Below are 57,671 nucleotides of genomic sequence, written 5' to 3'. Positions count from 1 at the left end.
AGGCCTGAAAGAATCAACGGGTGTATTGCATGGTGAAGAACCACCAAAATCAGTAGTAATTGAAGAGAACGGCATTAAGATCAGTGTGGATATCGTTGGCGGACACAAAACGGGTTTTTACTTAGACCAACGTGATAGCCGCCAACAATCGATGAAATACGTCAAAGATAAAGAAGTGTTGAACTGCTTCTCTTACACGGGTGGTTTTGGGTTGTATGCGCTTAATGGTGGTGCCAGTCGCGTTATCAATGCCGACGTATCTCAACCAGCCCTTGATACTGCCAAATTCAACGCTGAGCTAAACGAGTTCGACATTTCTAAAAAGCGCGCTGTGTTCTTAAACGCAGACGTATTCAAACTGCTACGTGAATATCGCGATCAAGGCACTAAGTTTGATGTTGTTATCATGGATCCACCAAAGTTTGCAGAGAGCAAAGCTCAGCTTAATGGTGCATGTCGCGGCTACAAAGATATCAACATGTTAGCTATGCAAATTCTAAAACCTGGCGGCACGTTGTTAACTTACTCTTGCTCAGGTCTTATGGATCAAGTTCTGTTCCAAAAAATCATTGCTGATGCAGCGGTAGATGCCAAGCGCCAAGTAAAGTTTGTAGAACGCTTTGAGCAAGCGGCAGATCACCCTACAGATACGGCCTACCCTGAAGGTTTCTACCTCAAGGGCTTCGCGTGTAAAGTTCTATAAAATACTTAGAAAGTTAAAGGGCCCGATGGGCCCTTTATTATAGGTAAGCGTAATTTACCAATGGCTATCTAATAGTGATTAGGTAAATTAATAAACAAATCATCCACCAGCGGTGCGATTACATCGCCTGATTGTGGACCTTCTGCTAAGCCATCTAATTGAGATGCGACACCCTCTAAAGTAATGCTCAACTGGCTATCTTCACCCGTTTCTATCGTTAGAGAAAGGTCGCTCTCTGATGTTTTCTCAAGGGTAATATTCGACAGTAGGTCTTGAAGCGAATCATCATTTGCTAAGAGATCTGACAAATCTAATTTGTCTTCTCCGAGGGTAAAGTCAGTCACGATATCATTGTCTGAGCGAGCGGAATCTCCTTGATCAACCCATTTGAAGATATCAGCATCTTCACCGCCAGTTAGAATATCGTTACCTAAGCCACCTATCAGAATGTCTTCACCCGACCCGCCGTGTAATGTGTCATTGCCCGAACCACCACGCAGGCCATCAACGCCGTCTCCACCATAGAGAGTATCATGACCAGAGCCACCGAATATCGCGTCTGCACCACCTTTGCCTAACACCACATCATCGCCAGCGCCTGCATGCGCGACATCAATATAAGCATTACTCACCGTCGACGTATTCAATGCACCATCTTCGCCGCCCCACGCAGGGTGAAGTAGATGGCTCTCGTCTGAACCATTCATGAAGTCAGCGATTTTATTGGCAGATTGAACTAAATTCGCTTCTGAATGAGCATTCTCATCTAATAGCGCATGGCTTTCACCAAGGTCGATATAGTCGTTCCCTGCACCAGTAAACACATCATCACCTGCATCGCCAACGTCAACTGCAATTCCGGTCTGATCATAATCACCTAGTTGATAAATCTGACTTTGACCAATCTCAGCGGCAGAAGCAGACCAAAGGTATTTCTCATGTCCAGCCATGTAGTGCACAGTATCAACGCGGTCACCATTGGATACCACATCAAAATCAACGCTGTCGCCTACATCCAGAATGTCTCCAACAGCATCCACTTCTCCGATCGCAATACGTACACTTTCTGTACGTTCAAACTCTTTGTCATCAACGGTTGGCAGCAATACAGAGAAACTGGTTACGCCAGCAGGAATAACCAGTTGGCCCGAACTATTCAGTACAACGCCATGAGTAAAATTCAGACCTTTTAAATTGATATCATCACTGGTTGTACCGTTTTCTAGTGACAATTGGAAATCAAATACTGTTTCTTGGGGAGCACGCTTATCAAGTTCAACTTGATAAACTAAAGTCTCGCCTTCATTCACTTCAGTCTCTTTCAGATCAATGTTGGCAACAACTGCCGCTTCAGGTAACGGGCTTACAATCACGCTGACTTGAGCTTCATCCACACCTCCTTGGCCATCGGAGATTTGATAAGTAAATTGAGTTTTGCCAACAAAGCTATCGTCTAAATCAAACTCAACGACATCCCCAACAATTCGCGCAACGCCATGTTGCTCCCCATTCACATAAGTAATGGTCAGTTGATCGCCATCGAAATCTTCATCATTTGCGAGAAGCTCGGCCAGCGGTATAGTAAGCACGTCACCTTGATTCACAGCGTAAGAACCATCGGATGACACTTCGATACCATTTAGGAAATAGTCTGACGAATCCCCTGACTGATCACCTTGCGCACCATTACTGTATTCCACCGCAGAAAAAACAATTTCATCAAATGCTTTACCATCTGTATCTATCTCAAAAGGTGTCTGAGCGGTGCGGTAAATACCATTAAACTGACCACTTGCGACTTCAACACCGTTTAAGTACGCAATCCATAAACCCGCTTCGTGGTTATCATCACCGTTACCCTCATTAGCGAACAGTCGACTTACCGTAAACTTCCCACTGGTTGCGCTTTGAGGAAGTTTGATACTCAATTGCTCAGATACATTCGCATCACGGTCATATTGAATTTGAGCTTCAGGACCATTGTGCTCAGCCCCCTTAGAAACCCCAACGACTCCGCGGCTATCAATATCTACCTCTGCATCTTCACCTTGATACCTTGCCGTGAGAATGACATCGTCCCAACCCGAGTTAGTGTGAACACCATCTGCGGTTGCATCCCCTTGAGTTAAGGTAAAAGCATTAGGGTCATTACGAGCAATCGGCGGGTTATTTTGCGTATGTATAGATGCTTGGTTGATAGATTGACTTGTTTGACTGGTTAAAGTGGTTGATTCCTTCGCTTGGCTATTCACTTAGCTATCCTTATTACTTTCTCTGAATATTCGCCTGCTAAGGGACGAGCTAAAGCAAACACGCTTCTAACTAAAGCTCATACCGCAAAGCAAACGTCGGTACTCAAGGCGCAAGAAATCAATCTACTCAGAATTTCTGAAGCAAAACCGCGACTATTCCTACTACTTTTTTATTATCGTCCTTAAGTATTGGTCGCTATTATCGGGCAGATAAGCTTCTCATATATAAGACTATTTCTTTAAATTTATAATATCTCCACTAGCAAGCTCATAATTTCTAATGCTTACTTAGGCCTTCGTTCAAGCTAGCCGCCATCTAGTAAGTGCCTATGGTGCTCTTCATCTATGAACATCGGTTGGAATGAACACATTTTTAGCTGCCAAGAAACGACAAAAGGGCCTTTCGGCCCTCTAATCACAGTCAATAGTCAAAACAACATCTAATCTGGCAAGTTAACAAACAAATCTTCAACTAAACCTTTTAATGCATCACCGGTTACCTGACCTGTGGCAATTCCATCGAACTGATTATTATGATTATCCAATACAATTTCTAAATCTTGCTGAGCGCCATTATTAAGAGTAATCACCAAATCACTGTCAGCCTCTTTCTCGATCTCAATAGTCGCTAGCAATTCTTCCATTGAAGCATCCACCGCAATTAAGTCGCTAACATCCAACTTGTCACTACCTAACTCGAAATCAGTGATTTGATCTTGTTCATCTATGGGCTGATCGGTATCAAGCCATTTAAAGATATCAGGCTCACCCCCGCCGCTTAAAATATCATTGCCTAGATTAGCCACAATAATATCAGCGCCATCACCACCTTGAATCACATTGTCGTTGCTATCACCGACAATTAAATCAGCGTGATCAGTGCCAATTAGACCAACGAGTGAATCGTTAATTTCATCCGCTAAGTAGGCCGTCGCCGCAACACCGCCTACTTCAAGCGTATAACCTTGGTGTGCCTCGTCGACTTTATCTTCGATCGTTGGCACATAAACATCAAACTCAGTCACCCCAGCTGGCACAATCACGTTACCTGCGCCATCCAGCTTAACTCCATTGGTGAAACGAAGTTCATCACTCACTTGATTTAGCACCAAAGGATCGTTAGCGCTAAATTCAAAATCCAATACTGTGTCATTTAACGTGGTTTTATCTAAATGAACTCGGAAAACAAAATCATCACCCTCTACCACCGCAACTGAAAGCGCTTCAACGTGCATCGCTTTTGCTTCTTGTGGCGCTGATTGAACAGTGACTGGAATCGTTGCAGGCGTTGATGCGCCATGTTCATCAATCACATCAAATTCAAACTGCAAAGAACCTTGATACCCCTGTTTAGGCGTAAACACTAAGTGATCATCAATTAATTCCAAACTACCGCTATTAGGGTCGATATTGAGATTACCGATATGCAAGGCATCGCCATCTACATCATCAGCATCCGCTAATAGAGTACTGACAGGTATGCGTAAGCTCGATGAATCAGCCACGATATAGCTACCAGAGCTCGACGCTTCAAAGCCAGCGATGTAGTAATCCGATGAATCGAGTTCTTGATCGCCCTGTATTCCATTACTGTACTCAGTCGCAGAAAAGACGATTTCATCAAACGCGTAGCCACCTGTATCAATATCGACTTCCATTCGACTGCCTCGACCGGCATCTTCGCCATCAAACGACCCGCTCGCCACTGCGACACCATCAAGATAAGCGACCCATGCGCCCGCTTCATGGTTGTTATCCCCTTCACCTTCGCTAGCAAAAAGGTGCGAAACGATAAAGCTACCCGAAGTTACGGGTGACTTAAGTTTAACGCTGAGCTTTTCAGAGACACCAGATTCTCGATCATACTGGATTTGTGATGTTGGCCCTGCCCAACCAGCACCATCTCGAACGCCTACTTCACCATTAGAATCTGCAACGCCACTATGAACCGCATCTCCATTTGCTTGTGATTTATCGCCAAATGATGCGCTCAGTTCTACCTCGTTCCACTCTTGGTTTTTACTGCCATCAGGCGTCATGTCCCCTTGTGAAACTTGGTATTCACTAATCTGGTTATCAACGGTAGGTGGATTATTATTGACGATAACACCGATAGCACTCTCACCATTGGCAATATCACCAACCTCGCCCACCACGAGCTCAATTTGGTCGTCAATTTCAGTGCCAGAATCATCCACTGTCGTTGGTAGGTGAACATCAAACTTTTCAACGCCAGCCGGAACAACTAAATGTCCATCAGCATTGACAGTAACACCATTGGTAAAGGTTAAGCCGTCAAGTGATACATCGTCAAAAGAAGCGTCTCCTAGAGGATTAAAAGAGAACTCGTATATAGAATCCGTCAAGGCTACTTTATCTAAAGCAACGGTATAAATAAGAACTTCACCTTCGTCTACGATATTATCTTTAAGTGATACAGCTGCAATCTTCGCCGCGTCTGGTATTGGGTTAACAATGACAGCAATGTTTGCTTCATCGTAGCCACCATGGCCATCGGTAATTTGATATTCCAGCTCCGTCCTACCAACAAAATCAGCATCCGGCTGAAAAACAACCTCATCACCTTCGATTTTTGCTTGTCCTACTGAACCATCTGCTTGAACGTAAGTAACCGTTAGAGTATCTAAGTCAATATCACTATCATTGTCCAAAATTTCTGAAATCGGGATTCTTAACTCTTGCCCTTGGTTAGTTGCATACGCACCGTCAGACGAAACATCCATGCCTTCAATGAAATAGTCCGATGAATCATATTCATCATCACCTTGTAGACCATTGCTATATTCAGTTGCGGAAAATACAATCTCATCGAACGCGATATCAGTGACTCCGTCACCATCTAGGTCACCAATCACGATATGCTGTTTACTACTATCAGTACCTTCAAAAGAGCCACTAGCAACGGGGACGCCATCAAGGTAAGCAATCCAACTCCCCGACTCATTGTTGTTGCTTCCCTTACCTTCATCTGAATATAGATTACTAATAGCAAACGTTGCACTGGTCACTGGCTCATCAAAGGAAATCGTCAGCTTTTCAGATTGCCCCGTGGCTCGATCATATTGAATCTGGTCCGATGGTCCTTGATATGGCGCGCCATCTTGGACGCCTAGCTTATCCGTTTTGTTATGATGTACCGTCGAGTCTTCACCGGCAAAAGAAGCGCTGAGCGTAAAACCAACTTCATTAGGGTTACTTGGATCTGAAATCCACTCGATCGCGGTACCTTTACCATCGTCCGACATATCGCCACGAATCACGCGAAAACCTTGCGGATCATCAACAGCGACTGGTGGATTGTTGTCGATGATTTCTACGGTCTGATTCGCATCCGTTGTATCTAATTGTTCAAAAACACTTTGCCCAGTTGATGGGTCAATAACATCATCAACAATGACGGTAAATGTTTCACCAGGGTCTGCTATGTTGTCAGGTAAAGCATCAACGGTGAAAGTGGCGGTTTGGCCATCGGCACCAATAATCGCTTCTACTGTTTCAGTAATATCATTGTTGTTTGCATCACTGTACGTATACGTCAGTTTAACAATACTGCCTACTGGTGCGGGTTCACTCAGTGATACCGTGAACTCAGAACTCGTTTCGCCTTCGCGAACGGTTTGAGGCCCAGTTAACGAAACCTCAACCGTATCACCCAATACCTCATCCTGAATAACGCCTTGGTCTGAGTCACGTTGATTAACCACCAAGTCACTGTCTGTTTCCGCAATCAAAGTGACTGTCTCATCACCTTCTTTAAACGCGTCATCATTTACTTTGACAAAGACCTCTAAAGAATTATCTCCTGCTGCAATGACCAAATCGGCCGAAGTTGCTATGCGGTAACCACCAGCGCCATCAGAGACATAAATGCTGTCTTCATAGTCTTCGCCTTTAGTTGCACTGTCACTACTATCACCTAAGGTTAAGGTCAATGCGGTATCTTCAGTCAAATCAGAATCTAGAGAAATGGTAAAGCTAATATAAGCATCGTCTGCTTCAGTGACAGCATCTCCGGCTTCTACATCTAGGTTGGCTAACGCTGGAGGAACAACAGGCGACGGGTCTGGTAAAATCGATTGCAGCTGTTGAAATAGACCTAAACTTTGAGTCTCAGACAATTGAAGTTGACTGGTGGCTGCAGTAATGAACTCCGTTGAAGCAATCTTCTCTGTTCCGTCTCTATCAATTGTCCCCGTCAAACCAATACTCGAACCCGCAGCTCCACCCGCGGCAGGAGCGAGCTCTTCATCAAACTGGGTTGGGTCTTGGCCTTGCTCAATTGCCTCAATAATATTGGCAATATCTTGAGTAAGATCGATATTTTCTCCCAACTGGGTGACTTGCTCGACAGACAGTTCAGCTAAATTTGGGGCTTGGACAGACTCCGTTAATTCAACGACGACTTCTCCCGGTAACGGCTGTTCGCCATTTTCTAATAATCGGATTTCTCCATTTAAATCGATCACCATTACCTGTCCTGCAGCAAGATTTCCTGCCGCAACAAAAGTACCAAATCCCATAGCCAAAGCCTCAATCAATATAATTATTAGCTAGCCAGAAAAATATTCCGACACCAACTTATAACAAATATAAAATTCACAGATTTCGTAAATTAACATTTGACCGATATATCAAAAAGGCATTTTTATTATTTTATTAACAAATTACCATGTTTGAGAATCCAATAGAAAAAGCACATAAAAACGCAGAGCAAGCAACAAGTTATGAGACAAACAACATCTCAAATTCGCGACACTATTTAATATCTTGTTAATTTTTAATCGCAATTTTCTCAGTTTTAATAAAACACACTCCTGTGATGCAATTGTTAGTATTTCAATTGGCCATTTATTAAATCTAATGTTAATTTAAGCCCAAATAGAAGGATAGATCTCATTAATGAGAACCAATTTTACGTAGTATCCCTCGCGCAAAGCACTTTGAGGAGAATAAAGTGAATTTACGAAAGTTCAGCACACTCAGCTTATTAATGATGACTAGCTTTGGTGCATATAGCCAAACTTTAGAGCAAGCCGTGGCATTAACTATTTCCAATAACCCTGAAATCAAAGCCGCTTATAATGAATTTATGAGCAAAGTTTATGATGCTGAGGCATCAGGCGGCGCTTACCTACCCAAAATTGATCTTGATGCAGGGATTGGCTACGAAAATGTCGATCTTGCCTCTGGGATCGAAAATGACCTAACTCGTAAAGAAGCAACATTAAGCCTGACTCAATTAATTTGGGATGGTTTTGCTACGGTCAACGACATGGACAGAACTGCAGCAGATGCTGAATCCGTTCGTTATCAACTGGTCTCCGACGCGTCAGATATGGCATTAGAAGTGTCTCGAATTTATTTGGATGCCACTAAAGCGCACGAAGTGTTATCGCTATCAGAAGCTAACCTTGCGGTTCACAAAAAGATTCATCACGATATTAAACGTCGGGTTGAATCCGGTATTGGCTCTACTGCGGATTTATCGCAAGTAGAAGCTCGCCTTGCTAAGGCTCACGGCAACCTTATTGCTGCGCAAAATAACCTCATTGACGTGCATACTCAATTTACACGTATCGTTGGCCAAGCGCCTCAAGGATTAATATTTCCCCGCGCGGACCAAAATGCCATCCCGCTCACATTGGATGACGCTATAGTGGAAGCGAATGACAATCACCCGGTCATTAAAATTGCTCAAGTCGATGTCGATTCAGCAAGATTTCAGTACGATCAGAGCAAAGGGGCAAATTACCCAACGATTTCAGTCGAAGCCGCACAAACATGGCGTGATGACGCTGGTGGCATTGAAGGGAGCAGCGATGAGTTTACCGCCATGGTACGCTTACGCTACAACCTATTTAATGGCGGTGCAGATGCCGATCGAACAGAGAGTGCTGCCTACCAACTCAATAAAGCGAAGGACTTTAGAGATCGCACATTCCAAGCCGTAGAAGAAGGTCTGCGCCTTTCTTGGAGCGCACTCGATCTTACCGTGCAACAAAAAGACTTCCTTGCCGATCACGTTGACTCAGCCTCAGAAACCGTTATTGCATACGAAAAGCAATTTAAAATCGGCAAACGCACCTTATTGGATTTGCTCAACACCGAAAACGAGCTATTTGAAGCGCGCAAAGGCTACCTAGATGCAAAATATGATGAGCAATACGCCAAATATCGCGTACTGAATGCCACTGGTGGCCTGATGAATGCACTGCGTGTCGATACACCGAAAGAATGGAACCAAGCGGTCGAGTATTAATATGATTAAACAGCTAATTTCTCTATCCATCATTGCACTTAGCGCCCACGCTCATGCAGACGAATATCAATATAAAGTTACGCCAAATGCTCAACAAGTCGCTGACTTACAAGACGAAGACAATGACGGCGTAATCAATGCCCGTGATTTATGTTTCGACACACCAAGCTTTGCCGAAGTCGACAATGATGGATGCGGGACAATTGTCAGTTCTTGGGAAGAATCTGGCCTGCATATTCTTTTCAACAACGACTCGAGTGAAGTTCAATCTTTCTTTGTTGGTCAGATTAAACAGATGGCAGATTTCTTAGACCGTTATCCTGAAACAGCGATAGAGATTCAAGGCTATGCCAGTGCCGTTGGTTCAGATCAGTACAATCTAGAACTCTCTAAGCGCCGCGCTGAAACCGTTGAACAACTTCTCGAATCATATGGCATCGCGAGCTCTCGCGTTACCATCGTTGGGTATGGTGAAACCAATTTAACTGAACTTGGCGACGACGAAATCAGTCATGCTAAAAACCGTAAAGTGGTGGCAAAAGTAGTGGGTCACAAGGGTAACGTAAAAGAAGAGTGGACAATATTCACTAAACACCCAAAGTAACCCCAAAATCAGTATCATCTAGGGAGCGCAAGCTCCCTTTTTTGTTGGTAACCCATCCATGTGAGTGTTACTCTTAAGCTGTCCTGTTTAAGAGAGAAAAGAGATGAGCAAACTAACGGCTGATATCGAAGCAAACCTAGCACTTTTTGTTGCTGAAACTAAAGAAAACCAACTTGTTTGGGGCCTAAGAAATAACGAAGAGGGCTGGCTTTCTTGTGATTCGACGGAGTTTGAAAACAGCGAAGTAATGCCATTCTGGTCTTCAAAAGAAGATGCACAAACACACAACGTTGAAGAGTGGGCTGATTTCGAAGTTCTAGAAATCCCACTGGACATTTTTGTTGAAGATTGGCTACTGACTCTTGCTGAAGATGGTGTCCTAGTTGGTACTAACTGGAATGCTTCGCTAGAAGGTAAAGAAGTTGAGCCAGCAGATTTGGCTAAGATGTACCTTTAATCGTACTGACTCTTTTGTAAAAACGCCGCATCGCGGCGTTTTTTTGTGCCGTAAAAGAAATACTCAATTTCATTCTCTTACGAGTGGGAGCTTACTCACAATTGCATCTATTGATTAATCCAATCATAAATCAACACGTTGTTCCGCGAACTAACCTCCCGTAAACTTGGCGTTTCATAAAGAAAACAACGAATAACGATGAAACGTCAACTGGCCAAACTTTTGAGTTTATCTTCCCTACTGCTCGCATTTAATACCGCAGCTCAGACTGAACGAGCGTTGTGGGAAGAAACCTATGCTAATGCTCTCAAGGATGATGAAGTTCGGGCTTTATCATTACTACAAGATCGCTATAACGCCCTACAACCCGGAATAGAAAAACTGTACATCAGCGGAAAACTGCATGGCTTTATGACCTTACACGGTCAGCCGTTTTATGGTACTGCAATTAATTTCGACCAGAACTACTCCGCACTTGAAGAACGATTTGTTAGTGCCTTAAACAGTGAAGAGAAGCTAGATTTTCTTCCCGCAAGAAAAAACTATCTGGCACTACTTCAATACGCCGATAATATGGATTCACTGGATGGAAAAATTCTATTTGAGTACCATTTATGTCGACTTTTAAACCGCCAAGCGCAGTACTTGCAGGCAAATACCTATTGCTCATCGCTCAACACTCATATCAGAGATGCGAAAAATCCCGTACTGCCAAAACACATGGCCTTACGAGTCATCGCTAACAACCAAGAATTCATCGGTAACTACCCTGCCTCACTGGCTACCTATCAAGAACTGTTATCTATTATTCCTCACTACGAGGATTCATCTGGTATTTACAACGACGCCGGTTTGTTACTCTCAACCTTGGGTAACTATGACCAAGCGAAAGAGTACATCTCCCATGCATTGAAAATTCGCAGTGATAACATGTCACCACTAAAACTCGCACAATCCCATCACAGTATGGGTAAGATTTTATTGGCGGAAAAAGAATACGAACTTGCGATTACTCACTTTATGCAATCGAAGTTAATCGTCAAAAAGTATAATCATCTGTACGGACAAACCTATGCAGAGTTAGGTTTAGGTAATGCCCATATAGCGTTAAAACAATACGAGCAAGGCAACAAATACCTACTGAGCGCATTGGAAAGTGCGACCAAACAAGAAAACGCCCAGTTAATGGGTGAAATATATCTAACACTGTCGGACGCTTATCAAATCCAAAACAACTACGACACCGCAGAAAAGTATGCGCTAGAGGTGCAAAACCTCGCCCAGTCAATTGGCAGTGAGCGATTAAAAAGCCAAGGTTTGAAAGAGTTAGCAGAGATCGCCGAAGCAAAAGGCGAATTCAATAAAGCGCTCGACTATTACCGCGAATATTCTCATGCAGAACTGATTAAACGTAACAAAGAAAACAATAATGCTTTTGTTGCGCTTGATACCGCACGTCGCAGTTACCTCACCCAGTTAGAAATCTCTAATCTGACTGCTGAAAAAGACTCACTCACTCAACAACTGCTAAAAGCTGAAAAGTACAATGAGCATTATTTACTAGCGATTGCTCTACTCATCCTGTTACAAGGTTTCTTTTTCCACTATCGCCGCGTAGAAAAAGCCAAAGTGGAACAGTGTGAACTCACTGGTGCTCTCAATAGAGCGGCCTCTATTCGCGAGATCAAACGTCAGTCTGCTTTGAATAACCCAGACTATAAACACGTTATTTTGCTGCTTGATTTAGATGACTTTAAGAGTATCAACGACGCCTATGGTCACCCAACTGGCGATAGAGCTTTGAGACACGTCACCAAAATCATTAAAAGTCAGTTATCGAACGGGGATATTCTTGGAAGGCTGGGTGGTGAAGAGTTTGTCGTATTGCTAAAAGAAGTGGATGAACTCGATATTCGTGAGCGTGTTGAACGTATGCACCAAGCAATCGCAAACACCATGTTTAAAGCAGAGAATAGAAAGTCACTAACCGTTACCGCCAGTTTTTCATTTTTAGCGACCTCGCGAGCGCTTAGTGACTTCGATGAGCTCTACTCCATTCTAGATCAAGCTCTCTATCAAGCGAAACAGAATGGTAAGAACTGTATTATTGATGCGTACAACGAACCTATCTATCTGTCGACGTCTGCTTACGTTCCAGTTCAGCCATCACCTGCGAACGATTAGCCAAGTAATCTGATAAGCCTATCTTGCGAAGATCGCAAGATGGGCAATCGCCACAACCATCACCAATGATACCGTTATAGCAAGTCAGTGTTTTCTCTCGGACAAGGTCGAGCGATTGGTACTGATCGGCCATAGCCCATGTTTCCGCTTTGTTCAGCCACATTAACGGCGTTTTAATTTCTAGCGCTTTATCCATGCCTTGCACCAAAGCATTATTCATTGCTTTAACAAAGTCATGGCGGCAATCAGGGTAACCAGAGAAGTCTGTCTCACACACCCCTGTAATCACAGTATTTGCGCCTATTTGATAAGCGTAGATACCCGCTAAGGTAAGAAACAAAATATTGCGTCCAGGCACAAATGAGTTTGGTAGGCCATTCTCTTGCAATTCATGTGAGACTTCGATGTCATCACGAGTCAGCGAACTAATCGCCAGTTCGTTAAGCAAGCCAACATCCATGACTTTATGAGCAACAACACCCAGTTCTTTCGCTAAACTTTGCGCAACTTCAATCTCAAGCTTGTGGCGCTGACCGTAGTCAAAAGTAATGGCATGAACTTCATCATACTCTTTAAGAGCTTGAACAAGACATGTGGTGGAATCTTGACCACCACTAAAAACCACGACTGCTTTATTCATTACTTTATTCCTTTTAGGCAATATCTAGGTATTTGTGAGTTTGAATAGACAAACGCCAGTTTCGAGCGATGCACGTTTCAATACACAACTGAGTAGCTCGAGGCTTTTGGCTAATGGGTTGCAGCGCTATCTGCGTTTTTTCACCAACGCCCGCTCGTGCAATTAGCTCATCTAGTTGTTCGATATCTTTACTCGAACCTACTGGGTGCTTAATTTCATCGGCGCGTAGCAATGCACTATCTAGTACAGGTAGCTTACCCTTCATAGCCACTTTAGGTGACACCGTCACCCAAGTATCGTCGCTTGCAACCACCGGTGATGTTCCACTTGTCTCGATTTGGCAACGGCAACCAATGGCTTCAAATGCTTGAGTTAGTGGAACAAGGTCATAAATACAAGGCTCACCGCCGGTGATCACAATGTGTTTTGCACTGTAGCCTTTTTGACGATATTGCTCGACGATATCTTGTGCGCTTACACTGCACCAAGTAGGAGAATCAGACGTTTTAGCCAATACTTCTTCCAAAGGGCGTTCGTCTTGAGGCGTCGCATCCCAAGTTTGCTTAGTGTCGCACCAAGCACAACCCACAGGGCACTCTTGCAGGCGAACAAACACTGATGGAACACCAGTAAACACGCCCTCTCCCTGAATCGTCTCAAACATTTCGTTAATTTTATACAAGGTACTTCTCTACTTACTTGTCTTGTAAATCCACTTAGGGGCGAGACCTTAAAGGAGTGTGCTTGCAAGATCAACCTCATCAATCGCAGCAACCACTTTGTCTCAAACTATATAGAACCGTTCCCACCACACTACTGCACCACATAACAATCGTTATACAGAAAAATTGCGAGCAACTTCAAAGACTAACGACTATTAATTATTTTTATCATCTCGAGTTGGACTTTTTGTTCATAAATGATTGTTTTTATGAAGATTATTGAAACTTAAATAGTTAAGATGCGTATGCAAACATATAAAATTAGGTACATAAAAATGCTTCGCAACTTATCAGTCAAACAAAAGATAACTTTGCCACTATTTGGCATCATAGCTCTATTTGCTACGAGCTCAGTGATTAACATTGTTACATCGCATAAACAAACAAAGCTGGATAACACGCTCCAACAAGTTGTCCTACCAACTTTGTTTACTATTGAAGATGCGTATCGGGATCTTTACCAAGCCACATCAGCTATCCAAGGTCTTATCTTGGCAGAGGACAACGCCGAGGCCATCGAATACAATCGCTTTGAATATGAAGATAACGCATACAAGGCGATTCCCCGCCTAGAAAAAACCATTGCTGTTGTTGACGCAGGAGTTATCCCTGAAAGCCAACGTAAAGAAGTGAGCAAGCTTGTCGAACTGGCAAATCAATGGCTAACCAGCTACGAGCAACTAGTAAACTCGCCACAATCGCAATGGCAAAGCCAATACCAAAATAACAAACAGCTATATGCCGATCAGTTTGTCGCTGTTCGAAAACAGCTCAACGTCATTAAAGATCAAATTGAAGAACAGCGAACCGTGATTCATAAAGAGATCGAACAAGCATCTAGCACTGCCGAACTCGCTCTGCAAGCGGGTACGATAATCGTCATCTTACTTGCGCTGGCCACTTGCTTTATCCTTATCCGTGCCATTGTTCGTCCTATTGAACACATCAAATCAGCAATGCACGACATTGCAGCAGGCGATGGTGACCTTAATCAAACTATCCAATCAGAATCGAATGACGAGATTGGCCAACTAGCACAAGGCTTTAACCAATTTGTCGCCAAAATTCGGTCGACTATTCAGCAAGTGGTTTCAACAAACGCAGCCGTGCGCAACGAACTTAATGCCATCACGACTATCTCTCAAACTATTGCGAGCCAGACAGCGCAACAACAACAAGAAAGTGAAATGGTGTCGGCAGCGGTCAATGAAATGCAGGCAACAAGCCAAGTGGTTAGTGATAACGCAAGTGAAGCGGCAAACGCAAGCCAGAGTGCGAACCTTGAAGTTCAATCCGCGAATGACACGTTGGATGCCACTGTTAACTCTATTCGTGCCCTTGCTAGCGATATCGAAAATGCAAGTACCGTCGTTCACAACCTTGATTCAGATGTTGGTAACATTGCCTCTGTACTTGACGTGATTAAAGGTATTGCAGAGCAAACTAACCTACTTGCGTTGAATGCAGCCATCGAAGCCGCTCGCGCGGGAGAGCAAGGTCGTGGCTTTGCTGTGGTAGCAGATGAAGTTCGCTCGCTAGCCAGCCGCACGCAGCAAAGTACTGGTGAAATCCACACTATGATTGAGAAGCTTCAGCAAGGCGCTCAGCAAGCCGTTAGTGTGATGGAATCAAGCCAAATAAGTAGCGCGAACACGATTGAATCTGCGGGCCAAGCAAGTCAATCGTTACAGGCCATTTTGACCGCTATTTCGCAAATGAATGATATGAATACCCACATCGCTACCGCTGCAAATCAACAAAACAGCGTCAGTGAAGAAGTCACTGAAAACATCGTTCGTATCGCGGGTAACAGTTCAAACGTTGTGAACATCGCTCAGCAGGCAGAAGATAAAATCGCCGAGCTAAACACTCAGTGCAGTCACTTGGATCACTTAGTGTCTCAATTTAAATGCTGATCATAAAAGCAATAACAGAAGGCCTAGCGAATGCTAGGCCTTTTTATTTGAATACGTAACTTACTTTCTTAATTCGATGCTTTAGACTGCAAACCTTGCCCGTTTTTAACCATAATCAATGCGCAGAACAACAATACAATTACTGGCCATCTTAACGCCTCAAGAATCAATGAATGCATATTGCTGTCACTGGTGTACCCGTGAAGTAAAGAGAACATTAGATTGACTAAAAGTAGCACCGCCAAAGTCACTATCAAGCGCCCTTTTTGCAGCTTGTGCTCGTTAGGAATAAGACGAGAAGCGAAAAACAAACTTGTTAATGTCGCAGCCAAATAAAGGAAGGTTGGCGTTGGCCAAAGCATAAGCACAATACCCCCAACTAACACCAATAACGCCCATGCGCCTTTGCTCTCTGTTAAACTGAAGTTGACCTTAGGATCTTGTTCGACTCGGACAATATGCCAAGCACATAACCATCCCAATACGCCACCCGCCATTAAATCCACCAAAAATGCACTTCCGCTGTAAAATTCAGCCACGCTCAGCCAAAGTATTAATAATAACGATAGGCCCGTATTGCGCCCCCAGCCCCAATTCAGTTTTTGCTTCAACACCGTAAAAACAACCACCCAAACGGCGAGGGTCACGTTAGGTAAACTGAACCCAGCTTGAGCACTTTGGTTTAAACTCGATAAATAAACATGAGGCGCAGGTAATTGCACACCTTGTTGTGCAACCAGAGCCATTATCATCGCAACCGAGAGCGTGAACATCAGCTTTAGGCTAAACGCTCGGCCAAATTGAGCATAGACAATCGGCATGACAACAATCAACAGCCATGGCGATGTCAATTCGAGCCCAGCGAAAATGACCGTCTCAACGAACGCTGCCAAATTGGAAGGCAGTTGGTTTACGCTCATTTGCAAAGTCATTAACCAAGAGAGTTCCAGTCGATTAAAGCTTGGGGCTGCCTCGACTAAATTATCCGCGTACTTAACAGATTGGTTCGTTGCCTGCTGAAACGCATCGACAACGGTATCCCACTGCTGAGGATAGCGATAAGCGCCAACATCAACTGACTCAGGTGCGATAAGTCTTGCTGCGGATGTTTCTACACCATAATGAGGAGCAAACCAGATCGGCAGAGGGTGCGAACCTTGGTTATCTTGACGACTGAACGCGATGATATCGGAATCCGAAATACAATCGTAAAATACCGCCTTTTCGTTGCGCGCCAATTCGTCACCCACCGTGACCACCAGCCCAGTTTCTTCCCACGCTTCACGCTGCGCCGTCTCTTGCGGAGTTTCTACGCCATCGATAGTGCCTGCGGGTAATGAGCTTCTTTGGGTAAGAATTTCATCCACCATCACCAAACGATTATCGGCCTTTATTATACAAACCGCGCCCTTTATCCCTGTTTCAGCCTGTAATGGCAGCGCCATCAACAAGCAAACCCAAAAGCTAAATATAATTCGACCTAGCAAAATACTCTTCTCACTGACTGATTGTTTTGATTAAGCAATCGGCTTTCTTAACCAATGAATATGATGGCTAAAGCCACTATCAAAATAAAACTCACACGCACCCTGATTAAAGTGCCAAACTTCCACGAACACCTCTTTAACTCCATATTCGCAAAAGCGCTGTTCTAACGTTTGGTATAACGCGCTTGCGATACCTTGGCCACGAAACTTGGGGCTAATATACAGCTCATCAACACTGCCCATTTGCACTGGTTGACTGACCGTCGATATCAACTCACAAAAATGGCCAGTAATAAAACCGACAATCTCATCACTAACTTTAGCGACGAACACCAAACAATCGGGATTATCCAAATATCGCGCGATGCTTTTTTCCTGCTCAATCTCCTCTGCCGTTTTGAAGCTGTCGGGCGCTTGAAGATGATGCTCATGATGCAACTCGTACATCAGATCATTGAGCATTTCCAAATCATTACAATGGGCGGGATGAATTAATGGTACTGGCATGGTAACTAGCGTGTGAAATAAAGCATTAGTTTGAGTGGTCACGCTCGCACAATCAATAGATTGAGACGTTTTTTTCGCGCTACATTCAAAGTCGGCAGCAATATCTCATCAAAGATGCGAAACAGCGAACCGCGATCATTTATCTCAATGCTACAACTGCACGCAATTTAATCAAAGAATAGGCAAAAGTGTGCGCTTGAGACGCAGGAATTACACGCACTAGCTGACAATCCTTGCTGGTCGGTCTAGCATGAAGCCAACTTCATTTTCGAACTTCGTAAAAAACATGGAACGCTGCAATACTTTTACTCGTCGAGCTTTAATCGCCATCACCACAGGCGCACTACTTTTAGCAACAGGATGTTCATCGAATCCAGAAACCGACGCATCTCATCTCACTTATCCACCCATCAAATACGCAACATACACATCAGACGGAGACGTTCTGATCGAAAGTTATAATGTTGTTCGCAGTGCGATTACTGATAATCGTTGGTTACCACTGAATGAAACTAACGAAATTAATCAGCAGCTGGATTCACTGTTTCCTGAACTCGAGCAAGCGTCCGTCCTAAGCTTTGACGATCTCGCGACACCGCAGTTTCATCAATCAGTAGAAAAACTGGTGAAAAGCTTTAGCTGCGAACTATATGCAAGCCAGCAGAGTAAAGACTCTGTCCAAATATGTCCGCCAAGCAACGAGATGGCCGCTAACGGCCTCAACTATCTGCCTTTTCATAAAGGCGCAAGATTTGAACAACGTTTGACGATACAGTCACTGAATTCAAACCAAGATATGGAAATGGATCTGTTCCTAAAAAGTGGCGCAGAGAAATCACTAGAAAGCCTTTGGGGCGCGGTTCATACATTGGGGCAGTTTAATAGCAGTACCTTGAGCCCAAACAATCTCGTGCTCACAGTCAATTTGAACGTACACAAAAAGTCCAATGCGGCATCTACTTGGCAGCCAATGCACCGCTCTCCACTGATTTTCTTCGTAGCACTACCTACAGTTGAAGAACTCTTAGCGCAAAGCAATGAGATAACAGCAATGCAATACGCCTACGAGCACGCCAAGTTACTGATGGTAGACAGCCGTTAGTCGCCAGCCACCCGTTGTTAACTTGCTTAAAAAAACAAAGGAGCTCATCGAGCTCCTTTTGCATATTCTAAATACCAGTTTAAGCAGAAACTGGCGTATTGACGTACTTACTCACGTCAACCTCATCAATCTGCTCTGGCGGTAGGTACTTATCCGCGTACTTCTTAAAGCCTCCACTGGTTAAGAACAGCTGGAACAAATCTTTGTCTATGTGGTTGTCATTCGCCATGTGGTGCAAAATATCAATCGCAACACTGAGTGGCTTGGCCTTTTTATATGGTCTATCTGCCGCGGTGAGCGCTTCAAACACATCCGCAATAACCAATATCCTCTCGGGAATGGACAATTGCTCCGCGGTCAATTTACGCGGATAACCTTTACCATCGAGGGTTTCATGGTGAGTAGAAGCATAACGCGGAACTCGAGACAGTTCAGGCGGGAAAGGCAACGCTTCAAGCATCTTGATGCCACTGATCATGTGCTCATTGATTTTGAACCTGTCTTCAGCGGTTAATGTGCCTCGAGAAATCGACAAGTTGTAGATTTCTCCATAATTGTATTGATGCTCTGGCACATCCATTTTAATGCCATGGTTCGGGTCAAACTCCATTGGTCTCACGCGATGAATGATGTGTTCAGGCCTATCAGATAGCAGAGACTCTTCAATCGGTAATGGACCTTGATTTGGCACTCGGGTCAGTTCCTCACACGGTGATAACCCAAGTCGATTATCAAAGTGACGCATCCATGTTTGACTCGCAATGTGTTTAATTCGCTCAACTTTGTCGTCGCTCATAAACTCGCCACCGATATTGGCGTTGGCTATAAACTCAAAGTCTTGCTGCAATTGAGCCTGTTTTTGGTGCCATGTTTCAAACGCTTGCGCCTTATCAACGTCACCATGCATCACACTACGCAAATATTCGATTTCGGCATCACGCCACAACACTTCAAAGCGCGTGCGAATCTCATGAATCCGATTGTAGTTCGCCTCTAACTTAGTGCCTTTATCTACCACATGCTCTGGCGTGGTAATCTTACCGCAATCATGTAGCCACGCTGCAATTCTAAACTCCCTTCGTTCATCATCATTGGCGAAGCGGAAATCTTTGAACTTGCTATCGTTTGAATCTTCAGCGATTTGCGCCAACATCATCCCTAGCTCTGGAACACGATTACAGTGACCCGCGGTATAAGGCGACTTATCATCGATCGCTTGCGCAATTAGACGGATAAACGCTTCGACGAATGCTTCACGCTCTTGCTGATGACGCTCAATTTCTTGCACCATCTCGCGCATTGAAACAGACAGTTCGTGCACTTCTTTGATCCGAGATTCAACCCCCGTCACCGCTTTAAAACGGCGCTGTTTAATTTTCAGTGTTTCCCCTCGCAAACGGGTAATTGGCCTAACAATTGGCGAGCCAAATAACCACGCTACCGGCAGAAACACCATCATAACCAACACAGTAAAACCGACGGACTTCATCAACCTAGCGATCACTTGATGAGTGATCACCTCGCTTGGGATGACAACCGCGAAGTATTCACGCGAACCACTGCTTGAAACAGGCGTAACATAAAAGAACTGCTCATTATTTCCCAATTGAATGACACGGTTGTGCTGAGCATTGTTTTGCGCCATTTGATAAAGGTCTGAATAAGGAACAAAACCGCCACGGGAGACATTTTGGTCTAACCATTTACTCTGCAATGCCTTATGTTGCAACGGCGTCACTTTTTGCAAAGCCTCGCGGATAATAGGAACCACTTGGGCATATTGAGGTTGAACAAACAGGTAAAATGGGACGGTTTCTAAATCAATCAATTTGCCGACTGAAAACGCATCACTGTTACTTACCCCGCGCATTTCTGCCAAGCTTAAATAGCCGTCGACAACATAACGAACCTTACCACTGAGCAATGCTTCACTGGCTTGCTCAAATGAATCGACACCAACAATGTTCGTCGATGGATACAGCTGATGCAGCAGCGTCTCAACGCCCCGCCCTCTGACCACCGCTACTTTGTATTTTCGCAGTTCGAGCCCACTGACTGGCAGTTCATGTTTAGCTAAAGCACTCACACCCAAAGGTGCAGAATAAAGCCTTACCCGATCAGCGGAGTGACCATTGGTTAAACTGGTTGCCGAATGAATAACGTCAAGTTCGCCATTTTCAAAACGCTTCACCAACTGCTGCGAACTAAAGCCGTTCACAAACTCAAACGTTATTCCGGTCATCTTACTCACGACTTCTAACAGCTCGATCGAATAACCCTGAGGCTCTCCTGCGTTGGCAAAATCGTAAGGCCCCCATGCATTTTGGTTCGATACTTTTAACGGCGGAAGCGCGTCGATTAAGGCTCGTTGATCAGCAGACAATTCGAGAGGCTCTGAGCGCGGGATCTTAATTTGCGCCTGCTGAGGTTGATTGGATGCAATCACTTCACCACTTTGTGTAAACAAGAATGCTTCGATGCCTGTATTTTCATCGATGCCCAACGCTTCAGAACTGATTTTTGAGCTGACAGAAGAGAGAACGATATCAACCCCAATCACTATATTATTACTGCGGGTTGAATAGGTTTGTCCGGTGATCTTAAGGTGTTTGAATAGGTAAGGTTCGGTTTTAAAGACTTCAGATTCGTCGGCGGAAGAAAACCAAGGCCGCTGAGTAGGATAATAATTGCTACTTTCGGAAGTCACGCGGGTACGCTCAAACGAGTCGGTAAAGTATTCCGTGGTGCGAATTCGTTCTCCTCGCTCGCTCTTTATTTTTATGATCACCCAACGATCTTGCTCGGATGCCATAATCCGCTCGCGCACAATGGGCGACGATTCCAAATTGATTATCTGATAAAAGTCTTCAAATTCATTGCCGTAATATAGGCTATAAAAAAGTGGATTATCGGAGAGCACTTGAACAAAAATATCACGTATATCTTCCTCACTAAACTGATGCCCTGCGGCAACAGAAACGCTACGCAATATACGGGCGCTGCTTGTCGCATTCACTTCAATTTGCTGAATGTACTCACTGATCTCAGCACTGGCCATCGTTAACTTCGATAGCACATGCTCTTCAGACATTTGGCGACCAAAATAGTATTGCAAACTGATCGCGAAGGTGGCGGTTAATACAGTAGCGAATATAAACATGCTACCGACAGTAAAGCGAATAGAAAACTTTCGAGCCGAACTTGACGTTTGGGTCATCAACTATGCCCTCCTTTGGCATCTTTTCGGGAGGTTCTTTATTGCACTAAACTCGCTGTTATTTTTTATATTTTCCGAGCTAGTGATACATCTTTGGCCTACACATCCATATCAGACCATATTCATAACTATAGAACTAATTCAGTATTGAACCGTATGCACAAAAGTTCAACACAACATCTCCTAAAACTTAATACCAATTGTAACAAAAGTGTCATATAACACTTTTTGCTGAAATCTCAGTGTCATTGTCAGCAATATTTTTAGAGTTTATACTCTAACTTTGCAATCAATAAGAATCGCGCTATGAAACTGCGTAAACTCTCACTATTAGTCAGTTGTTTAGGTCTATGGATACCAACAACGCATGCTGCGCAAATCAGCTTTGATGAAGCATGGCAACTGTTGCAACAAGACAACAACTCGCTCGCCGCGCAGCGAGCTAACGTCGAACGTTACCAGCATTTAGAAAATGCAACTGACAACCTTGATTTACCTCAGCTATCCATTGGCGCGAACTACACCAGACTAGACCAAGACGTGACAGTATCGGGCGAGCAGCTATTCGACAGTACAGGGGCTCATCTGCCCGCGCTTCCTCCGCAGCTTTCACCTATTCTTGCGGCACTAGGTTCTACCACCTCCACCATTACCGAGCGCGACCTTTTTACCTCATCCATTCGTGCGATTTGGCCCATCTTCACGGGTGGTCGAATCAACGCGGCTCAATCTGCCGCCCAAGGCAAAACAGAGCAAGCGCACAGTGAGTTAGCAATGGAGACTCAAGCTCGCTATGAGGATTTAAGCCAATACTATTTCAGTGTTTTGCTTGCAAAAGAAGTGGTACATACCCGCACGCTTGTGGAGAGCGGTTTAACCAAACACAGAGACAACGCCCTCAAGTTAGAGCAGCAAGGACAAATTGCTCGCGTAGAACGTTTGCAAGCAGAAGCTGCGCTAGACAAAGCCAAAGTTGAAACTAAAAAAGCGCAAAAGAACTTAGAGATTGCACAAGCGGCTCTAACCCAAGTTCTTAACCAATCTCAGCCAGTAGAGCCAAGAGACACGCTATTTATCAACCAGCACCTTCCTGCACTAAGCACCTTCGTTGATCAGACTCTAACAACCTACCCGGGGCTTTCACTGTTAGATGCCAAAGAGAAACAAGCGCATAGCTTAATTAAGGCGGAAAAAGGCAAGTTCTACCCTGAGGTCTATTTGTACGGTGATTACAGCTTGCATGAAGATGACTCGCTTGCTGCGCAAATGAAACCCGATTGGATGGTGGGCGTTGGCGTGAATATTCCATTGATTGAATCAACGGGCAGAAGTGAGCAACTTAAAGCAGCGCACAGTGCTGTTAGCCAAGTAAAATACCTTAAAGCCCAAGCTAAGCAAGACCTTGCGGTACTGGTACAAAAAACGTATTTAGAAGCACAGCAAGCACAAGAAGAAACCATCGGTTTGGAATCTAGCTTACGCTTAGCAAAAGAGAACCTTAGCTTGAGACAAAAAGCCTTCTCTCAAGGGCTTTCAACCTCGACGGACGTTGTTGATGCTCAGCTCTACTTAGCCAGTATTCAAACCCAACGCTCAGCGGCAAGTTTTAACTATCTCATCTCACTTTCCAGACTGCTTGCACTTTCAAGCCAAATGGACACTTTCCCTCAATACCAGCACAAAGCGATGACAACCCAAAGCGGTAAGGAACAATAATGAAACACGCTAAAAAACTGTTACTTTCAGCCACCGCAATCGCTATTACTTCATGGGTTGGATACAGCTTCTATCAAGCATATCAACCCAAGCCAGTTCGTTTGCAAGGCCAAATCGAATCTCAGCAGTACAGCATATCCTCTAAGGTTGCTGGCCGAATTGACCAAGTTCTGGTGAGAAAAGGTGACATCGTAACAAAAGACCAGCTCATTTTTACGCTTCACAGCCCAGAAATTGAAGCTAAGCTAGAGCAAGCGAAAGCCGGAGAAAAAGCAGCTGACGCTTTAGCGAAAGAAGCTGAAAAAGGCGCTCGTGCTCAGCAAATCCAAGCAGCGAAAGACCAATGGCAAAAAGCCAAAGCCGCCGCCAACCTGCTAGAAAAAACCTACTTACGCGTAAACAATCTGTATAAAGATGGTGTGGTTGCCGAACAGAAACGTGATGAAGCGAAAACCCAATGGCAAGCAGCAAAATACACTCAAAGCGCCGCTTACCAGATGTATCAGATGGCCAAAGAAGGCGCGCGTGATGAAACCAAACTCGCCGCTGCACAAAAAGCGTTGATGGCAGCTGGTGCGGTAGCAGAGGTCGAAGCCTACGCCGCAGATACGCAAATTAAAAGCTGGTTTAACGGCGAAGTGTCGCAAGTATTGCTGCAAAGTGGCGAGCTCGCGCCACAAGGCTTCCCTGTTGTGACCGTGGTGGACACGCAAGATTCTTGGGCTGTATTTAATGTTCGAGAAGATTGGTTGAAGCACTTTAGTAAAAGCAGCGTGTTTAACGCTTACTTACCCGCGCTAGATAAGTCGATCGAATTTAAAGTGAATCACATCGCCGTAATGGGTGATTTCGCCACATGGCGTTCAACCGATGCTTCTCAAGGCTTTGACCTAAGAACGTTTGAAGTTGAAGCGCGTCCGACTCAGCCACAACCTGAGTTACGCATGGGCATGAGTTTAGCGGTTGAAATTCAATGACCTTCAGCAACGATTCACAGTGGAACATTTTAAGGCGCGACAAATGGTTATTGTCGTGCCTAACTTGGGTACCAATCCTACTCAGTGTTTCGATTTGGGCAATATTCTCGCAAGGTATTGCCCGTAACCTGCCTGTTGGCGTGGTTAACCTTGCGCCCAGCGCGTTGTCGCAAACCTTGATCCGCTACTACGACGCGAGCCCTACGATGGCGGTGACAGCCTCATATCAGAGTATTGAGCAAGCCAAAAACGCGCTGGTTGAAGGGGATATTTACGCTTATGCCATCATCCCTGCCAACTTTGAGCAAGATGTGCTTAAACAATTAGCGCCCCAAGTCAGTGTTTTTTACAACAGCCAAGCCATCTTGATCGGTAAGCTACTCAACTCTGCATTTTTGCAATCTCAAGCGACTTTCAATGCCCAGATATCGACTTTTTCACAACTAAGTCATGGCAATCAAACCCTTTCATCCGCGATGGCCAAGGCAGTACCCATTCGCAGCCAAATTACCCCGCTGTTCAACCTAAATAGTGACTACGCCCAGTTTTTGGTCTCAGCCGTTATCCCTGCGCTATGGCAAATTACCGTGGTGGTATCGACGATTCTTATCCTGGCAGCAAACTTACGTCAACGCGGCTTAACCAATTGGTTAGGTAAGCAACCTTATCGACGATTGGTCATCACTTTAGCGCCGTACTTGCCTGTGTTTGCCTTACAAGGGTTCGCTTTCTTAGTTTGGTTCTATCAAGGGTTCGATTGGCCTATCAATGGCAGCTTAGCGTGGCTTACCATAGGAATCGTGGTCACCACCCTCGCCTGCGTCATCATGGGCAGCTTTTTCTTTTTTATGACCCTTGATGCCGCAAGAGCCATGAGTTTTGCTGGCGCATTTACCGCCCCGAGCTTTGCTTTCATGGGCATTACTTTCCCGGTAACCGATATGAACGGCTTCGCCCAATTTTGGCGTAGCTTACTGCCTATTAGCCACTATATTGAGCTACAGGTTGGTCAAGTAAGTTATGGCGCATCAGCGCATCATGCACTGGTTCAGCTTTTGCCAATGCTCGGTTACCTATTCCCCATGCTGCTATGTATGGCATTAATTCAAAAACACTTACGCAAAGAACCCTTGGTATGACCTTCATTCAGCTAATAAAATCTGAGCTCAAAGCGCTATTCACCAATCCAGTGGTGGTCTTAACCGTATTTGGTGGCGTACTGTTTTACTCGTTCCTCTATCCAATGCCTTACAGCCATCAAACACCACGCGAACAACAGATAAGTGTGGTTAACCTTGATGGAAGCCAAACCAGTTACAAACTTGAGCGTATGGTCGATGCCACGCCGCAAGTGGCTGTCGTTCAACGTGACTATACGATAGAAAGTGCGAAGCAAGCCTTCCTTGCGGGAGATATCAGTGGAATTTTGGTGATTCCTGAGCATTTCTATAAGGATCTTTTGCTCGGTAAAAGCCCTAAGTTAGCCTACGCGGGCGATGCCTCTTACTTCTTGGTCTACGGCACAATTGTTGAGGGTTTAGCTCAAGCGGGCGGAACGCTAGCGGCGCAAACTACAGTCAGTAAACTTGTGATTGAAGGCACTCCTTTATCTCAAGCAGCACAGCAATATACTGCCACCAAACTCAACCTGAAGCCTACTTTTAACCCGAGAATGGGTTACGTGGATTACGTCGTACCAGCGGTGTTCGTGTTGATCTTACAGCAAACTCTGGCAATGGCTGCAGGGCTGATGGGCGGAACGCAAAAATACGGTAAGGGCTATTGGTCTTCGGTTTCTACTCGCCAATTACTGCTAGTACGTATAAGTATTTTAACAGCGATCTATTACCTACTGAGCATGTACTACTTTGGCGCAAGCTTTAGCCAACATGGCATTAGCCAATTAGCCCATGCGACTGAGTTACTTACGTTATTGCTGCCATTTTTGATTGCCTCGAGCGCAATTGGCATATGGCTAGCGTCAATCGTCCCGCGCCGAGAACTGGTTACTTTGATTGTGCTGATCAGCTCTATGCCTCTCATTTTTAGCGCCGGTTTTATTTGGCCAATAGAAGCGATCCCCTACCCAATTGTGTTCATTTCGAATTTGTTCCCGAGCACGCCTGCTATTCAAAGCTTTTTAGCGCTCAATCAAATGGGTGCAGAGTGGGGGCAAATCAAAGTTGGCTACACTCAGTTATGGTTACAAGCCATCGTATGGGTAATGATTGCGGCGCTAAGTTATCGCAAAGAAAAACTCAGCGCTCTGGTTGAGTAATCAATAAAATAAGAGGTCGATTTAGAAGCCGCGCTGTTTCCAAAATCGGCCTTCGTCTCGAGCGACGACTTGGAAGGTCTTTTCTGCAATGACTTTTCCATCCAGTTCAATAGACATACGCCAAGGGCCGTAGTTGGATTCTAAGCCATCAATGGGACAGAGTAATTGTATGGTATCACCTAGGTAAAAATCCCAATCATTGCTTCCAACGTGCAGTTCACCATCAAAAGGGGCAAGCAATTGTCCTTTTTTGCCAATCACTCCTGGGTGATCAATCACAAACTGGATCACCTTCCCTTTCGCTCGTTTGATGTTGACAATAAAGCCAAACTCTACGTTTTCATCCGCACTGACCGTTGTCGTAAATTGTTGAATTTTGGGTAGCGCTTTAGCGCGAGAATCCCACTTGTCATAGATGCCATACGAGGTCATCTCTACAATTGGCGTTCGTTTTGCCATGTTTGCCACCTTGCCTTCATATTATTAATGGTTGCGGGCTCTACGCCATGAATACTGCCAAATTCGCCGCTGCATACCCGTACTTGAAACGTCACATTCAGCTGTTTGGCTAACCGAAAATAAGGCATGATTTCCCAACGACGTACAAACGTATTCGATACCACCACATCCTCGCCCTGTTGTAAGGCCAACTGAGTTTGCTCGAAACACCAAGCATGGGCTTGCTTAAGTTTTAGCGGGTCAAACTGATATTCACCTTGCTCTGTCACAAAGAACATATCCGCTTCAAAGTGATGTGCATCTATGCGCTTTGCCGCTGTACTTTTCCCTGAACCCGGAATACCGCGAATAAGCGTTAATGTTGGTTTCTTTTTCACTACAGGCTTTAATCCTCGGTATCTTCAAGCGGTTAGTATACTGAAATTTGTTATCGACATCTCATAATGATTATTGTAAGTTTAGATGTATAGACGTCTAGAAATACGCTTTAGGGAGAAAGCTGTGCCAATTAAGATCCCCGATCAACTACCTGCATCAGACGTGTTGCGCACCGAAAACATCTTCGTGATGTCTGAGACTCGCGCATCCACTCAAGGGATTCGTCCGCTTAAGGTACTGATCCTCAATCTTATGCCGAAGAAAATTGAGACGGAAACTCAATTTCTACGTTTGCTGTCCAATAGTCCGCTGCAAGTGGATATTGAGTTGTTACGCATCGATAACCGACCAAGTAAAAACACGCCAACGGAGCATTTAGACAACTTTTACCGCCAATTTGAGATGGTAAAAGAGCGCAACTTCGATGGTATGATCATCACGGGTGCGCCACTTGGTTTAGTGCAATTTGAAGATGTTATCTATTGGGAGCATCTACAAAACATCATGAATTGGGCCAAAGACCACGTGACCTCAACACTTTACGTTTGTTGGGCCGCGCAAGCGGGTTTAAAGCTGTTGTACGACTTACCCAAGCGTACTCGCAAAGAGAAGCTTTCAGGGGTTTATAAACATCAAACCCATGACCCGTTCAATCCAATCCTTCGTGGTTTTGACGATGAATTTTTAGCTCCGCACTCGCGTTACGCCGATTTTTCATCAGAGTATCTCGCAGAACATACTGACCTAGATATTCTCGCAACATCGGATGTTGCCGGCGTGTACCTTGCAGCGACAAAAGATAAGCGAAATGTATTTGTTACTGGTCACCCTGAATACGACGCCCATACGCTTCACAATGAGTACGTTCGTGACTTAGGCGAAGGCATGGAGCCGATTATTCCAGTCAACTATTATCCGAATAACAACCCCGACAACGCCCCTCGTGCGAGCTGGCGGAGCCACGGCCACTTATTGTTCGCTAACTGGTTGAACTACTGCGTTTATCAACAAACACCATTCGACTTGGAACACTTCAGCGAAGATAACTTCACTAAAGATGATTAGTCACTCTCAGGGCTATGTCGAATAGCCCTTTCTTACATTTGATGCTGTCGCTTTGATCGCATCAGTTCAATAACTCACTCCCGTCGCACATATCGTAAACCCTATACTTGAGATAAATTTTCCGTGGAGACTTTCATGCTCAAGTTAAGCGTCATTGCATTGACCACACTCTCTTTAACTGCCTGCGTAAGCGTAACCGAAACGACCAAAACCGAAATTCAATCAGAGCCACAAGAGCGCGCTGAAGCTCGTCTTGCATTAGGTATGGGGTATCTTGAGCAAGGCAATATGATCAAAGCACGAGAAAATCTTCAAATCGCACTCAATCACGACCCGACTTTTTACCGCGCCCAACTCTCTATGGCGCATTACTACGAGAAAGTAGGTGAAGACGAGGCTGCCGAAGGTTTGTACAAACGCGCACTTTCTCACCACCCACGCAACGGGAATGTTCTCAACAACTACGGTACTTATTTGTGCAAAAAAGGGGAATATGAGCAAGCGGATGCGTTCTTTAATCGTGCAATCTCTCAGCCATACTACTACCTCATTTCTGGCAGCTACGAAAATGCCGCCTTTTGTGCATTAAAAGCAGGCAACCGAGAGCAATCTATCGAGTATTTCAAACGCGCGTTAGACCATCAACCGATGCGCTATCGTTCGACGCTTAACTTGGCCAAGCTGGAAATTGAAGAAGGTGATTTAATCAACGCTCGGATTCGCTTGATGCAGTTCACCCAGAGCTATGGCCTCAAAAAAGATGCGCTACGTTTAATGGTTGAGCTGGAAGATAAGGCTGGTAACCAAGGTATGAAGCAAAAATACCAAGATCAGCTAGACAACCTAAGCTAGCTGAAACAATAGTTCGATACACAGGCCGCCTTGCGGCTTGTTGTACGCGTACACGTGACCGTCCATCAGTTTCATTGACTCTTTAACAATCGCAAGCCCTAGCCCGTAACCACCAGACTGTTTATCGCGCGCAGTGTCTAAACGAGCAAATGGCATAAAGATCTCTTTAAGCTTGTCTTCATCAATACCTTTACCGTTATCTTCCACCGCAATCACCAAATAGGTTTGGTCGCGATACGATCGCTGCATGGTTTTAACGTCAATGCGGGCATCACTCCCGGCATATTTAATGGAATTGGTAATCAAGTTTTGTACGCAGCGCGCCACTAACCTTTGGTCAGCCAAGGCATGGGGAAGAAATTCATTCAAATTGGACAGCAACGTCTGGTTTGGCTTAAGTGCAGGACGGCTCTGTGCGATAACGCCATCAATACACTCTTGCAAATTGAGCTCTGCCATCTCGACTTCATAACGGGCGTTTTCTAAACGGCTGTACGTGAGGATCTCATCAATCAAGCTGTCCATCACTTCCACTTCTCGCTCTGCGCGTTCAACCAAATGAATGTCACTTGGTTCAACTTTATACTTAAGCAAATGAAGCGCTAAGTTTTGTCTAGCCAAAGGCGTTCTTAACTCATGAGAGACATCCCGGATAAGCTGCTTTTGCTTATTCGCAAGGGAATGAATTTGCTGACTCATGTTATCGAAGTCTTGTGCTAGCTCATTAAATTCACGGGTATTGGATTGCAGCTCTGATACCACGTTAACGTCAAAGTCACCCATTGCAACTCGGTGGCTGGCTTCACGTAAACGATCGAGTGGCTTCTGCAACTGGCGAGCAATGATCAACGAAAACAGTCCCATGATGGCAAAAGCAATCACGAACTTGCTTACCATCAGATAATTCAGAAATAGGTGTGCTGGATGTAACTCACTAGGTAACTGAATAACCAGCAAGTTTTCACCAATCAAAGGTTGGCCGATCAGAGGCTTGTTGACCCTATCATTCATTAAGTCATCGAGCTTACGCAAAAAACGCAGCTTAAACTCAAAATGAGGATGCATTTTACGGTGGGTCAGTGGTTGTTTGTCGCTATCAAGTACAAACAGATAGAAAGGCTGTGCTCGCTCCCAATCGGCAAGCTCATCCATATCCCCCGCTTCTATCAACACATTAGCTTGATGAGCCAAATCTCGCATTTCTGCTTTAACGCTATCAGGCAACATTAAGGTGGTGCGAACTAGCGCTTTTTCAGTGATGCCTTGAAGCAATAAAATCGATAAAACCACCAGCGACATGTAGCTGAATAAGTTGAATGCTAAGCCATCTTTGCGTTTTTCAATAAACGAGGGACAACGAAATAGCACAGGTTAGTCTCGTACCGTTTCGATAAAGCTGTAGCCTTTTCCACGCACGGTTTTGATATGTTGCTTGGACATGCCCGCCTCAACCAATTTTTTACGTAGGTTACTAATGTGCATATCGAGGTTACGGTCAAAAGGACTCAGTTCTTTCTTAAGCACTTCTATCTGTAATTCAGCTTTAGAGACCACAACCCCTTCATTGCGCATCAAGTAGCCAAGAAGATCCGATTCTGTACCAGTAAAAGGCAGATTATTAATGGCATCGCAAAATTCCGTCTGATTCTGTGCAAGACCATTTTGACGCTGCTTTTCCAGCCCTACACGGCGGAAAATGGCTTTTATTCGAGTAATCAGTTCAGGCACTTTAAACGGTTTTGCCATGTATTGGTCAGCGCCCGCTTGATAGCCATCTAGCATGGACGACTCATCGTTAAGTGCGGTCAACATTAAGATTGGAGTAGCAAAGCGCTGACAAATGCGACGCGCCACTTGCAAGCCACTCAGTTTTGGTAACATCACATCCAGTAAAACAAGGTCGACTGCGTTTTTTTCTAGAAACTGTAATGCCGTTTCACCGCAGTAAACACTCGATACCTGATAACCTTCTAAACTCAACACTTCACAGATAAGTTGGTTCAGTTCTACATCGTCATCAACAACTAAAATACGAGACATGGTTCACACAATCTAAATGAGAAAGGTTGTGATTCTAATCCGGAGATACTTTGGTGACAACAAAATAATGAGTGCAAATGGCATAAAAATACCCAACTAAATAGCTGGGTATTATATAGAGAATGACTTACATCATACTGTGTGATTATGGCACTTAGCCAACGCATACCAAGGTGACAAATCAATACAGCTAGAAGCCTTTGCTCAGTTAGACATTCAGTCCCGTCGCTTGGCCAACACGTTCAATTGATTCACGCAAATTGTCGCGAATTGTGTGTAACGTTTCGAGTTCTTCATCACTAAAAGGATGTTGCAATATCATCTCTGCGCCATTTTTACCCACGACTGTTGGTAAGCTGATTACCACATCTTTGATGCCGTACTCACCCTGCATTAGTGTCGCAACAGGCAGCACCGATCGTTCGTTGATTTTAATCGCTTGAATAATACGAAATACGCTCGCGGCAATACCGTGAGTAGTATTCTGCTTACGTTTAAAGATCTCATAACCCGCTTGCTTGACCGATTCTAGCAACTCATCTGCGTCTATGCGGGCAATATGGTGAGTATCGCAGTAATAATCTGCGGGTTGACCGGCGATAGAAATCAGGCTTTTAGGTGTAAAACAATGGCTACCATGTTCACCTAGCACATAGCCAAACACGTTTTTCGGATCAAGGTTGACTCGATTAGCAACAATCGACATAAGACGAGCCGTATCAATCACACAACCACTACTGATCACTTTGCTTGCTGGGAACTGGGTATTCTTAACAATGCAATGCGTCACAATATCACAAGGATTAGTCACTACGATTAGTGTCGCTTTCGGCGCAACACGCTCAATATTCTGCGCTATCTCGACACCAATTTTGCTATTGATTTCCGCCAAATCCATTCGGGTTTGGCCTTGTTTGATTTGCGCGCCCGCCGTGATAACCACAATATCGGATTCAATCAGGCTCAAATAATCATCGGTTGGGATAATATTGGTATTTTTTGAAAACGTCAGAGCGGCGGTATGACGAAAGTCATAAACTTCCCCCTCTGCTCTCTCGCGGTTTTGATCCAGTAGGACTAGCTCACTGACGCTACCTAACGTGAGCAGATAATTACATATACCTACGCCAACAGCACCTGCACCAATTACGCCTATTTTCATGTTTCGATCCTTGTTAACACAACTCTTTAAATTGTACTAACATTACGCCTTTAAACTCCAATATAATGTTGAATATTACGATTAATGCGAATCAAGTGACTAAAAATACCGCAATTTTAAGCATGTAGTTGGTCACTACTGTCACATTTCGATTGCTATTATCTACACTATCGCTACTACTTTGGAGCAAACATGCCAATCACCCTCATCGGTCACCGAGGCATCGCGGGGCATTACCCGGAAAATACCCTGATCAGTATTCAAGCCGCTATTGAACTTGGCTTAGAATGGGTTGAGTTTGATGTACAACCCACCAAAGATGGCCACCTTGTGGTTTGCCATGACCATACGATAGATCGTTGCAGTAATGGTTTTGGCCGCGTCGACAGCTATACCTTAGAACAACTACAACAATTCGATTTTGGTGGATGGTTTGCACCTAGATTCAATTTAGAACCGCTGCTGACTCTCGACCAACTCCTTACATACGCGCTACCTTTAGCGATCAAACTCAATATTGAAGTTAAACTCAATACTCAACAATTCAACACTGTGGCCAATCAGTTAAAACATCTATTAGAAAAACACCGTTTTCCAGCAGAGCGCATCGTCATCTCTAGCTTTAGCCACGAAATGTTAAGAGCCATCCACCAATGCGAGAGCGATTATCCAATCGCGGTTCTTAGCGATAAATTAACCGACGCAGACAAACAGTTGCTCAAGGACGTGGATGCCGTAGGATGCAACTTAGACATTTGTCATCTAAATGAAGACGAGATTAAGCAACTACAAAAATGTGGCTACAAAGTGTGGAGCTATACCGTCAATCAGCCTGAGCAAATAAAACATTTGCCTAGTCTCGATGGCATTTTTAGTGACTTCCCACAACGCTTCTTAACCGCTGACTAAGACCTGTCAATGATTTCAAATACCACTGTATGACACCATAAGTACTGTATATACAGTGGTTCACTCCTTCAGCAAATCATTCATTCGCAATTCCTCCCCCCCTCTCTATCAAAAACAATTAATCATTAAAATTCAACGCTTTAACCATAAACCTCAGTATGGAATGCAAATTTCTTGATGAATTAATGCACAAAAGGCTTGATCTCACCTCAAAATGAAACTACTGTATACACATACAGCATGTATATAAGGACAGTTAATTATGATTCAGGCACATACTCAATCTTTCTCAAAATACAATGTACTTGCACGACCAACGTCACCAATGAATATTGATAACGATATCCTGAATCGCTTAGCTGGCCTTTCGCTACAAAGTCAGTGGATCTTCTTCACCGCTCAATGCCCTCGCCCTGATTTCGCACAGTTTTCGGCATCAAACGTTAGCTGCAAAAAAATCATTCAGCTTAAAGATTCTAATATTCAATCTGAATTGGAAATTGTTATGAAAGCGATTAAATCGGGCAACGCGAGTGCCATTGTCGCATCGAATGCGATTGACCCATTAAACCAACGCCTGCTGACCGATTTAGCACACCAACATAACTGCGAGGTGTTTTTTGTTGAGGGCAGAGTAAACCAGTACCATTAACAAGCTCAGCAATACGTCTTTTAGCCTCTCTTACGAGAGGCTTTTCTTTTGCCGTTCATCCAATTTGAAAAAATAAAGCAAACGTTTGCTTTTTATCTGGAACACTCTTCTACTTCTGGTATCATGCGACTCAAATCTGTTATCACTTTCATGTAAACGATAGGAATATCTCATGAGTCTCGCTGATCAAGTCCTCGCCGTTAATGACGACCTACCTATTCGCACCGACAAACCTGTACACAGTGGCAAAGTTCGTTCTGTTTACTGGTTAACTGAGCAAGATAGCCAACGCCTAATTAAAGAGAAAGGTTATGATGTTGCACCGGATGCACCACTTGCAATCATGGTTATCAGCGATCGCATCTCTGCGTTTGACTGTATTTGGCACGGACAAGGTGGCCTAAAAGGCGTTCCTGGTAAAGGCGCAGCACTGAATGCTATCTCTAACCATTGGTTTAAGCTGTTTAAAGACAATAGGCTTGCCGATAGCCACATTCTTGATATCCCTCACCCATTGGTTTGGATCGTACAAAAAGCCAAACCTATCATGATTGAAGCTATTTGCCGTAAATACATCACAGGTTCAATGTGGCGAGCATACAGCAAAGGTGAGAGAGAGTTCTGTGGTATTGAACTACCAGAAGGTCTTGAGAAAGACAAAGCTCTGCCAGATCTGTTGATGACCCCATCCACCAAAGGCATTTTAAAAGGTATTCCCGGCGTACCCGAAGCTGACGATGTCAACATTACGCGTAAGAACATTGAAGATAACTTTGCCGCCTTCAACTTCTCTCAACAACAAGACATCACCAAGTACGAAAAACTTCTACGTGAAGGCTTCGGTGTGATCAGCGATGCACTTGCCGAAGTAGAACAAATTTTCGTTGATACCAAATTCGAATTTGGTTACGTAAACGATGCAGCAGGCAATGAAAAGCTGATTTACATGGATGAAGTTGGCACGCCGGATTCTTCACGTATTTGGGACGAAAAAGAATACCAAAACGGCAACATTGTCGAGAATTCGAAAGAAGGTTTCCGCCAGTTCTTGCTGAATCACTTCCCTGATGCGGATATCTTGTTGAATAAAGATCGCATGCCTGAACGTGAAGCACTCGCGCGTGATAATGAATTACCGCTAGAAGCATTGATGGATATATCTAAAACCTATACAGGCATCGCAGAGAAGATCACAGGGCAACCTATTCAGTTGAGTGACAATCCTAAGCAAGAGATTGTTGATATTCTGGCGAAAGAATACGGTCTGATCGATTAAGTTTGATTAACTGGCTCAAAGTAAAAAGCCTTCAACTCATGTTGAAGGCTTTTTTTATATCCACCGGCGAACCCGCTGCTTGTAATCCAAATATTCCGCACCAAACAGCATTTCTAGCGCTCTTTCTTCTGGCTCGATTTGAAACTTATTCATATAAAAAATGAACACTAATGGCATCACAAAACAGACGATGTTTTGTTGCCAATAAGCCAAACCAAACAACACCATGACTAATCCCAAATACATTGGGTTACGAGTGTAAGAAAAGATTCCTGAGTCGACCACACTTGATGCCTGTTCAACCTTAACTGGATTTACCGTTGTTTTCGCTTTGCGAAATTCAAACACCCCAGCTAGCCCGATCACCGTAGCGATGACAACCACCAACGCAAAGATGACCATTGGAAGGGGTAAACTCACTTCAAAGCCCATTAGCATATGATCAAGTTTCACCATAGCCAGCGCCAAAATTAAAAACAGCGCAACGGGTGGAATCTTTCGTTCCAAAAAAGTCATCGAGTTCGCCTCTTCCTTACATTCATCTCTTAAGTATAACGATCAACCGCCGCCTTGATGTAAAAGTCTGTAGACTCAGCTACATGATTTCCAATAACGCCTGTAATGGATGCTTGGTTTTAACGTGCTCAAAGCGTTTTACTTGGCTTCGACAAGAATAACCTGTCACTAAGCAGCGCTCAGCGGGTAGCTCTTCTAATCGCGGTTTCCAACTTAAATTGAATATGTCTTTCGACATTTGCAGCTTATCAACTTCGTGGCCAAATGTGCCAGCCATACCACAACACCCTACCGGAACCGTCGTCAACTGAGCCCCAAAGTGAGAGAAGATAGCTCCCCACTCTTTCTCAGCATTAGGCATTTTGGTTTTCTCGGTGCAGTGCGCCAATAAATACCATGGTTCATTAGCGTCTTCATGAGCTTGATTAAATTGCGCCAGTCTTGGCATTAACCATTCATGTACGGTCAGCACTTCGAAGTCACCACGCTTGTTACCGAGCACTTCTGCATACTCATCGCGGTAACACAGTACTAATGCGGGGTCGACACCGACCATTGGAATATTAAGATCCGCGACTTGCTGTAAGAACATCGCAGTACTGTGAGCGCTCTTCGAGAACTTATGCAAGAAGCCTTTAATATGCTGCGCTTTTCCGTTTGGCTTAAACGGTAGCAATATCGGCGTTTTACCCAACTTTTCGATCAGCTTAACAAAGTCTTCCACCACATCTGCATCGTAGTAACTGGTGAATGGGTCTTGCACCACCAGCACGTGGTTGGCTTTATCCTCACTCGACAGCGCCGCAAGCTCTTGCAGGTCAAACTGTTTAAGTTTGTTAACGCGTTTTTTCAGTGTCGGTACCGACATCAAAGGTGCGTCGATATAACCGACCGAGGCCGCAGTTAGATCTTGTACCCATTTTTGCTTGAGTACCGCATTGACAACCGTTGGCGCTTTCGCCATCAGCGGTAGCATGGTCTCAATGTTTGCCACCAAATAATCTTTTGCTGGGCGCTGATAGCGGGTGTAGTAAATATTTAGGAATCGCGAGCGGAAGCTCGGTACATCGACCTTAATTGGGCACTGACTCGCACACGCCTTACAAGCTAAACAGCCATTCATCGCTTCGTATACTTCATGCGAAAAATCGTACTCTTTGTTTTTATTGAAAGAGTTACGCACGCGGTCAAGCATACTTTTGATGGAGTTGGTGTTTTCTAACGCTTGTTTTTCTAAATCAAGAATATCAATACCTTGATCGGTCAACTGCCTTAACCATTCACGTACTAATCCCGCTCGACCTTTTGGTGAATGGCGTCGGTCAGCCAACACTTTCATCGAAGGACACATCGGTGATGCGGTATCGTAGTTAAAGCACAAACCGTTGCCGTTACATTCCATTGCTTGTTTAAAGCTGTCACGTACCTTCACATCGATCTGACGGTCATAGAATCCTCGTTTAGCATCGGTTACTTTAACCAATTGCTCATGGCTTTCTAGCGGCGTACAGATCTTACCCGGGTTCATTTTATTTTGTGGGTCAAACGCTGACTTCACTCGGCGCAGCTCTGTGAACAGCTCTTCGCCGAAGAACTCGGGGCCATACTCACTGCGGAAACCTTTACCGTGTTCGCCCCACATCAAGCCGCCATATTTCGCCACCAAACGCACAACATCATCAGAGATTTCGTGCATCAATTTTTCTTGTTGCGGGTCACACAAGTCTAAAGCTGGGCGAACGTGCAATACACCGGCATCGACGTGACCAAACATGCCGTAGTTCAACTGCTTTTCATCCAGTAGCGCTCTGAACTCAACAATAAAATCTGCGAGGTTTTCTGGCGGCACACAAGTATCTTCAGCAAAAGCCACTGGCTTAGCGCGACCTTTTGCTGCGCCTAATAGACCCACCGCTTTCTTACGCATGCCGTAAATTTTGCCAATGCTGGCAACGTCGTTACAGATCTGGTAGCCAATAATGCCTGCTTGCTCTGTGGCCAGCATTTCATCCAACTGCTTAGTTAGGCTCTCTACTTGCTCGCTGACTTGCACTTCATCTTGACCAGCAAATTCGACCATATTAATGCCAAGCATTTCCTTGCCCGGAACATCAGTGAGCAACTCACTCACGGTATGCCAGACAATGTCTTCTTTGGCGAGGTTTAAGACTTTGGAGTCGATCGTTTCAACCGAAAGCGCGTCGGCTTGTACCATAAATGGCGCGTTACGCAGTGCAGAATCAAAGCTGTTGTATTTTACATTCACCAATACGCGCGATTTAGGGATCTTAGTCAGATTGAGTTTTGCTTCGGTAATAAAAGCAAGCGAGCCTTCTGCACCACACAGTACGCGGGTCAAATCAAACTGGTCGGTTTGCGTATCTAGGGCATTTTTAAGGTCATAACCGGTTAAAAAACGGTTGAGAGGAGGAAACTTCGCTTCAATTTGGGCACGCTTGTCTCGGCACACTTGTTCGGTCACGGTCAGCGCATTGTGTGCATATTGACCGTATTCTGGAACACCCTTTGATAGATCGGATTCAAGTATCGAACCATCGGCGAACACTGCTTGGAGAGACAAAACGTGATCAGAGGTTTTGCCATATTTAAGTGAACCCTGCCCCGATGCGTCCGTGTTGATCATTCCACCCAATGTGGCGCGGTTACTGGTCGAAAGCTCAGGGGAAAAGAAGTAGCCATAAGGGCGAACAGCATCATTGAGCTGATCTTTTATCACACCGGTTTGAACTCGAACCCAGCCTTCTTTCTCGTTTATCTCAAGCACTTTGTTCATGTGACGAGATAAATCTACCACTACCCCTTGGGTCAGAGATTGGCCGTTTGTGCCCGTACCACCACCACGAGGAGAGAACTTCACTCTTTCATAGGCTGGTTTGACACTGAGCTTACCAATTAAGGCGACGTCTTCAGTGGTTTTCGGGTGAACAACCGCTTGCGGCAATAACTGATACACACTGTTATCTGTCGCCACCGCCAAACGGCTTGAATATTGGGTTTCAACATCGCCACTAAAGCCTGCCGATTGCAACTCTTCAAGAAAGTTAACAACGACCGGATCGACATCTGGCTTTGAATGAAGTCTTGGTAACATTTGCTTCCTGCCCCTACTACGCTGATCCATTCAGCATTGGGTTATTTTAATAATCTTTGAGTTTCGTCACTTTACAACATTTAAAAGGGTGATCAAAACAGAAATGCAATGCCACAATAGAATTTATATTCAATCTCGTACCAACTCTGATGTGCCACAACTCTTTTATCTTGGTTATCATCAGTGAACAATTTCAGGGAATTTCAGTTTGTCCTAGCCAAATCACTGAAATTCGCGCATTCTTTGTACTGAAAATATTGGATAGACAATAGATTTATTCCCAAACTTGGCTTTTTGAGCGAACTACCAATGAAAAAAAATAAAATCGTAACTACTGAAGACATTCTTCTAAAACTTTGCCAGTCGGTATCAGGTGTCCTCACATCAGCGACTGACTCTCAAGTTACTTACTCTGCCATGGTGCAAAAGATCAACAAAACCAGCTTAAAGCCAGATTTTGGTTGTTTCGTGTTGTTTGATGGTGGCTTCTCTGGTCTTGTTGTTATCAACTTCACCGCAAAAGCCGCGTTAGAGCTTTACACTAACTACATGCGTAACATGGGCATGCCGGCAGAAGAGCTAGCTGTTGTTCATACCTCTGATGAAGTGGGTGACGTTCTAGGTGAGCTAATGAACCAACTAGTGGGTGATTTCACTAACAAGATTCGCAAAGAGCTACACACGCACATCACGCAAAACCAACCTAAGATGCTATCGCTAAACAAACAGGTCATCCTGTCTGTTGATACCAATCTAGACCGCCCACAGGCGCGCCGTGTGACCTTCTCTACCGAAAATGGCAACATCTTCTACCTTGAGCTAGCAATGGACAAAACTGAGTTCATTCAGCTTGAAGAATTTGAAGTCACAGAAGATGAAAATCCAGATGACATCCTAGAACAAGCGCAACAAAAAATGCGCGAGAAAGAGCAACCTAAAGAACAAGGTGGCAGTGCAGCTGACGACCTGTTAGACGAATTAGGTATCTAAACACCTCTTTTGACGATAAAACAATGCTCTCCTAGATGGAGAGCATTTTTGTTTGGCCTTCAGTACTTGGGTTAAAGTTGCGAGCGAGCATTAGAAAGAGGTAAAATAGCCGACTTTGCTAATTTCATGAGTTTTGCTGTCATCGATGGATAAACAAAAAGCCCTCAAAAAAATCGCCAAATGTTTAGAACTTGGCAATTCAGCTAACGTCAATGAAGCAGCGAATGCGATCAAAATGGCGCATCGCTTAATGCTCAAATATGGCTTGGACAAAGATGACATCGAGTTCATCAAGATGGGCAAGACACAATCTACCCACCTGCTTCCAGCAAATACTAGCTCTACCTTGCTACGCATTATTCGCGGTATTAACACCAAATTTGGCGTAGAAGCTGTACTGCTTAACCATAAAGGTTTAAAGCGTGTTGAATTTATTGGCGAAGCAGACCGAGCTATTTTTGCCGCTTTCGCCTTTGATATTGTCTACCGTGAGCTTAATGAGCAAACCGGTAAGTTCCGCAACAGCTTTGCGGGTTCTGGCACATCGAGTACAGAAGTGACTCGCCGAGTGAACTCGTTTGTCTCTGGTTGGGTTGAAGGCGCACTAGAAAAACTGCCAATCATTTCACCGGATGAAGAATCCGCAAACAAAATCGAAGATTACATCGATAAAGAGTTCAAAAATATCGACCGTGAGACCTTCAAACAGCAGCTGCGTGAAGCGATGAAAAACCTCACTGACGATTACGAAGTGGGTCTAAAGAAAGGTCGAACCGTATCCGTAAGTCGCCCTATCGATGGTGCTCAAGCGCCTAAAATGCTGCGTTAAGGCGCGGCTTTCTGACGTTTGTGTTCATCATAAGTTAATCTTGTGTCAAATATAATTAAGATAAATTGACATAAGGAATGACATAAGGTTAATTAAACCCTATTCCACCTAATTTGATATCACATGGAGAAAATATCCGTGAAAAAAATGACTATTGCCCTAGCGATGGCTATCGCGTTAACTGGCTGTCAGGCGACGCAACGTCAAAACGCGACAACTGGTGAAACTGAAACTAACTCAGCAACCAAAGGCGCTATCATTGGTGCAATTGCGGGCGCGACTATCGGCCTAGCAACAGGTGATAACTCAAAAGAACGTGGTAAACACGCTCTGATTGGCGCAGCAAGTGGTGCGGCAGTTGGTGGTGGCGTAGGTTACTACTTCGACCAACAAGAAGCGGCGCTACGTAAAGAGCTAGTAAACTCTGGCGTACAAGTAGAACGTGTTGGTGAAAACCAGCTGCTGCTTCGTCTTGAAAACGGCATTGGTTTTGAATCTGCTAGCTACCAGCTTGACCCAAGCATCCACCGTACATTGCGTGGTGTAGCGCGTATCCTAGTTGAATACCCAGATACAAGCCTAGTGATCGAAGGTCATACTGACAGCACGGGTGCAGACACAATGAACCAAACGCTATCTGAGCAACGTGCTGAATCTGTACGTGGCTACCTAGTACAGCAAGGTGTTGCGGCAGGCCGTGCAATTTCTCGCGGCTACGGTGAGCGTTACCCATTATGCTCAAACGACACTCAAGTTGGTCGCGCGTGTAACCGCCGAGTTGAAATTAAGATCTTACCTCTGAAATAATAGGTAACCTATCTTACAAGCCGTTAGCTGTAATGAGTTAACGGCTTTTTTATTTTGGAGTCTCTTGATGTTAAAAGCCGCAATGTTAATGCTTGCGTTGATCTCTGCCAATTCATGGGCAATGAGCCAAGCGGAATTTGATCAACTTTTGCAACAAGCTGAGCTAAATAACCCTCGTGCTCAGTACCAAGTGGCTAAAGCATACCAACTCGGTGATGGTGTTGCCGCTTCAACTAATGAAGCGCTTTACTGGTTAGAACAAGCCGCAAATCATCGTTATAAACCAGCCCAAAGCGAACTGGTTGATTACTATCAACAACCTGATACTCAAAATATGAGTAAAGCAATGTACTGGCTAACAAAACTTGCCATTAACGGCGATGACCAAGCGCAGTTCGAATTAGGCCAACTCTACGAAAACCAAGGTAAACAACTCTCTGCTACTTCTCAGGCTAAAATTTGGTACCAACTGGCAGCAGAACATAATGCTCAAGCGGAAGAAGCCTATTCGCGAGTGTTAGAGGCAGAGTTTAACGCTCAGAGGGCAAAACAAGTCGCTGCCATCAACGAACTTGACCAACAGCTCAATGGTGCAACAACACAAACAGGCGCTAAAGCAAATCGTAATTCCGCTCCCCTATTGACACCTCTAAGTTACGCACTATTGGCTTTGATTGCGATTTTGGTTGCTGCGGTAGGTTGGCTATGGCGCTCAAGTAAAACTTCCATTCAACAACTGTCTAGCGATGCCAATGTACACTCATCGAAAAGTGAGCAACTCAAACAGCAAATCAAGCAACAAGAGTCGACATTAAAGCAGCAAAAGCGTCAGATGGAAGCCATGTACAACCAGCTGAAAAAACAACAACTTGAGCTTAAGAATAGCCATCAAACACCAGTTGCTAAGCCCGCCACTGCCAGTAGTTTAAGCCTAGCCTGCGCACTATTTGGTTTTGATAGTCATAAGCTGCCTGATGAAAAGCAAATTAAAGTTCGCTACAAGCAGTTATGTAAAATTTATCACCCTGACTTAAAAGGCAGTGATGAAGAAATGAAGAGACTGAATGGTGCTTTAAAATTAATACTAAAAAACGTTAACAAATAGTTACAGAAAAGCAAGTCTCGCTCGCAATTCGTTCGAAATATAGGCATAACAAGGGGTGCGCAATCGATCACCCTCCCAGTTACTGCAACAAATAGTTAACGTCAAATAACTAAATGTGCCATAATCAGTGTTGAAAATAACGCCTGGTGATAACGGTGGGAGCAAAACATGTACACTACAGAAGGCTTTTGCGATTGGTGTAAAAAACCAAGCCTATTAAAAAAGCACGATTATCTTGACGGTAAATGTCATTACGCTTGTCGTGAGTGTGATGATATGGCGACACTGGATGTGCGCCAATTCAATATTGCGGAAGCAAAGCTAATCGAACGTCAAGCGCAGTCAATGCGATAAAGCACCAAGGATGACCCTAAAGCCACCATTGAACGGTGGCTTTTTTGTATCCATCATCGCTTAGTCATCTACTACTCTTTCGGTGCGTCTGGTTGTTTTTCGGGAGCGGCGTGCTGAAATGCCTCTTTGGTCATTAAGCGCAAATAAAGTCGCTCAATGGTCGGGAACTCCGTGATATCGAGATTAAAACGCAGCGCGTTATACACTTGTGGCACTAAACAGACATCCACCAGTGATACGTCTCCACCGACACAATAGTTACCCGCAACCTTATGTAACTTTTCGTCGAGAGCCGTAAAGCCAACCCGCATCCAATGCTGAAGCCATTGTAAATTCTGCTTATCACTAAATCCCTGATTGGTTAAATACTGCTGAACACGTAAGTTATTTAACGGGTGAATATCGACCACGATATCTTGCGCTAAAGATTGCACTAAATAGCGCTCTTGCCCATGTAAAGGGATCAATTGTGGCTCAGGGTATTGTTCATCCAAATACTCTAATATGGTTAAGGACTGGCTAATAACAGTGCCTCCGTCGACCAATACCGGAACCAACCCACTGCTGTTGATATCACGAAACAACGCCTGATGTTGTTGTCCACCATCTTTGAGCAAGTTGATTGGCAAGGTTTCAAATGCTATCTGCTTTAAATTCAAAGCAATCCGAACTCGATAAGTGGCGGACGAGCGCCAATAACTATATAGCCTCATTGTTGCCTCACTACAGTTTGTTCAATCGCGCCAAAAATGGTGCAACCTTTGTCGTTTAACATTTCGATTCGAACATCATCACCAAAGGCCATAAAGGGCGTACTCGGCTCACCATTTTGGATGGTTTCCAACATTCTCAGCTCAGCAATGCAAGAGTAGCCAACGCCACCCGCCTCGACCGACGAACCAGACGCTAAACCTTGCTTATTGGAAACTGTCCCTGAGCCAATAATTGTCCCAGCGGTAAGTGGTCTTGTTTTAGCCGCATGTGCAATAAGCTCTGCAAAGTTAAACGTCATATCTTCCCCAGCATTCGGATAACCAAAAGGCTGGTGGTTATAGAACGAACGCAGCGGTAAGTGAACTTTATGATCCTGCCACGCTTCGCCCAACTCATCAGGGGTCACCGCCACCGGTGAAAATGCAGAAGACGGTTTAGATTGATAAAAGCCGAATCCTTTCGCTAGCTCAGCAGGGATCAAACCACGTAGCGATACGTCATTCACTAGCATCAGCAAGCGAATGGATTCCCCGGCTTGTTTAACGCTGCTGCCCATCGCTACGTCATCGCAAATCACAGCTATTTCCGCTTCAAAATCAACCCCCCAGCTTTCATCTGCTACACAAATGTCATCATTGGCACCAATAAAGGCATCCGACCCACCTTGATAGATCAGTGGATCTTGCCAAAAGCTTTCTGGCATTTCTGCGCCGCGTACTTTGCGCACTAGCTCCACATGATTCACATACGCCGAGCCATCTGCCCAATGGTACGCACGTGGTAATGGTGCTTCACACTGCTCGGTAATAAATGGCATCGCTTCCAACGAATGGTGTTCTAGAGCTTGAGAAATTCGATACAGTTCTGGCTCTACCTCAGCCCAGTTGTCGAGCGCTTGCTGCAAAGTCATCGCTATTTGAGGGACGGCAACACATTCCGTCAACGAGTGATTCACCACCACTAACATGCCATCTCTAGTATGGTTTTTTAACGTTGCCAGTTTCATATCCGCTCCTTGTTATCAATCTTTGCTTTGCCAACTATTCACATAGTCATGATTTTCAACTTGCTTTGCGTGCTCTGAACTTTCTAAAGCATGGCGCGTGTCTATCATTACCGCCACTTCATCAGTGCGTTTTTTCTGTTCCGCTTGGCCTGCGGCGAAAGCTTTAGGATGAGGGCCATGAGTAAAACCGGCAGGATGAAAAGTCACCATGCCTGCCGAGATATTGTCTCGACTAAAGAAATCCCCTTCGTGATAAAACAGAACTTCATCGTAGTCGTCGTTGTTGTGGTAAAACGGCACTTTCAATGCGCCGGGATCTGTTTCCATCGGCCTTGGAACAAAAGTACATACCACAAATCCCTGAGCAACAAAGGTCGTGTGCGCGGATGGGGGGAGATGATAGCGATGAGACATTAACGGGCGTATATCACGCCAATTAAGCTTAACCACCGATAAGTCACCATGCCAGCCCACGGCATCTAAGGGGTTAAACGGATAGGTAATCACACTCTGCTTACCATGGCGCTTTACTTTCACCTGCGTGGTGGTTTCGCTGTATTGCGCTTGAAACTGTTTATCGATTTTCGGCACTTCTAAAACCGCAGGGTCAAAAATAGCATGACGACCAACAAGCCCTTTGTCCGGCAAGTCGTATTCACCGCCGGTATTTTCAATCATCAGGATAAACATGGGCTCATGAGGGGCAAGACGCCAATTGGTCGAGCGAGGGATCACCACATAATCGCCCTCCATCACACTAAAATGGCCGTAGTCACAAAAGAACTCCGCGCTGCCTTGGTGGACAAACAACAAGTCATCACCATCCGCGTTTCTAACCAAATGATCCATTGCATGGCTGATTTGCCAAACTCGAAGTTTGCACTCTTGGTTGGAGAGCAAGGTCGGCACATCCCAAGGTGAAGGCTGATAAGCCTGCTCAACTTGGTTAAAATCATAGGCTCTTGGTCTAAGTTCTCCTTGCCAATTTGACCAAGAGGTTGGAGGGTGTTGATGATGAAAATGAGCCGCCGATCCATAGAAGCCCTGCCGCCCAGCTTCCCGCTCATACATTGCCTGTTTCGGGAAATCAGCATGAGCTTGTTTTGAACACACACCTTCTCGATGTGGATAAGCCATGTTTTTACGCATCCTTGAGTACCCCACGACGAATCTGGTCTTCTTCTATCGATTCAAATAGCGCTTTGAAGTTACCCTCACCAAAACCTTGGTTGCCTTTACGCTGAATAATTTCAAAAAATACCGGACCAATGACGGTTTGCGTAAAAATTTGCAGTAAAATGCCATCTTTCATCGGTGCGCCATCTATTAAGATTCGCAGAGATTTCAAGAGTTGCAAATCTTCGCCATGACCTGGGACGCGTTGTTCGATTTTTTCATAGTAGGTATCAGGGGTAGGCATAAACTCTACCCCACGTTCACTAAGCTGCTTAACCGTTTGATAAATATCATCGGTACTCATTGCAATATGCTGAATACCTTCGCCGTTGTATTCTCGAATAAACTCCGCAATCTGGGACTTATCATCGCTTGACTCATTGATTGGAATACGAATTTTCCCACAAGGCGCGGTCATAGCTCGGCTAACGAGCCCTGTTAACTTACCTTCAATATCAAAATAGCGAATCTCTTTAAAATTGCCGATGCGCTCATAGAAACTTGCCCACACATCCATTCGGCCTTGATTCACGTTGTGGGTGAGGTGATCAATCACCATTAAACCGGTTTGTGCCTCGGCAATGCGCTCATCGTGGTCAGGGTAAAAATTAAAATCCACTTGATAAATATTCTGTTCACCAAAGCGGTCAACAAAATAGATCAAGCTATCTCCAATGCCATAAATAGCTGGGATTGAAAGCTCCATAGGCCCTATTTGAGTCACATAAGCTTGTGCGCCCTGCGAGAGCGCGTGCGCCATTGCCTCACCGGAATCTTGCACTCTAAAGGCCATACCACACACAGACGGGCCATGCTCTTTTGCAAACGCTTCCGCTTGGCTATGGGGCTGAGCGTTAACGATGAAATTAATATCCCCTTGTTGATAGAGCCATGCCTGTTTTGAACGATGCTTCGCCACTTCAGCAAAGCCTAACGATGTGAACAATGATTTAAGTTGGGTGATACCTTCTAGATTTGCGGCGGTATATTCAACAAATTCAAACCCATTTGTCCCTAACGGATTGGTCAACTTTTCCATGCTCTATCCCTCTATTAGCCCTTATACAAACTTGTACCGTGAGGGGGAATTTTGGTAGTTACTGATGCGTTTTTCTGGCCGTTTAAAAGCGAAAGCAGCGTGTAAAATATAAAAACCAACAATATAACGCGTTGTTTTATAGATAATTTAATAATAAAAAGTGTAAGAAATGTCGTACAGTGCAATTAACCACTTGGTTAATTACACAGATTTTGAACTAACTTGAAAGAATCTGACTTATTTTTTTAGATCTTATGGTTTGATGTTCTGTATTGAAATACAATACTGCATTCCAATAACGTAATATCCGTTAAAGACAATGCCAAAAAGAAGCAAAGAAGATACCCAAGCGACAATCAACTTGATCTTGGATACGGCGACAAAACAACTACTTGAAAGTGGCTATGAAGCCATGTCTTACACTACGCTAAGTAAAGAGACGGGAATATCCCGCACTGGTATAAGCCATCACTTCTCGAAAAAGACTGATTTTCTTGAGGCTCTGCAGGCTCGACTGATCAAGCAATTTGCCGAACAGTTGGATTTTAAAAACAGTTTGACCGATTTTAACCACAGCTGGATAAATGGATTAGAAAAGAAGCGCTTTCGTGCCATCTTAACCCTTATCCTGTCTCAGATTGGTAAAGGTGAGCGAGAGCAGCAGTTTTCTCGCGGTTTCCTCAGTCAGATTACCCAAACCTCAATCACCATCTTTGGTGATGATGCACAAAAAACCTTAGATACCTTAGTCGGTATGAGTTTTATCGCATTAATCTAACCTGCAAATTTCTCGGCATGTGATTCCCATAACCTAATGCACACCAATCGCATGTCGAGATTATCCCCCAGCTCCTCCGACAAGATTCCAGATTTACACAAACAAAAATTGATTTAACGCAGTGTATTTGCCTAAACGAAAGCGGTAAGGTAACCGCCTCTGCTACCCTTTCGAGGCATTAAAATGACATCTATTAATCGTGATCGTTTGATCGAACACTTCTGTCAACTCATCAAAATCGACAGTGAATCTCTTTACGAAAAAGAGATCGCAGATACGCTTTCTGAACAACTTGGCCTAATGGGCTTCACTGTGCACAAACTTCCAGTGCCAGAGCATATCTCTAATGGCTACAACGTTTATGCTCGCCTAGAAGGTAAGATTGAAGACAGTGTTGTACTTAGCTGCCACATGGATACAGTAACTCCAGGTAAAGGCATTGAGCCAATCATCGAAGATGGCATCATTCGCTCTAAAGGCAACACCATTCTTGGCGGTGATGACAAATCAGGTATCGCAGCAATCATGGAAGCAGTGCGCTGCATTCAGGCTGAAAACCTAAACCATAAAACCATCGAACTGGCTTTCACCGTACATGAAGAAGGCGGCCTACACGGCTCAGAAAACTTCGACATGAGCTACATCACTTCTGATAAAGCTGTCGTACTCGATACTGGTGGCCCTATTGGCACCATCGTGAACTCTGCACCGGGTCAACAGAAGATTGTTGCAACAATCAAAGGCCGCCCTGCACACGCAGGCTTAGCGCCAGAAGAAGGCATCAGTGCTATTCAAGTTGCGGCTGACGCGATTACCCAAATGAAGCTTCTACGTATTGATGAAGAAACCACAGCGAACATCGGTATTGTGCAAGGCGGTAACGCAACTAACATCGTGATGCCTGAGCTTAAAATTGTAGCAGAAGCGCGCTCGCTAAACTGCGACAAGTTAACCGCACAAGTGGATCATATGATCAACACGTTCCAAACTGTGGCGGAAAAACATGGCGCAGAAGTAGAAATCGAATCAACTCGTGCATACGATGCGTTCGTTATTCCAGAAGATCATCCACATATTGAACAAGTGAAAGCATCATTCAGTGCGATTGGCGCAGAACCGTTCACTAAATCTACTGGTGGTGGCAGCGACGCAAACAACTTCTACAAGAAAGGCCTAACAACCGTTAACGTTTCTACGGGTATGTCTAAAGTGCACACCACAGAAGAATTCATCGCTGTTGAAGACATGGTTCAAATTACTGAGTTTGTAAAACATTACCTAACTCACTAATAGCGATTGGTTCCAAGAGACTAAAAGCCCCGAATACTAGGTTTTATCACCTATTCGGGGCTTTTTATTGCCTAGCGTATTGACCTTACCCCAAGGGGAAGCTTTACATTTAACGCTTGGAATCATTAAAGGTGGCACAATGCGCGCTCATTCATTGCGTACAATTTGCTTAATTTTGCTTAGCTCGCTGACATTTATTTTGTCTAGCGTGGCGTCTAGTGCGCCTTTAATGCCAATCCAAATGATGCAGATGAACACAGCGTCAAGTGCCAGTTGCCACTCCATGACGCATAATGGCGCTGACACCAGTACACCTGCCAATAGTGACAATGTCACACCAATTCAATCAACAATGCATCATTCCTCACCGGGCAATTCTCAGCAGTTTGCCGACATAGATTGTGAGACTAACACCAACCTTGACCATAACTGCTGCGATACCACTTGTATCACGGTTGTCGCGGCCTTGCTCCATCCCCCTGTATTGCCAGCGCAACACAGCTCAATGGTCGAGCTAACCCCAGAACAAGCGCGCTCAACAGTGCGTGTTTCGCGCTCTCTCTACCGCCCTCCAACACTTTAACTCTCCATTCAATTTCAACGGTTAACGGCACTGAAGCTGTTAGCAAGATTTTGTACGCGATTAATTACGTTTGATTCTTTCCCGCCTCAGGTTGAAACCCAACGCATTGGTTTTTAACCCGAAGCATTTAAGAACAACCACGCCATTAATTGCTAAATAATGGATGAGTTATCCAATGAAACATCACTTATTAGTGTTGGGTATGTACTGCGCCCTTGGTGTCTCGACGCCGGTTTTAGCCTCTTCAGTTGAGAGCCTCGCAGACACAAAAATAAGCCACTCACTTTCGCTAGAGCAAATCATTCAAATCGCCCTTGAACAAGATGGCACAAAAGCTCAGCTTACCGCGCAAACCGAAGCCACGTTAGAAGCAGGGTTAGCTAAAGCGACCTTGATGGACCCGACCATCAAACTTGGTGTTGGTGGCTTGCCAACCGACAGTTTTCGACTGGATCAAGACCCAATGACCAACCTCTCCGTTGGCTTAATGCAAAAGTTTGACCGTGGCAACACCACAGAACTGCAAAGCAAAATGGCCGGTTCTCAAGCCAATATCTCGTCAAGCCAGATTGCGTTTCGTGAACGTGAAATTATTACTCAGGTAACCCAACTTTGGTTAGAGCTTGGTTATGCACGTACCGCTGAAAAGTTACTTCATAAGCAGCATAAATGGCTTTCACAATTGGTCGACAACATGCAAGCCAATTACTCACTCGGGCTGAATGAATCACAAGACATTATTGCTAGCCAACTGAAAGTTAGCCAACTAGAGCAAAAAATCATTGCCAGTCAACAGCAGCAACAAGCGCTAACCGCTCAACTGTCAGAGTGGTTAGGTTATCAATGGCTCAACCAAAGCGCTGATTTAAACGCGAGTAATCAATTAGCATGGCAAAAGCTCACTGCGAGTTTGAGCCAAGCGAGCAAACCACAGGTATTGCAACAACGATTGCTCAACCACCCAATGGTACTCAACGTTGATGCCTCAATAGAAGTGGCGAAGACTCAAGTGGAAATAGCTGACCAAGCTTACTCACCTCAATTCGGGGTTGAAGTCATGTATGCCCATCGCCAAGCAAACAACATGAAAGGCGAGCCTGCGCCTGATATGGTAAGTGCGTTTATTACCATGGACTTGCCTATTTTCACCGATAACAAACAAGACAGAGCCTACGCCGCAGCTCAGCATCAAGTTGGTGCGGCAAAGTCTATGCGTGACGCCACGTTAGCCCGCCTATCGGCACAGCTTCAAAGCCTCATGTCTCAACGTGAACATACCTTAACCCGCCTTGCTCGCTACAAAACCACACTTGTGCCCCAGTCCAAGGCTCAACAACAAGCGGTAGAGCGCGGTTACCAAAATAATAGCGCCACGTTCAGTGACATTGTCACCTCATCCATCAACCAACTCAGTATCGAGTTAGAGCAACAACGCTTGATTACCGACCTTAACCTTATCAACAACCAACTCTCAGGTTTATTAGGTCTGTTTGATCACAGCTATCCATTAACTCAACAGCGCGAAAACCAATAGCAAGGAACAGCAAATGAAAACAACAAAAGTAACCACATTAGCCTTAGCTATCGGCGCCATTATGGGTGGTGTGATTGGTTTTTCTGCCAACCAATGGATTAACCCTCACACAGAAGAGGCATCGGTAAGCTCACAATCAAGCAGCAGCAACGAGCCATTATATTGGGTGGCACCAATGGACCCTAATTACAAACGCGATAAACCGGGTAAATCCCCAATGGGTATGGATTTGATACCGGTTTACGCAGAAGATGAAGCGACTGGCAGCCAAATGGCGGGCACCATTACTATCGACCCTGCGGTTGAGAACAACCTTGGTGTAAAAACCGCTAATGTGGTTATCAAACCACTACAACCAAACATTCAAGCCGTGGGTTACATAGCGTTTGATGAAAGCACATTATGGCAAACCAATGTTCGCACTAGTGGTTGGGTAGAAAAGCTGTATGTTAATTCAGCCGGTGAGCACGTTAAACAAGGCGACACGCTTTTCACCTTCTACTCGCCCGAGTTGGTTAAAGCACAAGAAGAGTTACTCAATGCCAAACGAACCGGCCGCAAAGGGCTTATTTCTGGCGCAAAAGAGCGATTATCAGCATTAGGAGTTGATAAAGCTCAAATCGAACGTATCTATCGCAACGGCAGAGCACTACAAAACATCGAAGTAAAAGCACTTGCAGATGGAGTCATTGCAACGCTAAACGTTCGTGAAGGTGGTTACTTATCACCGGCACAAACCGTTATCAGTGCCGGGCCGCTTGACCATGTTTGGGTCGATGTCGAACTGTTTGAACGCCAAGCGCATTGGATTACTAATGGTAGCAAAGCCAACATGAGCCTAGACGCACTGCCGGGCAAAACATGGCAAGGAACAGTGGATTATCTCTACCCTATTCTAGACCCAGCAACGCGTACATTTAGAGTTCGCCTTAAGTTCGATAACCCACAAGGCGAGCTCAAACCCAATATGTTCGCTAACATCGAGCTAACGCCACAAAGTGATCGAGAAGTCGTCACCATCCCACGCAGCGCAGTCATTCACTCAGGCGGCATGAGCCGTGTCGTTTTAGCGCTTGGAGAAGGTAAATATCGCTCAGCAAGAATCGAAACAGGCCGTGAAGCTGGTGAATTTATTGAAGTGCTAGAAGGCTTAACAACCGACGATAAAGTCGTAACTTCCGCTCAATTCATGCTGGATTCCGAATCAAGTCAAAGCGCAGATCTTTCAAGAATCAATGGTCTAGATGCCCCTGAAGAAAGTGTCTGGGCGAAAGGTCATATCACCGATTTAATGACCGACCATCGCATGATTACCCTTAACCATCAACCAGTTCCTGAGTGGAACTGGCCGGGCATGGTAATGAACTTCAAACTCTCTCCGCAGATAGACACTTCGTCACTGAAGAAAGGCAACGCCATTGAGTTTGCGATGGAGAAAGACCAAGACGGCCAATATCTGATTACCGAAATAAAACCTGCCCAAGCTGCTCCCAACCAAGTATGGGTCAACGGCACTATCACTATGTTAATGGCCGATTTTGGCATGGTGACAGTCAGCCATGAGCCCGTTGATGCATTGCAATGGCAATCAGGGGAACAGAATTTTTCGGTTGCAGAAGGGGTTGATCTTTCGCCATTTAGCGAAGGTCAGAGCGTGCGATTTCTAGTAGAAAAACAATCTGGAGAATGGCAACTCAGCGAGCTTAAGCCACAAGGAGAGCAACAATGATTGGTGCGATTATTCGTTGGTCTATTCAAAACCGCTTCTTTGTTTTAGTTGCCACTGTACTGCTCACTATCGCTGGGCTATACAGCGTGAAAAACACACCAGTAGACGCCATTCCTGATTTATCTGATGTCCAAGTGATCATCAAGACCAGCTACCCGGGTCAAGCGCCTCAAGTGGTCGAGGACCAAGTCACCTACCCGCTGACCACAGCCATGTTGGCGGTGCCGGGAGCAGAAACCGTCCGAGGTTACTCTTTCTTTGGCGATTCTTACGTCTACATCATCTTCAATGATGATACCGACATGTATTGGGCTCGCTCACGTGTGCTCGAATACCTAAGCCAAGTTGCACCAAATCTACCCTCACAAGCCAAGCCAACACTTGGCCCAGATGCAACAGGTGTGGGCTGGGTTTACAGCTACGTCCTACAAGATAAAACTGGTAAACATGACCTTGCTGAGCTGCGAAGCCTACAGGATTGGTTCCTTAAATATGAGTTACAAACCGTCTCTGGCGTTTCTGAAGTCGCCACCGTTGGCGGTATGGTTAAGCAATACCAAGTACAGATTGACCCTGCCAAGTTACGCGCTTACGACCTAACGCTACAGCAAGTCAATAAAGCGATTAATAGTGGTAACCAAGAGACAGGTGCTTCGGTTATTGAAGTGGCCGAAGCGGAACATATGGTGCGCACATCAGGTTACCTTTCTAGCATCGATGACTTGAAAGCACTGCCACTAAAGGTTACCAGTAAAGGCACACCGTTATTGCTAGGTGATGTGGCGGATATCAACCTTGGCCCACAAATGCGCCGAGGCATATCAGAGTTCAACGGTGAAGGTGAAGCTGTTGGCGGTGTCATTGTAATGCGCTTTGGTGAAAACGCTAGCCAAGTCATTACTGATGTGAAAGCCAAACTTGCGGAGCTTCAACGTGGATTACCAGAAGGTGTAGAGATCGTTACCACCTACGACCGCTCAACGTTAATTGATGCCGCGGTGGAAAACCTATGGCAAAAACTGGCTGAAGAGTTCATCGTGGTGGCCGTCGTGTGTGCCTTATTCTTATTCCACATTCGCTCGTCTTTGGTGATTGCCATCAGTCTTCCGATTGGTATTTTAGTCGCCTTTATCGTCATGCATTGGCAAGGCATTAATGCCAACATCATGTCACTCGGTGGCATTGCGATTGCCATAGGGGCCATGGTCGATGGCGCGATTGTAATGATAGAAAACGTTCACAAACATATTGAACGAACACCGCTGACGGACAAGAACCGCTGGCAAGTCATCTCTAAAGCAGCAGAAGAAGTTGGCGCACCACTCTTCTTCTCACTACTGATCATTACATTGAGTTTTGTTCCAGTATTCGCGTTAGAAGGACAAGAAGGCAAAATGTTCTCGCCGCTTGCTTTCACCAAGACGTATGCGATGGCCGCCGCCGCAGGCTTAGCAATTACCCTTGTTCCTGTCCTCATGGGTTATTTCATCCGCGGTAAAGTTCTCCCTGAACATAAAAACCCAATCAACAAGGGCTTGGTATCGCTATATCGCCCTCTACTCAATCTCAGCCTACGCTTTCCAAAATCCATGATTATGGTTGCTTTGGTTTTATTGGCGTCAGCGTATTATCCGACCAAGCAACTAGGCAGTGAGTTTATCCCTCCTCTTGATGAAGGCGATTTGATGTACATGCCAACCACCTATCCGGGTATTTCGATAGGTAAGGCGCGTGAGCATTTGCAGCAAACCAATAAACTCATCAAAACCGTACCGGAAGTAGAAACCGTATGGGGCAAAATTGGCCGCGCTGAATCAGCAACGGATCCAGCGCCGCTAACCATGATTGAAACCACGATTCAACTCAAACCGCGCGAGCAATGGCGTGAAGGCGTTACGACGGAGTCACTGCGTAAAGAGTTCGACAGCCTTGTCCAGTTCCCGGGGCTTACCAACGCGTGGGTGATGCCAATCAAAACTCGTATCGACATGTTGGCGACAGGCATTAAAACGCCAATTGGCATCAAGCTCTCCGGCCCTGATTTGAAAGTGATTGAAGGATTAGGTTCACAGCTAGAGCCCATTCTTAACGGCATTGAAGGTACAACGTCAGTGTACGCGGAACGTGTTGCTGGTGGCCGTTACGTCACCATTGACATAAAACGCCGCCAAGCTGCTCGCTATGGTCTAAACATCGCCGATATTCAGCAAGTCATCTCGACAGCCGTTGGCGGTATGAAAGTTGGAGAAACTGTCGAAGGGCTAGAACGCTACCCTATCAATGTTCGCTACCCACAGCATTATCGTGACTCAGTGGTAAAACTGCGTGATTTACCTTTAGTCACACCCAATGGTGCGCGTATCGCACTGGGCGATGTCGCTGAAATCCGCTACGAAGATGGCCCACCAATGATTAAGACTGAAAACGCACGTCCGAACGGTTGGGTGTTTGTCGATATCGAAGGGCGCGATCTCGGCTCTTACGTGCAAGAAGCGCAACAAGTTGTGGCTGAGCAGCTAATGCTGCCAGCTGGCTACTCACTGACATGGTCTGGTCAATACGAATATATGGAGCGCGCTAAACAGCGCCTTAGTGTAGTCGTTCCGATTACCTTAGCCATCATCATGCTGCTGCTTTACTTCAGCTTTAGACGTATCGGCGAAGTGATGATCATCATGGCGACATTACCACTGGCGATGGTTGGGGGCTTATGGCTAATGCATTTACTCAACTACAACTTCTCTATCGCGGTTGGGGTTGGCTTTATTGCCCTAGCTGGGGTGGCTGTTGAAATTGGCGTCATCATGTTGGTGTATCTCAACCAAGCATGGAATGAAAACAAACAAAATGCAGAACACGCTTCGAAAGCATTAACCGAACAAGACTTAAATCGAGCGATTAGCCAAGGCGCTGGCCTTCGTGTTCGCCCTGTCATGATGACCGTGAGTACAGTCATCATTGGCTTAATCCCAATTATGTATGGCCATGGCACGGGTTCAGAAGTCATGCAACGTATCGCGGCACCGATGATTGGAGGAATGGCATCAGCCCTTCTATTAACACTGTTGGTACTACCCGCAATCTTCAAACTTTGGAAAAAACGAGAACTGTAATGCAACGTCTAAAAGGAAATACTATGAAAACACTACTCATCACGGCACTAGCTCTTGGCGCTCCGTTAGCCATGGCTGAACAAATGGATCACTCTACAATGAATCACTCCGAGATGGATCATTCAAAAATGGACCACAGTGGGATGATGAATATGCCGGGCATGTCAGAAGTGGGTATGCCTGCCAAAGGCGCAAAACCGGACAAGGTAGTACACGTCATTTTGAGTGATGACAACACCATCACATTTAAAAAACCAGTTACCATCGAGCCCAATGACGTGGTGCAATTTGTCGTGATGAACACAGGTTCGCAAATCCACGAGTTCTCAATTGGTTCAACTGATGAACTTAAAAAGCATCGCGTAATGATGAAGCAAATGGCGGGAATGGAGCATGACACCAACAGCTCTATTGTGGTTGAGCCTAAAAAAGCGCGTCAGTTCTTTTGGCATTTCCACGGAAAAAAACACGTTGAAATTGCTTGCAACATCAGCGACCACTACGAAAAAGGCATGGTTAAAAAGCTAACCCTATAAATAACCCATCAAAAAAGCTCGCACATTTGTGCGAGCTTTTTAGTTAGCGATTTTTCATCGATGGATGGTCGTACATATCCGCCAGACTACTTTGCATAAATGGGTGACTAACCTTTAGCATCGTGCTCTGAGCCCCCACAATCCAATACCCGACAAACTTACTCGACAAGCCTGAAAAGTAGCTAGACCCTTTCATTAGATTTCGGCTGTAATCCTTGCTCATACCAATCGCAATAAACAGCACGACAAAGCTACTCACCAGACCAATCTTCAAATATCGTGATTTCACTACATGGAGTTTTTGGTTTTGAGCAATGGCTTTGAGTTCAAATGGGTAACCCGCGACACGCACCAAGGTGACAAAAATAAACACCAAAGAAAACCCTAACGCAATTGGCGGAACATAGGCGGCTTTCAAATAGCGCTCTGCTCGCTCTTCGTTACTGAGCGATTTGCTATATGCAAAGTGCGATACATTACGTTTAACCACCGATTTCATTTTACTTTCAACCAAGCGCTTAAACTGTGTTTCCGTCAGCTTAGTGGTATAAATCGGTGCATAATAGTCACCCATGATTTTCTTTATCATGTTCTGCACCGCAGCCAACTTAAGCACTTTCTGCGT

47 protein-coding genes (2 of these 47 running past the window's edge) are annotated in these 57,671 nt (G+C 44.9%); 28 read left to right on the top strand and 19 right to left on the bottom strand.

Annotation, left to right across the window (positions count from 1 at the left end; translation table 11 throughout):
- A protein-coding gene (locus tag OH461_RS03725) for a class I SAM-dependent methyltransferase (protein WP_270019279.1) crosses the window boundary here: on the top strand, positions 1 to 703 show its 3' portion. The gene continues 491 nt to the left of window position 1, outside the view; only the last 703 of its 1,194 coding nucleotides appear in the window; its start codon lies off the left edge, out of view; the stop codon is at positions 701 to 703.
- Between the two features lie 68 nt (positions 704 to 771).
- Here the strand turns inward: OH461_RS03725 and OH461_RS03720 are convergent, their stop codons facing one another.
- Positions 772 to 2,955, bottom strand: a complete 2,184-nt coding sequence (locus OH461_RS03720; protein ID WP_270019278.1) for an Ig-like domain-containing protein — start codon at positions 2,953 to 2,955, stop codon at positions 772 to 774.
- Between the two features lie 440 nt (positions 2,956 to 3,395).
- Positions 3,396 to 7,496, bottom strand: coding sequence for a tandem-95 repeat protein (locus tag OH461_RS03715; protein WP_270019277.1), 4,101 nt, complete (start codon positions 7,494 to 7,496; stop codon positions 3,396 to 3,398).
- Between the two features lie 473 nt (positions 7,497 to 7,969).
- Between OH461_RS03715 and OH461_RS03710 the strand changes: the two genes are divergently transcribed.
- The 4 genes from OH461_RS03710 to OH461_RS03695 all read left to right on the top strand — a co-directional run bounded on the left by OH461_RS03710 (position 7,970) and on the right by OH461_RS03695 (position 12,480).
- Positions 7,970 to 9,235, top strand: coding sequence for a TolC family outer membrane protein (locus tag OH461_RS03710; protein ID WP_270019855.1), 1,266 nt, complete (start codon positions 7,970 to 7,972; stop codon positions 9,233 to 9,235).
- A gap of 1 nt (position 9,236) precedes the next feature.
- Entirely contained in the window at positions 9,237 to 9,839 is a 603-nt protein-coding gene (locus tag OH461_RS03705; protein ID WP_270019276.1) for an OmpA family protein, read from the top strand.
- A gap of 103 nt (positions 9,840 to 9,942) precedes the next feature.
- A complete protein-coding gene (locus OH461_RS03700) occupies positions 9,943 to 10,296 on the top strand; it encodes a DUF2750 domain-containing protein (RefSeq protein WP_270019275.1) in 354 nt (117 codons plus the stop codon).
- Between the two features lie 198 nt (positions 10,297 to 10,494).
- Positions 10,495 to 12,480, top strand: coding sequence for a GGDEF domain-containing protein (locus OH461_RS03695; RefSeq protein WP_270019274.1), 1,986 nt, complete (start codon positions 10,495 to 10,497; stop codon positions 12,478 to 12,480).
- On the opposite strand, the gene queC is transcribed toward OH461_RS03695, so the two are convergent.
- Together queC and queE are read right to left on the bottom strand one after the other, a co-directional pair.
- Positions 12,422 to 13,120, bottom strand: a complete 699-nt coding sequence (gene queC / locus OH461_RS03690) for a 7-cyano-7-deazaguanine synthase QueC (protein WP_270019273.1) — start codon at positions 13,118 to 13,120, stop codon at positions 12,422 to 12,424. The two genes, OH461_RS03695 and queC, sit on opposite strands and share 59 nt — an antisense overlap.
- Positions 13,121 to 13,133: 13 nt before the next feature.
- A complete protein-coding gene (queE, locus tag OH461_RS03685; RefSeq protein WP_270019272.1) occupies positions 13,134 to 13,802 on the bottom strand; it encodes a 7-carboxy-7-deazaguanine synthase QueE in 669 nt (222 codons plus the stop codon).
- Positions 13,803 to 14,117: 315 nt separating this feature from the next.
- On the opposite strand from queE, the gene OH461_RS03680 reads away from it, so the two are divergent.
- A complete protein-coding gene (locus tag OH461_RS03680) occupies positions 14,118 to 15,758 on the top strand; it encodes a methyl-accepting chemotaxis protein (protein ID WP_270019271.1) in 1,641 nt (546 codons plus the stop codon).
- A gap of 68 nt (positions 15,759 to 15,826) precedes the next feature.
- Here OH461_RS03680 and OH461_RS03675 read toward each other — a convergent pair whose 3' ends face one another.
- Both OH461_RS03675 and OH461_RS03670 read right to left on the bottom strand, forming a co-directional pair.
- The gene (locus OH461_RS03675; RefSeq protein WP_270019270.1) at positions 15,827 to 17,203 is read right to left on the bottom strand and encodes an NUDIX hydrolase; all 1,377 of its coding nucleotides are present in this window, start codon (positions 17,201 to 17,203) and stop codon (positions 15,827 to 15,829) included.
- Between the two features lie 72 nt (positions 17,204 to 17,275).
- Complete coding sequence (locus tag OH461_RS03670; RefSeq protein ID WP_270019269.1) at positions 17,276 to 17,752, bottom strand: GNAT family N-acetyltransferase; 477 nt, start codon at positions 17,750 to 17,752, stop codon at positions 17,276 to 17,278.
- 286 nt (positions 17,753 to 18,038) lie between these two features.
- Between OH461_RS03670 and OH461_RS03665 the strand changes: the two genes are divergently transcribed.
- Entirely contained in the window at positions 18,039 to 18,854 is an 816-nt protein-coding gene (locus tag OH461_RS03665) for a hypothetical protein (RefSeq protein ID WP_270019268.1), read from the top strand.
- Between the two features lie 79 nt (positions 18,855 to 18,933).
- Here the strand turns inward: OH461_RS03665 and OH461_RS03660 are convergent, their stop codons facing one another.
- The gene (locus OH461_RS03660) at positions 18,934 to 22,071 is read right to left on the bottom strand and encodes an HD domain-containing phosphohydrolase (RefSeq protein ID WP_270019267.1); all 3,138 of its coding nucleotides are present in this window, start codon (positions 22,069 to 22,071) and stop codon (positions 18,934 to 18,936) included.
- Between the two features lie 306 nt (positions 22,072 to 22,377).
- On the opposite strand from OH461_RS03660, the gene OH461_RS03655 reads away from it, so the two are divergent.
- Genes OH461_RS03655 through OH461_RS03640 form a run of 4 tightly spaced genes read left to right on the top strand, consistent with a single transcriptional unit; the run spans position 22,378 to position 27,042 of the window.
- Complete coding sequence (locus OH461_RS03655; protein WP_270019266.1) at positions 22,378 to 23,787, top strand: TolC family protein; 1,410 nt, start codon at positions 22,378 to 22,380, stop codon at positions 23,785 to 23,787.
- Positions 23,787 to 24,764 (top strand): HlyD family secretion protein, encoded by a 978-nt coding sequence (locus OH461_RS03650; RefSeq protein WP_270019265.1) that lies wholly within the window; start codon positions 23,787 to 23,789, stop codon positions 24,762 to 24,764. The genes OH461_RS03655 and OH461_RS03650 overlap by 1 nt, the downstream gene beginning before the upstream one ends.
- Entirely contained in the window at positions 24,761 to 25,903 is a 1,143-nt protein-coding gene (locus OH461_RS03645) for an ABC transporter permease (RefSeq protein ID WP_270019264.1), read from the top strand. The genes OH461_RS03650 and OH461_RS03645 overlap by 4 nt, the downstream gene beginning before the upstream one ends.
- A complete protein-coding gene (locus OH461_RS03640; RefSeq protein ID WP_270019263.1) occupies positions 25,900 to 27,042 on the top strand; it encodes an ABC transporter permease in 1,143 nt (380 codons plus the stop codon). The genes OH461_RS03645 and OH461_RS03640 overlap by 4 nt, the downstream gene beginning before the upstream one ends.
- Positions 27,043 to 27,063: 21 nt before the next feature.
- Here OH461_RS03640 and OH461_RS03635 read toward each other — a convergent pair whose 3' ends face one another.
- Positions 27,064 to 27,501 (bottom strand): DUF3859 domain-containing protein, encoded by a 438-nt coding sequence (locus OH461_RS03635; RefSeq protein WP_270019262.1) that lies wholly within the window; start codon positions 27,499 to 27,501, stop codon positions 27,064 to 27,066.
- Positions 27,477 to 27,878, bottom strand: coding sequence for an ATP-binding protein (locus tag OH461_RS03630; protein ID WP_270019261.1), 402 nt, complete (start codon positions 27,876 to 27,878; stop codon positions 27,477 to 27,479). Before OH461_RS03630 ends, OH461_RS03635 begins: the two co-directional genes overlap by 25 nt.
- Before the next feature lie 124 nt (positions 27,879 to 28,002).
- Here OH461_RS03630 and metA point away from each other — a divergent pair, with 124 nt between their 5' ends.
- Both metA and pilW read left to right on the top strand, forming a co-directional pair.
- Positions 28,003 to 28,944, top strand: a complete 942-nt coding sequence (metA, locus tag OH461_RS03625) for a homoserine O-acetyltransferase MetA (protein ID WP_270019260.1) — start codon at positions 28,003 to 28,005, stop codon at positions 28,942 to 28,944.
- A gap of 135 nt (positions 28,945 to 29,079) precedes the next feature.
- On the top strand, positions 29,080 to 29,796 hold the full coding sequence (gene pilW / locus OH461_RS03620; protein WP_270019259.1) for a type IV pilus biogenesis/stability protein PilW: 717 nt from the start codon (positions 29,080 to 29,082) through the stop codon (positions 29,794 to 29,796).
- Here the strand turns inward: pilW and OH461_RS03615 are convergent.
- The 3 genes from OH461_RS03615 to OH461_RS03605 all read right to left on the bottom strand — a co-directional run bounded on the left by OH461_RS03615 (position 29,788) and on the right by OH461_RS03605 (position 32,998).
- Complete coding sequence (locus OH461_RS03615; protein ID WP_443088434.1) at positions 29,788 to 31,164, bottom strand: sensor histidine kinase; 1,377 nt, start codon at positions 31,162 to 31,164, stop codon at positions 29,788 to 29,790. The two genes, pilW and OH461_RS03615, sit on opposite strands and share 9 nt — an antisense overlap.
- 3 nt (positions 31,165 to 31,167) lie before the next feature.
- Positions 31,168 to 31,836, bottom strand: a complete 669-nt coding sequence (locus tag OH461_RS03610; protein ID WP_270019258.1) for a response regulator transcription factor — start codon at positions 31,834 to 31,836, stop codon at positions 31,168 to 31,170.
- A 208-nt stretch (positions 31,837 to 32,044) separates the two neighbouring features.
- Positions 32,045 to 32,998, bottom strand: a complete 954-nt coding sequence (locus OH461_RS03605) for a lactate/malate family dehydrogenase (protein WP_270019257.1) — start codon at positions 32,996 to 32,998, stop codon at positions 32,045 to 32,047.
- 192 nt (positions 32,999 to 33,190) lie between these two features.
- On the opposite strand from OH461_RS03605, the gene OH461_RS03600 reads away from it, so the two are divergent.
- The 3 genes from OH461_RS03600 (at position 33,191) to OH461_RS03590 (ending at position 35,835) form a co-directional block, all read left to right on the top strand.
- A complete protein-coding gene (locus OH461_RS03600; RefSeq protein WP_270019256.1) occupies positions 33,191 to 33,907 on the top strand; it encodes a glycerophosphodiester phosphodiesterase family protein in 717 nt (238 codons plus the stop codon).
- Between the two features lie 262 nt (positions 33,908 to 34,169).
- Positions 34,170 to 34,559, top strand: coding sequence for a SulA-like leucine-rich domain-containing protein (locus OH461_RS03595; RefSeq protein ID WP_270019255.1), 390 nt, complete (start codon positions 34,170 to 34,172; stop codon positions 34,557 to 34,559).
- Positions 34,560 to 34,731: 172 nt separating this feature from the next.
- The gene (locus OH461_RS03590) at positions 34,732 to 35,835 is read left to right on the top strand and encodes a phosphoribosylaminoimidazolesuccinocarboxamide synthase (protein ID WP_270019254.1); all 1,104 of its coding nucleotides are present in this window, start codon (positions 34,732 to 34,734) and stop codon (positions 35,833 to 35,835) included.
- A gap of 54 nt (positions 35,836 to 35,889) precedes the next feature.
- Here OH461_RS03590 and OH461_RS03585 read toward each other — a convergent pair whose 3' ends face one another.
- Positions 35,890 to 36,351: a methyltransferase family protein gene (locus OH461_RS03585; RefSeq protein ID WP_270019253.1), complete on the bottom strand. Its 462-nt coding sequence runs from the start codon at positions 36,349 to 36,351 to the stop codon at positions 35,890 to 35,892.
- A gap of 79 nt (positions 36,352 to 36,430) precedes the next feature.
- Positions 36,431 to 39,463 carry a D-2-hydroxyglutarate dehydrogenase YdiJ gene (gene ydiJ / locus OH461_RS03580; RefSeq protein WP_270019252.1) on the bottom strand — a complete coding sequence of 1,011 codons (3,033 nt, stop codon included), beginning with the start codon at positions 39,461 to 39,463 and terminating at the stop codon, positions 36,431 to 36,433.
- Between the two features lie 309 nt (positions 39,464 to 39,772).
- Between ydiJ and OH461_RS03575 the strand changes: the two genes are divergently transcribed.
- The 5 genes from OH461_RS03575 to OH461_RS03555 all read left to right on the top strand — a co-directional run bounded on the left by OH461_RS03575 (position 39,773) and on the right by OH461_RS03555 (position 43,548).
- Positions 39,773 to 40,453: a DUF3334 family protein gene (locus OH461_RS03575; RefSeq protein WP_270019251.1), complete on the top strand. Its 681-nt coding sequence runs from the start codon at positions 39,773 to 39,775 to the stop codon at positions 40,451 to 40,453.
- 145 nt (positions 40,454 to 40,598) lie between these two features.
- Positions 40,599 to 41,282 (top strand): DUF2786 domain-containing protein, encoded by a 684-nt coding sequence (locus tag OH461_RS03570; protein WP_260258552.1) that lies wholly within the window; start codon positions 40,599 to 40,601, stop codon positions 41,280 to 41,282.
- 147 nt (positions 41,283 to 41,429) lie between these two features.
- Positions 41,430 to 42,089 (top strand): OmpA family protein, encoded by a 660-nt coding sequence (locus OH461_RS03565; RefSeq protein ID WP_443088442.1) that lies wholly within the window; start codon positions 41,430 to 41,432, stop codon positions 42,087 to 42,089.
- Positions 42,090 to 42,156: 67 nt separating this feature from the next.
- Positions 42,157 to 43,194: a J domain-containing protein gene (locus tag OH461_RS03560; RefSeq protein ID WP_270019249.1), complete on the top strand. Its 1,038-nt coding sequence runs from the start codon at positions 42,157 to 42,159 to the stop codon at positions 43,192 to 43,194.
- 168 nt (positions 43,195 to 43,362) lie between these two features.
- Positions 43,363 to 43,548 (top strand): hypothetical protein, encoded by a 186-nt coding sequence (locus tag OH461_RS03555; RefSeq protein ID WP_270019248.1) that lies wholly within the window; start codon positions 43,363 to 43,365, stop codon positions 43,546 to 43,548.
- 71 nt (positions 43,549 to 43,619) lie between these two features.
- Here the strand turns inward: OH461_RS03555 and maiA are convergent, their stop codons facing one another.
- Genes maiA through hppD form a run of 4 tightly spaced genes read right to left on the bottom strand, consistent with a single transcriptional unit; the run spans position 43,620 to position 47,483 of the window.
- Positions 43,620 to 44,261 carry a maleylacetoacetate isomerase gene (gene maiA / locus OH461_RS03550; protein ID WP_270019247.1) on the bottom strand — a complete coding sequence of 214 codons (642 nt, stop codon included), beginning with the start codon at positions 44,259 to 44,261 and terminating at the stop codon, positions 43,620 to 43,622.
- Entirely contained in the window at positions 44,258 to 45,268 is a 1,011-nt protein-coding gene (locus OH461_RS03545; RefSeq protein ID WP_270019246.1) for a fumarylacetoacetate hydrolase family protein, read from the bottom strand. Before OH461_RS03545 ends, maiA begins: the two co-directional genes overlap by 4 nt.
- Before the next feature lie 15 nt (positions 45,269 to 45,283).
- On the bottom strand, positions 45,284 to 46,417 hold the full coding sequence (locus tag OH461_RS03540; protein WP_270019245.1) for a homogentisate 1,2-dioxygenase: 1,134 nt from the start codon (positions 46,415 to 46,417) through the stop codon (positions 45,284 to 45,286).
- Positions 46,410 to 47,483: a 4-hydroxyphenylpyruvate dioxygenase gene (hppD, locus tag OH461_RS03535; RefSeq protein WP_270019244.1), complete on the bottom strand. Its 1,074-nt coding sequence runs from the start codon at positions 47,481 to 47,483 to the stop codon at positions 46,410 to 46,412. Before hppD ends, OH461_RS03540 begins: the two co-directional genes overlap by 8 nt.
- A gap of 319 nt (positions 47,484 to 47,802) precedes the next feature.
- Between hppD and OH461_RS03530 the strand changes: the two genes are divergently transcribed.
- From OH461_RS03530 to copI, 7 genes are all read left to right on the top strand, one after another.
- The gene (locus OH461_RS03530; protein ID WP_270019243.1) at positions 47,803 to 48,261 is read left to right on the top strand and encodes a TetR/AcrR family transcriptional regulator; all 459 of its coding nucleotides are present in this window, start codon (positions 47,803 to 47,805) and stop codon (positions 48,259 to 48,261) included.
- 183 nt (positions 48,262 to 48,444) lie between these two features.
- Positions 48,445 to 49,551, top strand: coding sequence for a M20/M25/M40 family metallo-hydrolase (locus OH461_RS03525; protein WP_270019242.1), 1,107 nt, complete (start codon positions 48,445 to 48,447; stop codon positions 49,549 to 49,551).
- Positions 49,552 to 49,690: 139 nt separating this feature from the next.
- Positions 49,691 to 50,134 (top strand): hypothetical protein, encoded by a 444-nt coding sequence (locus OH461_RS03520; RefSeq protein ID WP_270019241.1) that lies wholly within the window; start codon positions 49,691 to 49,693, stop codon positions 50,132 to 50,134.
- 175 nt (positions 50,135 to 50,309) lie between these two features.
- Positions 50,310 to 51,668, top strand: coding sequence for a TolC family protein (locus tag OH461_RS03515; RefSeq protein ID WP_270019240.1), 1,359 nt, complete (start codon positions 50,310 to 50,312; stop codon positions 51,666 to 51,668).
- A gap of 13 nt (positions 51,669 to 51,681) precedes the next feature.
- Complete coding sequence (locus OH461_RS03510) at positions 51,682 to 53,397, top strand: efflux RND transporter periplasmic adaptor subunit (RefSeq protein ID WP_270019239.1); 1,716 nt, start codon at positions 51,682 to 51,684, stop codon at positions 53,395 to 53,397.
- Positions 53,394 to 56,510: an efflux RND transporter permease subunit gene (locus OH461_RS03505; protein WP_270019238.1), complete on the top strand. Its 3,117-nt coding sequence runs from the start codon at positions 53,394 to 53,396 to the stop codon at positions 56,508 to 56,510. The genes OH461_RS03510 and OH461_RS03505 overlap by 4 nt, the downstream gene beginning before the upstream one ends.
- Before the next feature lie 23 nt (positions 56,511 to 56,533).
- Positions 56,534 to 57,046: a copper-resistant cuproprotein CopI gene (gene copI, locus OH461_RS03500; RefSeq protein ID WP_270019237.1), complete on the top strand. Its 513-nt coding sequence runs from the start codon at positions 56,534 to 56,536 to the stop codon at positions 57,044 to 57,046.
- Between the two features lie 43 nt (positions 57,047 to 57,089).
- Here the strand turns inward: copI and OH461_RS03495 are convergent, their stop codons facing one another.
- Positions 57,090 to 57,671: the end of a hypothetical protein gene (locus tag OH461_RS03495; RefSeq protein WP_270019236.1), read on the bottom strand. It continues 2,805 nt past the right edge of the window; the window shows 582 of its 3,387 coding nt (coding positions 2,806-3,387); its start codon lies off the right edge, out of view; the stop codon is at positions 57,090 to 57,092.

Source organism: Vibrio sp. LaRot3, assembly GCF_027587025.1.
GTDB lineage: Bacteria > Pseudomonadota > Gammaproteobacteria > Enterobacterales > Vibrionaceae > Vibrio.
Note: the sequence above shows the minus strand (reverse complement) of the source record. Positions and strands in the feature narration are given on the sequence as shown.

Bases quoted from the DNA above. Each gene is read 5' to 3' on its own strand.
- OH461_RS03560 (WP_270019249.1), top strand. From the start codon at position 42,157: ATGTTAAAAGCCGCAATGTTAATGCTTGCGTTGATCTCTGCCAATTCA.
- OH461_RS03640 (WP_270019263.1), top strand. From the start codon at position 25,900: ATGACCTTCATTCAGCTAATAAAATCTGAGCTCAAAGCGCTATTCACC.
- OH461_RS03655 (WP_270019266.1), top strand. From the start codon at position 22,378: ATGAAACTGCGTAAACTCTCACTATTAGTCAGTTGTTTAGGTCTATGG.
- OH461_RS03700 (WP_270019275.1), top strand. From the start codon at position 9,943: ATGAGCAAACTAACGGCTGATATCGAAGCAAACCTAGCACTTTTTGTT.
- OH461_RS03610 (WP_270019258.1), bottom strand. From the start codon at position 31,836: ATGTCTCGTATTTTAGTTGTTGATGACGATGTAGAACTGAACCAACTT.
- maiA (WP_270019247.1), bottom strand. From the start codon at position 44,261: ATGAGGCTATATAGTTATTGGCGCTCGTCCGCCACTTATCGAGTTCGG.
- copI (WP_270019237.1), top strand. From the start codon at position 56,534: ATGAAAACACTACTCATCACGGCACTAGCTCTTGGCGCTCCGTTAGCC.
- OH461_RS03650 (WP_270019265.1), top strand. From the start codon at position 23,787: ATGAAACACGCTAAAAAACTGTTACTTTCAGCCACCGCAATCGCTATT.
- OH461_RS03570 (WP_260258552.1), top strand. From the start codon at position 40,599: ATGGATAAACAAAAAGCCCTCAAAAAAATCGCCAAATGTTTAGAACTT.
- OH461_RS03665 (WP_270019268.1), top strand. From the start codon at position 18,039: ATGGAACGCTGCAATACTTTTACTCGTCGAGCTTTAATCGCCATCACC.
- ydiJ (WP_270019252.1), bottom strand. From the start codon at position 39,463: ATGTTACCAAGACTTCATTCAAAGCCAGATGTCGATCCGGTCGTTGTT.
- OH461_RS03555 (WP_270019248.1), top strand. From the start codon at position 43,363: ATGTACACTACAGAAGGCTTTTGCGATTGGTGTAAAAAACCAAGCCTA.
- OH461_RS03645 (WP_270019264.1), top strand. From the start codon at position 24,761: ATGACCTTCAGCAACGATTCACAGTGGAACATTTTAAGGCGCGACAAA.
- OH461_RS03695 (WP_270019274.1), top strand. From the start codon at position 10,495: ATGAAACGTCAACTGGCCAAACTTTTGAGTTTATCTTCCCTACTGCTC.
- OH461_RS03710 (WP_270019855.1), top strand. From the start codon at position 7,970: ATGACTAGCTTTGGTGCATATAGCCAAACTTTAGAGCAAGCCGTGGCA.
- OH461_RS03595 (WP_270019255.1), top strand. From the start codon at position 34,170: ATGATTCAGGCACATACTCAATCTTTCTCAAAATACAATGTACTTGCA.
- OH461_RS03600 (WP_270019256.1), top strand. From the start codon at position 33,191: ATGCCAATCACCCTCATCGGTCACCGAGGCATCGCGGGGCATTACCCG.
- OH461_RS03715 (WP_270019277.1), bottom strand. From the start codon at position 7,496: ATGGGATTTGGTACTTTTGTTGCGGCAGGAAATCTTGCTGCAGGACAG.
- OH461_RS03515 (WP_270019240.1), top strand. From the start codon at position 50,310: ATGAAACATCACTTATTAGTGTTGGGTATGTACTGCGCCCTTGGTGTC.
- pilW (WP_270019259.1), top strand. From the start codon at position 29,080: ATGCTCAAGTTAAGCGTCATTGCATTGACCACACTCTCTTTAACTGCC.
- OH461_RS03605 (WP_270019257.1), bottom strand. From the start codon at position 32,998: ATGAAAATAGGCGTAATTGGTGCAGGTGCTGTTGGCGTAGGTATATGT.
- OH461_RS03705 (WP_270019276.1), top strand. From the start codon at position 9,237: ATGATTAAACAGCTAATTTCTCTATCCATCATTGCACTTAGCGCCCAC.
- OH461_RS03545 (WP_270019246.1), bottom strand. From the start codon at position 45,268: ATGAAACTGGCAACGTTAAAAAACCATACTAGAGATGGCATGTTAGTG.
- hppD (WP_270019244.1), bottom strand. From the start codon at position 47,483: ATGGAAAAGTTGACCAATCCGTTAGGGACAAATGGGTTTGAATTTGTT.
- OH461_RS03575 (WP_270019251.1), top strand. From the start codon at position 39,773: ATGAAAAAAAATAAAATCGTAACTACTGAAGACATTCTTCTAAAACTT.
- OH461_RS03540 (WP_270019245.1), bottom strand. From the start codon at position 46,417: ATGCGTAAAAACATGGCTTATCCACATCGAGAAGGTGTGTGTTCAAAA.
- OH461_RS03525 (WP_270019242.1), top strand. From the start codon at position 48,445: ATGACATCTATTAATCGTGATCGTTTGATCGAACACTTCTGTCAACTC.
- OH461_RS03520 (WP_270019241.1), top strand. From the start codon at position 49,691: ATGCGCGCTCATTCATTGCGTACAATTTGCTTAATTTTGCTTAGCTCG.
- OH461_RS03585 (WP_270019253.1), bottom strand. From the start codon at position 36,351: ATGACTTTTTTGGAACGAAAGATTCCACCCGTTGCGCTGTTTTTAATT.
- OH461_RS03635 (WP_270019262.1), bottom strand. From the start codon at position 27,501: ATGGCAAAACGAACGCCAATTGTAGAGATGACCTCGTATGGCATCTAT.
- OH461_RS03660 (WP_270019267.1), bottom strand. From the start codon at position 22,071: ATGACCCAAACGTCAAGTTCGGCTCGAAAGTTTTCTATTCGCTTTACT.
- OH461_RS03675 (WP_270019270.1), bottom strand. From the start codon at position 17,203: ATGGCGCTGCCATTACAGGCTGAAACAGGGATAAAGGGCGCGGTTTGT.
- OH461_RS03565 (WP_443088442.1), top strand. From the start codon at position 41,430: ATGACTATTGCCCTAGCGATGGCTATCGCGTTAACTGGCTGTCAGGCG.
- OH461_RS03510 (WP_270019239.1), top strand. From the start codon at position 51,682: ATGAAAACAACAAAAGTAACCACATTAGCCTTAGCTATCGGCGCCATT.
- OH461_RS03680 (WP_270019271.1), top strand. From the start codon at position 14,118: ATGCTTCGCAACTTATCAGTCAAACAAAAGATAACTTTGCCACTATTT.
- OH461_RS03505 (WP_270019238.1), top strand. From the start codon at position 53,394: ATGATTGGTGCGATTATTCGTTGGTCTATTCAAAACCGCTTCTTTGTT.
- OH461_RS03670 (WP_270019269.1), bottom strand. From the start codon at position 17,752: ATGCCAGTACCATTAATTCATCCCGCCCATTGTAATGATTTGGAAATG.
- queC (WP_270019273.1), bottom strand. From the start codon at position 13,120: ATGAATAAAGCAGTCGTGGTTTTTAGTGGTGGTCAAGATTCCACCACA.
- OH461_RS03530 (WP_270019243.1), top strand. From the start codon at position 47,803: ATGCCAAAAAGAAGCAAAGAAGATACCCAAGCGACAATCAACTTGATC.
- OH461_RS03590 (WP_270019254.1), top strand. From the start codon at position 34,732: ATGAGTCTCGCTGATCAAGTCCTCGCCGTTAATGACGACCTACCTATT.